Origin of the sequence: Bradyrhizobium sp. 4 (assembly GCF_023100905.1) — a bacterium.
Lineage (GTDB): Bacteria > Pseudomonadota > Alphaproteobacteria > Rhizobiales > Xanthobacteraceae > Bradyrhizobium.
On record NZ_CP064686.1, the window covers coordinates 7081459 to 7135779 of the forward strand.

62 protein-coding genes and 2 tRNA genes (2 of these 64 cut by a window edge) are annotated in these 54321 nt (G+C 64.2%); 24 read left to right on the forward strand and 40 right to left on the reverse strand.

Going from position 1 to position 54321, the window contains the following annotated elements:
* Positions 1-569, forward strand: partial view of a hypothetical protein gene (locus IVB45_RS33910; RefSeq protein ID WP_247357750.1) — the 3' portion only. 202 nt of this gene lie to the left of the window's left edge; only the last 569 of its 771 coding nucleotides appear in the window; its start codon lies off the left edge, out of view; the stop codon is at positions 567-569.
* Between the two features lie 45 nt (positions 570-614).
* Here the strand turns inward: IVB45_RS33910 and IVB45_RS33915 are convergent, their stop codons facing one another.
* The 5 genes from IVB45_RS33915 to IVB45_RS33935 form a co-directional block, all read right to left on the reverse strand.
* Positions 615-1421: a glucose 1-dehydrogenase gene (locus tag IVB45_RS33915; protein WP_027514224.1), complete on the reverse strand. Its 807-nt coding sequence runs from the start codon at positions 1419-1421 to the stop codon at positions 615-617.
* A 56-nt stretch (positions 1422-1477) separates the two neighbouring features.
* Positions 1478-1855 (reverse strand): DUF1850 domain-containing protein, encoded by a 378-nt coding sequence (locus tag IVB45_RS33920; protein WP_247357749.1) that lies wholly within the window; start codon positions 1853-1855, stop codon positions 1478-1480.
* The gene (locus tag IVB45_RS33925; RefSeq protein ID WP_247357748.1) at positions 1852-3960 is read right to left on the reverse strand and encodes a TRAP transporter permease; all 2109 of its coding nucleotides are present in this window, start codon (positions 3958-3960) and stop codon (positions 1852-1854) included. Before IVB45_RS33925 ends, IVB45_RS33920 begins: the two co-directional genes overlap by 4 nt.
* 146 nt (positions 3961-4106) lie before the next feature.
* Positions 4107-5054: a TAXI family TRAP transporter solute-binding subunit gene (locus IVB45_RS33930; RefSeq protein ID WP_027565684.1), complete on the reverse strand. Its 948-nt coding sequence runs from the start codon at positions 5052-5054 to the stop codon at positions 4107-4109.
* Positions 5055-5217: 163 nt separating this feature from the next.
* Positions 5218-5697, reverse strand: a complete 480-nt coding sequence (locus tag IVB45_RS33935) for a hypothetical protein (protein WP_247357747.1) — start codon at positions 5695-5697, stop codon at positions 5218-5220.
* A 194-nt stretch (positions 5698-5891) separates the two neighbouring features.
* Here IVB45_RS33935 and IVB45_RS33940 point away from each other — a divergent pair, with 194 nt between their 5' ends.
* The gene (locus tag IVB45_RS33940; RefSeq protein WP_247357746.1) at positions 5892-6194 is read left to right on the forward strand and encodes a hypothetical protein; all 303 of its coding nucleotides are present in this window, start codon (positions 5892-5894) and stop codon (positions 6192-6194) included.
* 150 nt (positions 6195-6344) lie between these two features.
* On the opposite strand, the gene IVB45_RS33945 is transcribed toward IVB45_RS33940, so the two are convergent.
* The gene (locus tag IVB45_RS33945; protein ID WP_027565687.1) at positions 6345-7559 is read right to left on the reverse strand and encodes a hypothetical protein; all 1215 of its coding nucleotides are present in this window, start codon (positions 7557-7559) and stop codon (positions 6345-6347) included.
* Between the two features lie 70 nt (positions 7560-7629).
* Positions 7630-8256, reverse strand: a complete 627-nt coding sequence (locus tag IVB45_RS33950; RefSeq protein ID WP_247357745.1) for a CoA pyrophosphatase — start codon at positions 8254-8256, stop codon at positions 7630-7632.
* Between the two features lie 68 nt (positions 8257-8324).
* On the opposite strand from IVB45_RS33950, the gene IVB45_RS33955 reads away from it, so the two are divergent.
* The 5 genes from IVB45_RS33955 (at position 8325) to IVB45_RS33975 (ending at position 14175) form a co-directional block, all read left to right on the forward strand.
* On the forward strand, positions 8325-8750 hold the full coding sequence (locus IVB45_RS33955; protein ID WP_027565689.1) for a PaaI family thioesterase: 426 nt from the start codon (positions 8325-8327) through the stop codon (positions 8748-8750).
* Between the two features lie 280 nt (positions 8751-9030).
* Complete coding sequence (locus IVB45_RS33960) at positions 9031-10041, forward strand: aldo/keto reductase (RefSeq protein ID WP_247357744.1); 1011 nt, start codon at positions 9031-9033, stop codon at positions 10039-10041.
* 13 nt (positions 10042-10054) lie between these two features.
* Positions 10055-11368: a tetratricopeptide repeat protein gene (locus tag IVB45_RS33965; RefSeq protein ID WP_247357743.1), complete on the forward strand. Its 1314-nt coding sequence runs from the start codon at positions 10055-10057 to the stop codon at positions 11366-11368.
* Positions 11369-11565: 197 nt separating this feature from the next.
* The gene (locus IVB45_RS33970; protein ID WP_247357742.1) at positions 11566-12156 is read left to right on the forward strand and encodes a hypothetical protein; all 591 of its coding nucleotides are present in this window, start codon (positions 11566-11568) and stop codon (positions 12154-12156) included.
* Between the two features lie 360 nt (positions 12157-12516).
* Positions 12517-14175 carry a sensor histidine kinase gene (locus IVB45_RS33975; protein WP_247807536.1) on the forward strand — a complete coding sequence of 553 codons (1659 nt, stop codon included), beginning with the start codon at positions 12517-12519 and terminating at the stop codon, positions 14173-14175.
* A gap of 35 nt (positions 14176-14210) precedes the next feature.
* Here the strand turns inward: IVB45_RS33975 and IVB45_RS33980 are convergent, their stop codons facing one another.
* Positions 14211-15770, reverse strand: a complete 1560-nt coding sequence (locus tag IVB45_RS33980; RefSeq protein WP_247357740.1) for an oleate hydratase — start codon at positions 15768-15770, stop codon at positions 14211-14213.
* Positions 15771-15968: 198 nt separating this feature from the next.
* Here IVB45_RS33980 and IVB45_RS33985 point away from each other — a divergent pair, with 198 nt between their 5' ends.
* Both IVB45_RS33985 and IVB45_RS33990 read left to right on the forward strand, forming a co-directional pair.
* On the forward strand, positions 15969-16316 hold the full coding sequence (locus tag IVB45_RS33985) for a DUF3088 domain-containing protein (protein ID WP_027565695.1): 348 nt from the start codon (positions 15969-15971) through the stop codon (positions 16314-16316).
* A 322-nt stretch (positions 16317-16638) separates the two neighbouring features.
* Positions 16639-16959, forward strand: a complete 321-nt coding sequence (locus IVB45_RS33990) for a hypothetical protein (RefSeq protein WP_027565696.1) — start codon at positions 16639-16641, stop codon at positions 16957-16959.
* A gap of 57 nt (positions 16960-17016) precedes the next feature.
* On the opposite strand, the gene IVB45_RS33995 is transcribed toward IVB45_RS33990, so the two are convergent.
* From IVB45_RS33995 to IVB45_RS34010, 4 genes are all read right to left on the reverse strand, one after another.
* A complete protein-coding gene (locus IVB45_RS33995; RefSeq protein WP_027565697.1) occupies positions 17017-18288 on the reverse strand; it encodes an NAD(P)/FAD-dependent oxidoreductase in 1272 nt (423 codons plus the stop codon).
* A gap of 10 nt (positions 18289-18298) precedes the next feature.
* Positions 18299-19009, reverse strand: a complete 711-nt coding sequence (locus IVB45_RS34000; RefSeq protein ID WP_027565698.1) for a dihydrofolate reductase family protein — start codon at positions 19007-19009, stop codon at positions 18299-18301.
* A 19-nt stretch (positions 19010-19028) separates the two neighbouring features.
* Positions 19029-19703 (reverse strand): heme-binding beta-barrel domain-containing protein, encoded by a 675-nt coding sequence (locus IVB45_RS34005; RefSeq protein ID WP_027565699.1) that lies wholly within the window; start codon positions 19701-19703, stop codon positions 19029-19031.
* A 160-nt stretch (positions 19704-19863) separates the two neighbouring features.
* The gene (locus IVB45_RS34010) at positions 19864-20043 is read right to left on the reverse strand and encodes a hypothetical protein (RefSeq protein WP_027565700.1); all 180 of its coding nucleotides are present in this window, start codon (positions 20041-20043) and stop codon (positions 19864-19866) included.
* Between the two features lie 523 nt (positions 20044-20566).
* Between IVB45_RS34010 and IVB45_RS34015 the strand changes: the two genes are divergently transcribed.
* The 6 genes from IVB45_RS34015 (at position 20567) to IVB45_RS34040 (ending at position 25278) form a co-directional block, all read left to right on the forward strand.
* Positions 20567-21655: a helix-turn-helix transcriptional regulator gene (locus tag IVB45_RS34015; RefSeq protein WP_247357739.1), complete on the forward strand. Its 1089-nt coding sequence runs from the start codon at positions 20567-20569 to the stop codon at positions 21653-21655.
* 59 nt (positions 21656-21714) lie between these two features.
* Positions 21715-22857: a helix-turn-helix transcriptional regulator gene (locus tag IVB45_RS34020; protein WP_247357738.1), complete on the forward strand. Its 1143-nt coding sequence runs from the start codon at positions 21715-21717 to the stop codon at positions 22855-22857.
* 247 nt (positions 22858-23104) lie between these two features.
* Complete coding sequence (locus IVB45_RS34025; protein ID WP_027565703.1) at positions 23105-23650, forward strand: sigma-70 family RNA polymerase sigma factor; 546 nt, start codon at positions 23105-23107, stop codon at positions 23648-23650.
* Entirely contained in the window at positions 23647-24294 is a 648-nt protein-coding gene (locus tag IVB45_RS34030; RefSeq protein ID WP_247357737.1) for a ChrR family anti-sigma-E factor, read from the forward strand. Before IVB45_RS34025 ends, IVB45_RS34030 begins: the two co-directional genes overlap by 4 nt.
* Before the next feature lie 79 nt (positions 24295-24373).
* A complete protein-coding gene (locus IVB45_RS34035; RefSeq protein WP_035961032.1) occupies positions 24374-24955 on the forward strand; it encodes a sigma-70 family RNA polymerase sigma factor in 582 nt (193 codons plus the stop codon).
* Positions 24956-24975: 20 nt separating this feature from the next.
* The gene (locus tag IVB45_RS34040; protein ID WP_247285712.1) at positions 24976-25278 is read left to right on the forward strand and encodes a hypothetical protein; all 303 of its coding nucleotides are present in this window, start codon (positions 24976-24978) and stop codon (positions 25276-25278) included.
* A gap of 53 nt (positions 25279-25331) precedes the next feature.
* On the opposite strand, the gene IVB45_RS34045 is transcribed toward IVB45_RS34040, so the two are convergent.
* From IVB45_RS34045 to IVB45_RS34055, 3 genes are all read right to left on the reverse strand, one after another.
* Positions 25332-25832: a TspO/MBR family protein gene (locus IVB45_RS34045; protein WP_247285852.1), complete on the reverse strand. Its 501-nt coding sequence runs from the start codon at positions 25830-25832 to the stop codon at positions 25332-25334.
* A 2-nt stretch (positions 25833-25834) separates the two neighbouring features.
* The gene (locus IVB45_RS34050) at positions 25835-26236 is read right to left on the reverse strand and encodes a DUF2177 family protein (protein WP_247285711.1); all 402 of its coding nucleotides are present in this window, start codon (positions 26234-26236) and stop codon (positions 25835-25837) included.
* A gap of 151 nt (positions 26237-26387) precedes the next feature.
* Positions 26388-27194 carry a DUF1295 domain-containing protein gene (locus IVB45_RS34055; RefSeq protein ID WP_247285710.1) on the reverse strand — a complete coding sequence of 269 codons (807 nt, stop codon included), beginning with the start codon at positions 27192-27194 and terminating at the stop codon, positions 26388-26390.
* Positions 27195-27394: 200 nt separating this feature from the next.
* On the opposite strand from IVB45_RS34055, the gene IVB45_RS34060 reads away from it, so the two are divergent.
* From IVB45_RS34060 to IVB45_RS34070, 3 genes are read left to right on the forward strand one after another with little or no spacing between them, the layout of a single operon-like run.
* Positions 27395-28708 (forward strand): FAD-dependent oxidoreductase, encoded by a 1314-nt coding sequence (locus tag IVB45_RS34060; protein ID WP_247285709.1) that lies wholly within the window; start codon positions 27395-27397, stop codon positions 28706-28708.
* A 3-nt stretch (positions 28709-28711) separates the two neighbouring features.
* Positions 28712-29494 (forward strand): DUF1365 domain-containing protein, encoded by a 783-nt coding sequence (locus IVB45_RS34065; protein WP_247285708.1) that lies wholly within the window; start codon positions 28712-28714, stop codon positions 29492-29494.
* Positions 29495-29504: 10 nt separating this feature from the next.
* Positions 29505-30722 (forward strand): cyclopropane-fatty-acyl-phospholipid synthase family protein, encoded by a 1218-nt coding sequence (locus tag IVB45_RS34070; protein ID WP_247285707.1) that lies wholly within the window; start codon positions 29505-29507, stop codon positions 30720-30722.
* A 31-nt stretch (positions 30723-30753) separates the two neighbouring features.
* Here the strand turns inward: IVB45_RS34070 and IVB45_RS34075 are convergent, their stop codons facing one another.
* The 10 genes from IVB45_RS34075 to IVB45_RS34120 form a co-directional block, all read right to left on the reverse strand.
* Complete coding sequence (locus IVB45_RS34075; RefSeq protein WP_247285706.1) at positions 30754-31002, reverse strand: hypothetical protein; 249 nt, start codon at positions 31000-31002, stop codon at positions 30754-30756.
* A 168-nt stretch (positions 31003-31170) separates the two neighbouring features.
* Positions 31171-31246 (reverse strand) — tRNA-Phe (locus IVB45_RS34080).
* Between the two features lie 185 nt (positions 31247-31431).
* Positions 31432-31614: a DNA gyrase inhibitor YacG gene (gene yacG / locus IVB45_RS34085; protein WP_247285705.1), complete on the reverse strand. Its 183-nt coding sequence runs from the start codon at positions 31612-31614 to the stop codon at positions 31432-31434.
* Positions 31615-31767: 153 nt separating this feature from the next.
* Positions 31768-32397 (reverse strand): Maf-like protein, encoded by a 630-nt coding sequence (locus IVB45_RS34090; protein ID WP_027565713.1) that lies wholly within the window; start codon positions 32395-32397, stop codon positions 31768-31770.
* Between the two features lie 156 nt (positions 32398-32553).
* Positions 32554-33021: a low molecular weight phosphatase family protein gene (locus tag IVB45_RS34095; RefSeq protein ID WP_247285704.1), complete on the reverse strand. Its 468-nt coding sequence runs from the start codon at positions 33019-33021 to the stop codon at positions 32554-32556.
* Positions 33022-33026: 5 nt separating this feature from the next.
* The gene (locus IVB45_RS34100) at positions 33027-33524 is read right to left on the reverse strand and encodes a UPF0262 family protein (protein WP_018453111.1); all 498 of its coding nucleotides are present in this window, start codon (positions 33522-33524) and stop codon (positions 33027-33029) included.
* Positions 33521-34816, reverse strand: a complete 1296-nt coding sequence (gene hisD, locus IVB45_RS34105) for a histidinol dehydrogenase (RefSeq protein WP_247357736.1) — start codon at positions 34814-34816, stop codon at positions 33521-33523. Before hisD ends, IVB45_RS34100 begins: the two co-directional genes overlap by 4 nt.
* A gap of 152 nt (positions 34817-34968) precedes the next feature.
* The gene (locus tag IVB45_RS34110) at positions 34969-35406 is read right to left on the reverse strand and encodes a DUF2948 family protein (RefSeq protein WP_247357735.1); all 438 of its coding nucleotides are present in this window, start codon (positions 35404-35406) and stop codon (positions 34969-34971) included.
* Positions 35407-35487: 81 nt separating this feature from the next.
* Positions 35488-36147 carry an NAD(P)H-binding protein gene (locus tag IVB45_RS34115; RefSeq protein WP_247357734.1) on the reverse strand — a complete coding sequence of 220 codons (660 nt, stop codon included), beginning with the start codon at positions 36145-36147 and terminating at the stop codon, positions 35488-35490.
* Positions 36148-36173: 26 nt separating this feature from the next.
* Positions 36174-37112 carry an SDR family oxidoreductase gene (locus IVB45_RS34120; protein ID WP_247357733.1) on the reverse strand — a complete coding sequence of 313 codons (939 nt, stop codon included), beginning with the start codon at positions 37110-37112 and terminating at the stop codon, positions 36174-36176.
* Positions 37113-37194: 82 nt separating this feature from the next.
* Here IVB45_RS34120 and IVB45_RS34125 point away from each other — a divergent pair, with 82 nt between their 5' ends.
* The gene (locus IVB45_RS34125; protein WP_247357732.1) at positions 37195-37848 is read left to right on the forward strand and encodes a TetR/AcrR family transcriptional regulator; all 654 of its coding nucleotides are present in this window, start codon (positions 37195-37197) and stop codon (positions 37846-37848) included.
* A gap of 6 nt (positions 37849-37854) precedes the next feature.
* Here IVB45_RS34125 and IVB45_RS34130 read toward each other — a convergent pair whose 3' ends face one another.
* The 5 genes from IVB45_RS34130 to IVB45_RS34150 all read right to left on the reverse strand — a co-directional run bounded on the left by IVB45_RS34130 (position 37855) and on the right by IVB45_RS34150 (position 41837).
* Entirely contained in the window at positions 37855-38679 is an 825-nt protein-coding gene (locus IVB45_RS34130) for an alpha/beta hydrolase (protein ID WP_247357731.1), read from the reverse strand.
* Between the two features lie 20 nt (positions 38680-38699).
* A complete protein-coding gene (locus IVB45_RS34135) occupies positions 38700-39209 on the reverse strand; it encodes a hypothetical protein (RefSeq protein WP_247357730.1) in 510 nt (169 codons plus the stop codon).
* A 231-nt stretch (positions 39210-39440) separates the two neighbouring features.
* Positions 39441-39749, reverse strand: a complete 309-nt coding sequence (locus tag IVB45_RS34140; protein WP_027565721.1) for an EthD family reductase — start codon at positions 39747-39749, stop codon at positions 39441-39443.
* Positions 39750-39875: 126 nt separating this feature from the next.
* Positions 39876-41582, reverse strand: coding sequence for an FAD-dependent oxidoreductase (locus tag IVB45_RS34145; RefSeq protein WP_247357729.1), 1707 nt, complete (start codon positions 41580-41582; stop codon positions 39876-39878).
* Between the two features lie 42 nt (positions 41583-41624).
* On the reverse strand, positions 41625-41837 hold the full coding sequence (locus IVB45_RS34150) for a hypothetical protein (protein ID WP_247357728.1): 213 nt from the start codon (positions 41835-41837) through the stop codon (positions 41625-41627).
* Between the two features lie 315 nt (positions 41838-42152).
* Between IVB45_RS34150 and IVB45_RS34155 the strand changes: the two genes are divergently transcribed.
* Positions 42153-42227, forward strand: a tRNA-Thr gene (locus IVB45_RS34155).
* A gap of 1328 nt (positions 42228-43555) precedes the next feature.
* Here IVB45_RS34155 and IVB45_RS34160 read toward each other — a convergent pair.
* The 4 genes from IVB45_RS34160 to IVB45_RS34175 all read right to left on the reverse strand — a co-directional run bounded on the left by IVB45_RS34160 (position 43556) and on the right by IVB45_RS34175 (position 45908).
* Positions 43556-44035, reverse strand: a complete 480-nt coding sequence (locus tag IVB45_RS34160) for a Crp/Fnr family transcriptional regulator (protein ID WP_247357727.1) — start codon at positions 44033-44035, stop codon at positions 43556-43558.
* Positions 44036-44213: 178 nt separating this feature from the next.
* Entirely contained in the window at positions 44214-44834 is a 621-nt protein-coding gene (locus IVB45_RS34165; RefSeq protein ID WP_247357726.1) for a ferric reductase-like transmembrane domain-containing protein, read from the reverse strand.
* Between the two features lie 11 nt (positions 44835-44845).
* A complete protein-coding gene (locus IVB45_RS34170; RefSeq protein ID WP_247357725.1) occupies positions 44846-45349 on the reverse strand; it encodes a Twin-arginine translocation pathway signal in 504 nt (167 codons plus the stop codon).
* Between the two features lie 136 nt (positions 45350-45485).
* Positions 45486-45908 (reverse strand): MgtC/SapB family protein, encoded by a 423-nt coding sequence (locus IVB45_RS34175; RefSeq protein WP_247357724.1) that lies wholly within the window; start codon positions 45906-45908, stop codon positions 45486-45488.
* Between the two features lie 236 nt (positions 45909-46144).
* Between IVB45_RS34175 and IVB45_RS34180 the strand changes: the two genes are divergently transcribed.
* Positions 46145-47140 (forward strand): LLM class flavin-dependent oxidoreductase, encoded by a 996-nt coding sequence (locus IVB45_RS34180; RefSeq protein ID WP_247357723.1) that lies wholly within the window; start codon positions 46145-46147, stop codon positions 47138-47140.
* A 128-nt stretch (positions 47141-47268) separates the two neighbouring features.
* On the opposite strand, the gene IVB45_RS34185 is transcribed toward IVB45_RS34180, so the two are convergent.
* Genes IVB45_RS34185 through IVB45_RS34210 form a run of 6 tightly spaced genes read right to left on the reverse strand, consistent with a single transcriptional unit; the run spans position 47269 to position 51873 of the window.
* A complete protein-coding gene (locus IVB45_RS34185) occupies positions 47269-48144 on the reverse strand; it encodes an amidohydrolase family protein (RefSeq protein WP_247357722.1) in 876 nt (291 codons plus the stop codon).
* Positions 48145-48157: 13 nt separating this feature from the next.
* Positions 48158-48550, reverse strand: a complete 393-nt coding sequence (locus IVB45_RS34190) for a RidA family protein (protein WP_247357721.1) — start codon at positions 48548-48550, stop codon at positions 48158-48160.
* A gap of 25 nt (positions 48551-48575) precedes the next feature.
* A complete protein-coding gene (hpaH, locus tag IVB45_RS34195; RefSeq protein ID WP_247357720.1) occupies positions 48576-49379 on the reverse strand; it encodes a 2-oxo-hept-4-ene-1,7-dioate hydratase in 804 nt (267 codons plus the stop codon).
* Between the two features lie 3 nt (positions 49380-49382).
* Complete coding sequence (locus IVB45_RS34200) at positions 49383-50243, reverse strand: fumarylacetoacetate hydrolase family protein (RefSeq protein ID WP_247357719.1); 861 nt, start codon at positions 50241-50243, stop codon at positions 49383-49385.
* Positions 50244-50286: 43 nt separating this feature from the next.
* The gene (locus IVB45_RS34205; protein ID WP_247357718.1) at positions 50287-50904 is read right to left on the reverse strand and encodes a flavin reductase family protein; all 618 of its coding nucleotides are present in this window, start codon (positions 50902-50904) and stop codon (positions 50287-50289) included.
* A 3-nt stretch (positions 50905-50907) separates the two neighbouring features.
* The gene (locus IVB45_RS34210) at positions 50908-51873 is read right to left on the reverse strand and encodes a tripartite tricarboxylate transporter substrate binding protein (RefSeq protein ID WP_247357717.1); all 966 of its coding nucleotides are present in this window, start codon (positions 51871-51873) and stop codon (positions 50908-50910) included.
* Between the two features lie 131 nt (positions 51874-52004).
* On the opposite strand from IVB45_RS34210, the gene IVB45_RS34215 reads away from it, so the two are divergent.
* The 3 genes from IVB45_RS34215 to IVB45_RS34225 form a co-directional block, all read left to right on the forward strand.
* The gene (locus tag IVB45_RS34215; protein ID WP_247357716.1) at positions 52005-52805 is read left to right on the forward strand and encodes an IclR family transcriptional regulator; all 801 of its coding nucleotides are present in this window, start codon (positions 52005-52007) and stop codon (positions 52803-52805) included.
* Positions 52806-52886: 81 nt separating this feature from the next.
* Entirely contained in the window at positions 52887-54182 is a 1296-nt protein-coding gene (locus tag IVB45_RS34220) for an O-acetylhomoserine aminocarboxypropyltransferase (protein WP_247357715.1), read from the forward strand.
* 4 nt (positions 54183-54186) lie between these two features.
* On the forward strand, positions 54187-54321 hold the start of the coding sequence (locus tag IVB45_RS34225; RefSeq protein ID WP_247357714.1) for an alpha/beta hydrolase. Its footprint extends 648 nt past the window's final position; the window shows 135 of its 783 coding nt (coding positions 1-135); its start codon is at positions 54187-54189; its stop codon lies off the right edge, out of view.

A 54321-nucleotide genomic window follows, 5' to 3' on the forward strand; every position in this document is an offset into this window, starting at 1 on the left:
TCTATTTCGTGATCCAGACCTGGCTCGCCGCCTCAGGCCGCGTGGTCAATCACCGTGCGCTCGGCATCGCCGGCGTTTCGCTCGCGACCGCGATGACGATCTTCGGCTTCCTCGCCTCCGTACATGTGATGCAGCATTCCGCCGCGCTCGGACAGAAAGAGGCCGGCATCGCCTTCTCGATCGTGCCGATGAGCGGGATCGCGTTCTTCGCAGTGGTGTTCGTGCTCGCGATCATGAACACGCGAAAGCCCGAGTTTCACAAACGCCTGATGCTGCTCGCCGCGGTCTCCATCCTCGATGCCGCGATCGCGCGCTGGTTTCTCACCTTTCTCGCGCCTCCGGGACCGCCCGGGCCGCCGCCGGTGCCGGTTACCATCGCGCCCGCGATGGTCGCCTCGCTGCTGCTCGTCGTCGCCATGGTACGCGACTGGCGCACCGAGGGCCGCGTGCATCCGGTCTACATCACCGGGACGCTGGCCATGCTGGCGGTGAAGGTGCTGAACTGGCCGACCAGCGAGACTGCGGCGTGGCATTCGTTTGCCGGCGGGATCCTGGCGCTGGCGCAATAAGGTTCAGCCGTCGTCCTGGCGAAGGCCAGGGCGGCGAGCAAGGAGCTACGCCCCCGCCTTGCACGTGATCCCGCCGTCCACCACGAGCTCGATCCCCGTCACATATTTCGCTTCGTCCGAGGCCAGGAACAGCGCGGCGTTGGCGACGTCGAAGGCGTCGCCCATGTGGCCCATCGGCACTTGCGCATCGCGCGCGCGCCACATCGCCTCGACGTCGCCCTTGGCATAGCTGTTCGCAAGACCTGCGGAATGTTCCACCATCGGCGTCTTCATCAGGCCGGGCAGGATCGCGTTGACGCGGACATGGTGGCGCGCAAACTCGATCGCGGTGGTGCGCGTCATCTGGTTCATCGCCGCCTTCGAGGTGCCGTAAGTGACGTAGGAGATACCCATGTGGCGGATCGAGGCGATCGAGGAGATGTTGATGATGGAGCCGCCACCCTGTTTCACCATCACGGGGATGACGTGCTTCATGGCGAAATAGGCGCTCTTGAGGTTGACGCTGAAGACGCGGTCCCAGCTCTCCTCGGTTACTTCGACCACGCTGCCCATCTCGGCGATGCCGACATTGTTGTCGAGGACGTCGATGCGGCCGTAGGCCTTCAGGCACGCCGCGACCATCGCCTCGACCTCGCGCGCACGCGAGACGTCGGCCGTGAACGCGCTCGCCTTGCCGCCTTCGTCCGTGATGATCTTCACGGTCTCCTCGGCAGCTGCGCCGTTGCGATCGACGCAAAACACCTGCGCGCCCTCGCGCGCAAAGGTGACCGCGGTGGCCTTGCCGTTGCCCCAACCCGGCCCGATCGAGCCGGCGCCCACGACCATCGCAACCTTGCCCTTGAGCCGATCCATCGCGTTTCTCCCCTATTCTTGTTTTTGTAGCCCGGATTACGCTTCGCTCCATCCGGCTACGGATCTTTGCAGACGCTCATCTTTGTGACGTTAGCACCAATGGGATGACCGACAATCTCGGACAACGTCCGGCACTTGCCGTCATGGCATAGCCGCCATTCGCCAGCCGCGCCGGAATTGCCCAGCACGACCTCCGGCATCGGCGCGCGCGCAGGCTTCCATTGAAACCAGCCGTCGACGAGGCGCGCCTCGGGCGGCGGCTCCATGCCGGGGCCGGTGCCCTTCACGCGTGCCTGCGTCAGTTCGAGCCCGGCGGGGGTGACGCGCCAGTCTTCCTGCCAGTCGACCTTCGCGATCGAATGCGTCCACACCAGCGTGAACGCGGACAGCGCCAGCGCCTTCACGCCTGAGGCTGTGACGAAGCAGAGGCTCACACCGCCTCGACCGGCGCCGGCGGACGCCGACGCCACTGCCACAGCACGATGGCCGCTGCGAGCAGGAAGCCCGCGGTGTCGCTGAACGGGAAGTCCCCGAGCAGGCAGAGCGCAGCACCGAGCGCGACCAGACGTTCGAGGAACGTCAGGCGCGTGAACAAAAAGCCGATCGCGACCATGCCGAACAGCGCGATCGCCACCATCGCCTTGAGAGTCGCCAATGCCACCGCGCCGTAGAAGCCGAGCTTGGCCGCCATGGGATCGCCGCCCTGCAGCATCAGCGCCGGCGAATAGACGAATATGAAGGGGATGACGTAGCCGGCGAGCGCGATGCGCATCGCCTCCCAACCGATCTTGTCCGGATTCTCCTTCGCGATCGGTGCTGCGGCTAACGCCGCCAGCGCCACCGGCGGCGAGAGGTCTGCCATGATGCCGTAATAGAACGCGAACATGTGGCTCGCGATCAGGGGCACGCCAAGCTTGGCCAGCGCGGGCGCCGCGAGCGCTGCCGTGATGATGTAGGTCGGAATGGTCGGGATGCCGGTGCCGAGCAGGATCGACAGCAGCATGGTCATGATCAGAGCCAGGAACAGGCTCTTCTCGCCGAGGCCGATCACCCAGCCGCCGAAGATGGTGCCGACGCCGGTCTGCGACATCATGCCGATGATGACGCCGACAATGGCGCAAGCCATGCCGACGGTGATGGCGGATTTCGCGCTTTCAGCCAGCGCATCGCGGCAGGCGCGCAGGGCGGAAAATCCACCACGCACGAACGCAGTGACCACGATCAGCGCGACGACGACGCAGGCGACCGGCACGATCTGAAGGCCGTCGCGCGACAGCGCGGCGACGACGAGCGCGAGCCCGATCCAGAAGATATAGCGGATCGCCATCGAAGGCGCGCCCGTCGTGATGGCGGTGCCAAGGATCAGCGCCACCGTCAGCGCAAGGCCCATGCTGCCGGCATAGAGCGGCGTAAAGCCTTCGAACAGCATGTAGACCAGCGCCGCGAGCGGCAACACGAGGTACCAGCGCGTCACCAGCGCCTTCCAGGCGCTTGGAATCTCCGAGCGCTTCATGCCCGTGAGGCCGTGCTTGCCGGCTTCCAGATGCACCATCCAGAAGGCGGAGGCGAAATAGAGCATCGCGGGAATCGCCGCGGCTTTCACGATCTCCGAATATTGGACGCCGAGCGTCTCCGCCATGATGAAGGCAACCGCGCCCATCACCGGCGGCATGATCTGCCCGCCCATCGAGGCCGTCGCCTCGACGCCGGCCGCGAACGCGCGGCGATAGCCGAACCTGATCATCAGCGGAATCGTGAACTGGCCGACGGTGACGACGTTGGCGACGCCGGAGCCGGAGATCGTGCCCATCATGCCCGAGGCGAACACCGCGACCTTGGCCGGGCCGCCGCGGGTCCTGCCGAACAACCCAAGCGAAACGTCGGTGAAGAGCTGGATCATGCCGGCACGCTCCAGGAACGAGCCGAACAGGATGAACAGGAAGATGTAGGTCGCCGAGACGTAGATCGGCACGCCGTAGAAGCCCTCGGTGCCGAACGACAGATGCGTGACGATCTGGTCGAAATCATAGCCGCGATGGTTGAGCGGCGACGGCAGATACTGGCCGAAGAACCAGTAGACGAGGCAGGCGCCGCACATCAGCGGGAGCGCCGCGCCCATCAGCCGCCGTGTGCCCTCGAAGATCAGGACGGCGAGCAGTGTGCCGACCACGAGATCGAGGCGCGTCGGATCGCCGTCACGTGCGATCAGATCCGCATAGAAGATCCATTGATAGAGCCCGCACAGAAAGCCGGCGCCGCCGATCAGCCAGCCGATCGCACGGCCGAAATCGCTTTTGGCGGTGAAGTTGCCGATCAGGCCAAAGGTGAGGAGGATTAGGAAGCCGACATGGACGCCGCGCACCACCTGGCTCGGCAGATAGTTGAAGGCCGCGACATAAAGCTGGAAGGTCGCGAAGGCGATGCCGATCCAGTAGGCGAGCGTGCCCCACCAGCCCGGGCCGAAGCCTTCCGGAAAACCGTGCTCGAAATTGTCGAACTCGACCTTGATGGGCGCTTCGCGGCCCTCTGCCTGCAACATCGATATGACCCCAACCGTCCAGCGCTTATAACATTGCACGACGCCTCCAGACCGTCATGCCCGGGCATCCACGGACTTTCTCGCCTGCTCCTAGAACGTGGATGGCCGGGACAAGCCCGGCCATGACGCCCGATAGCGAAAGCTGATTACTTGATCAGCCCTTTTTCCTTGTAATAGCGGATCGCGCCGGGGTGCAGCGGAACCGGGCTGCCGCTGGCGGCCGTCTCGAGCTTGATCTCCTTGCCGGCCGCATGCGCGTTGGCGAGCTCGGGCAGCGACTCGTAGACCAGTTTTGTCATCTGGTAGGCGAGATCGTCCGACACCGCCGAGCTGGTGACGAGGTAGTTGACCACGGCGGCGGTCGGCACGTCCTTGTCCTGCCCGGTGTAGGTGTTGGCGGGAATGGTCGCCGCGATGAAGGGCAGGCCGATCTTGTCGACGGTCTCCTTCGGCACCGACACCACCGTGATCGGGCTCGAGGTCGACAGATCCTTCAGCGAGGCCACGCCGAGGCCGGCCGATTGCAGCGTCGCGCCGAGCTGGCGATTCTTCATGAGATCGACGGATTCGGCAAACGGCAGATACTCCACCTTGCCGAGATCCTTGTAGCTCATGCCGGCCGCTGCCAGGATCGCGCGCGAATTGAGCTCCGTGCCCGATTTCGGCGCGCCGACCGACAGGCTCTTGCCCTTGAGGTCCGCCAGCGTCTTGATGCCGCTCTCGGCGGTCGCGACGATCTGGATGTAGTTCGGATAGATCGCGCCGATGGTCCTGAGCTTGTCGAGCTTGGACTTGAAGCCCGCCTCCTCGTCACCGTCCCAGGCCGCTTTCAGCGAGTCGCCCAGCGTGAACGCGATCTCGCCGCGGCCCTGCTGGAGCAGGATCAGATTCTCGACTGACGCCTTGGTGGCCTGCACCTGCGTCTTCACGTTCGGAATCTTGTCGCCGTAGATCTTCCCGATCGCGACCCCGAGCGGATAGTAGACGCCGGAGGTGCCGCCGGTCAGCACGTTGATGAAGGATTGCGCCTGCGCGCAAGGCGCGGAGGCCGCCAGCGCAAGAGCCGCGGCCACGCCGAAAATCGTCCGTTTCATGATCTTTCCACTCCCCAAACCGGCCGGGAAGTTGGCCGGATGAGGGGTGCGGGTCAACCCATCCAAAAGTCAAAACAGGACTGCGGTAAATGGCTGTCCTGCCTCGATTTTTGGGGAACTCAGCGGGTGCGGCGAGGTGGCGCAGCCGGGTCGGGGCAGCCCCTCACTGGAAGGTCATGTCCAGGCATTTGGAGATGTCGGAGCCGAGGCCCGAGGAGATGATGATGCAGCCGCGCACCTTCTGCGCGCTGACGTCGGCAGCCCAGACCGAGTAGCCGCCGGGGCCGAAGAACGAATTGGTGTTCGGAGGCTCGGTCTCGGTGGCGTCGAAATCGTAATGGCCATCGGTCTCGAAGATGCGCGGCTTCTTGGTGCAGGCGCCGTCGGTCTGGACGTTGATGACTTCCTTGTTGTCGCGGGTCAGCGCCAGCGAGACCTGGCAACGGAAATATTCCGAGGTCTTGGTGTTGAAGAGATAAGTGTAGGACTTGCAGGTCGCGGTGTTCAGCTTGCCCGGGGCCAGGCCGCGGCTGCACGAAATCCGCTGGTTGTGGCTGAGCTGGTAATCATCGGCCCGGGCGGCAGGCGTGAGCGCCGTCAGCAACAGGCCGGCGGCCCAGCAAGCTTTAATGACGAGGTTCATTCGAATCATCCCCTACCCAATGTTTTTGTCGAATTGCGTTCTAGACGGAAAGCGGAACATAGTCGCGCGGGGACGAAGGGAAAATCACAAACTGCTGGGCAAGACGTGATGCGCTGCGGCGCTTTCGCAAATTGACCCCGATGCATCGTTCGTGATTTGTTCAAGCCGGGCGCCTCGATGGGGAGGATAGGGTGATGGCAATTTCAACAAAGATCTTTTTGGTGACGACCGTGCTCGGCGCGTTTGCTGCGCCCGCATTGGCGCAGACCGCTGCGACACCTTGGGAGCTCAAGCCCGACACCGGCTACGCCTATGACAAGGACGGCAAGACCTTTTCCTACAAGATGGGCACCAGCAATGCCGGTGAACTTCTGAAGGGCGCCAAGAAGGTACCGAAAGGCACGCTGTTCTTCATCGGCCACAACGGCCAGCTCTACATGCGCAGCGGCCCGTATCTGGAAGGCGACGGCAAGTTCAAGTTCGGGTCGGATCAGTAGGGACGGGACGGCGGGCGACAGCGCCGCCACACTCGGTGTCATCGTCCGCGAAGGCGGACGATCCAGTATTCCAGAGGCGGTTGTGCTTAAACCGAAACGCCGCAGCGTACTGGATGCCCCGCCTGCGCGTGGCATGACAGCTACCGCCGCCTAAAACGCCCCCGCGAGCTCCCGCGCGCCGGCATTGTTGCTGTTGCTGTCCATCCTCGTATCCGTCACCGCCAGCAGCTTCGCCACCGTGTTGTGGCGGATCGCGACCGGATTGCGCTCGTAGCCGCCGCGCTGGAAGAAGTTCGAGGTCGGCACCTGCTCGCGCATCGCCTGCGGCATCGTCACCATGTCGAGGCCGGTGCCGTCGCCGGTGAGGTTCATCATCTCGAGCTCGGCCGCGCTGAGCGGGCGGCTATAGCCCTTGGCGCGCGCGAACAGCACCGACGTCAGCAGCTTGTGGGTCTGCAGCATCGGCCCGATATCGATGTCGAGCACCATGGCATGCATGGCCCAGCCCTGCGCGGTGTTGCCGATCTTCTCGTGCTCCGACCAAGTGTCGGGCACCGATTTGGCGTGCGCCACCATTTTCTTGAGAACGGTGAGCTTGTGCTCGAGCGACTGGCGCGCCGGGCCCGAGGTCCGCGCGACCTTATCGGAGAGCGCGCGGATGAACTCATGGCCTTGCTCGGCCAGCAGCTCGACGCTGTTGGTCGTCAGCAGCTGGTTGTAGCCCATCGCGGTCGAAATGGCGCGCTTGCCGCCATGCTCGATTCCCGCCTGCACGTCATAACTGCCGGTGCCGCCGGTCTCGAACGCATAGACCCGCACCGCCTGCTCGCGCGTCAGCCCCGAGGCCAGCGCGTAGCGTGCATAGACGCGCTTGAATTCGACTTCGTTGGACGGCCGCTGCGGCGTGAACTGGTAGAGTTCCTGCGCCGCGCGCAGCAGATCGGCGACCACGGGGATCGGCTTTTTCGTCGGGCGGTCCGGGGTTTCCTCCGGCTCCGGATTCACTGGCCGTTTCGGCCCGTTATAAAGCGGCGGATGCTCCAGCACGTAATCGTCGAGCGTGATCTGCTGCCCGCTGCGCCGCTTGGCGTTGCGACCTTTCCGCTTCTCGGAGATCTGGCTCCAATAGGCGCCGGCTTCCTCGTCGAAGGCCGCACGCGCCGCCTGATACTCCTGCAGCTTGCGGCGATATTCCAGCACGGCGGGCGACGCACCGCCTTGCGCGAAAAATTGCGACAACAGCTGGGCTTTGGCATTGCGGACGGCCGGCGGCAGCGCGTCGGATTCGCCACCGCGCGCGGCAGGCGCGAGCAGGACGAGCGCGAGTGGAACCAGTCTCACGGCATTTCGAATCGATTGATGCATGCTGCCCTCTTAGCAGGCATCCGGTAACCGTCACGTTAACACGTCGTTTACCTCGTTTTCGCCCCTCGCGTCACTTCCAGGCGAATACCGGCTGTTCCAGCTCGGTGACGCGGGTGTGCCGCCCCGCCAGCACCTCGCGGAACTGGTAGATCAGGGCCGCCGTCGGTGCGTGGATCAGGCTCGACTGATGATGAAAGCGGATCACACGGCGCGTGCTCTCGGGGATCGCGACGAAATCGAAAGCGTCGGAGCGCTCGACCGTCGCAAGCGCGATGCGATGGACGGAGGCGACCTCGTCCGGGTTTGGTTTGATCGCGGCACTATCGGCGGCCCAGACCACGACTGGCGTGATCAGATAGCCCGAGCGGGTCGGATAATCATCGAGCGTGCCGAGCACCTCCGCGCTGGTGAGGTGGAGGCCTAGCTCCTCGTCGAGTTCGCGCAGCGCCGCGTCGACCGGCGTCTCGCCGGCATCGCAGCGTCCACCGGGCAAGGCCCATTGACCGCGATGGGCGCGCAGATGCGATGCGCGCAGCGTGAGCAGCAACGCCGTCTCATCGCTCTCGCTGGCCGCAGTCAGCGCAACTGCCACCGCGGCGCGCTTCAACGCCGCCGGCGCTTCGTCCTCTGGCAGCCGCGTGAAGGCCGCGCAGGCGGCCGCGATATTCCGCCGTGTGGCATCGTCGAACGGTCTCATGATGCTTGACTACACCACGTCCGGCCCCGATGAAATGAAATCGCACGACCCGCTCAGGAATGGACGACATGACCAATAAGACAGCCGCACGGCTGAAGGCAGAAGGCTGGACCATTCTGGAGACCACGGGCTTCATGCATCTGATCGGCCCGCTGTGGGAGCGCAAGATCGACGGCCAATACGAATTCGCACTCGCGACCGAGGACAAGCACCACAATCGCCGCGGCATGGTCCAGGGCGGCGTGATGATGACGTTCGCGGACCGTACCTGCGGCATGACCGCCCGCTACGTCTCCGGCAAGGAGTTCATGGCGACGGTGCAGCTCGACACCCATTTCGTCGAAGCTGGCCAGATCGGCGACATCCTGATCTCCCGCCCGCGCGTGGTGCGCGCGACGCGCAGCCTGATCTTCATGAGCACCGAGGTGACGGTGGACGATCGTTGCGTGGTGATGGCAAATGGTGTGTTCAAGATTTTGAAGGGGCCGGGGTAGGAGCGATACCCACCGCTGTCATTCCCCGCGCAGGCGGGGAATCCAGTACGCCGCGGCTTCTCGATTAAACTACAGCCCTCTCGGAATACCGGATCGCCCGGTCAAGCCAGGCGATGACAGCTGAGAGCGTAGCAAGCAGCTCCCCAACCGCGTCATTGCGAGCGCAGCGAAGCAATCCAGACAGCCGTCGCAGACGCATCTCTGGATTGCTTCGCTGCGCTCGCAATGACGGAGTGAGACGGCTATGCTGTCGCCCGAAAAAGCAGCAAGGACGCGCCCCATGCAATACCGCCAACTCGGCCGCAGCGACCTCAAAGTGTCGCCGATCTGCTTGGGCACCATGATGTTCGGCGGGCCAACCGATGAAGCGACATCGAAGCGGATTATCACGAAGGCGCACGAGGCCGGGGTCAACTTCATCGACACCGCCGACGCCTATTCGAAGGGCGCATCCGAAGAGGTCGTGGGACGCGCCATCGGCAACAACCGTCACGCCTGGGTGCTCGCGACGAAACTTGCGAACCCCATGGGCGAGGATCCCAACCGTGTCGGCCTGTCCCGCCGCTGGGTGTTGCAAGCGGCGGATGAGAGCCTGAAGCGGCTCGGCACCGACCACATCGACATCTATTATCTGCACAAGGAAGACCGTTCTACGCCCCTGGAGGAGACGGTGCGCGCGATGGGCGACCTGATCCGCGCCGGCAAGGTGCGCTATTTCGGCGTCTCGAACTACCGCGCCTGGCGCGTCGCCGAAATCTGCAACATCTGCGACCGGCTCGGCATCGACCGTCCCGCTGTGAGCCAACCCTATTACAACGCCATGAATCGCATGCCCGAAGTCGAGCACTTCCCGGCCTGCTCCTATTACGGCCTCGGCATCGTGCCCTATAGCCCGCTGGCGCGCGGCGTGCTGACCGGCAAATACAAGCCCGACGCGGCTCCCGACAAGGAGACGCGCGCAGGCCGCAACGATACGCGCATGATGCAGACCGAATGGCGGCCGGAATCGCTCCAGCTGGCGCAGGAGATCAAGGCCCACGCCGAGAAAAAGGGCATCACTGCAGGCCAGTTTGCGGTCGCCTGGGTGCTGAACTCCGCTTTTGTCTCCTCGATCGTTGCCGGTCCGCGCACCGAGGAGCAATGGGAAGGCTACACCGGCGCGCTCGACTATCGCTTCACTGCCGAGGACGAGGCGCTGATCGACAGACTGGTCGTGCCGGGTCATCCCTCGACGCCGGGCTACAACGACCCGGCCTATCCGATCGAAGGACGCCGCGCGCGGACGGCCTGAGCCGGAGACAGGAATGGTCCTCGAAGATCGCTACGGCCTGCCGCTCTCCACCTCTTCGCCAGAGGCGGCATCCGCTTATCGCGAGGGCGTCGACCTCATGCTCGCGGGCTGGACCGGCACGGCGGAAACGCTGGAGCGCGCGATTGCGCTCGATCCGGATTTTGCGCTCCCCCATATCGCCCGCGCCCGCGTGCATGGCTTCTATCAGCAAGGCGATCTGGCTCGGCAGAAGGCGGCGCTCGCGCGCGAGCTCGTGGCGAAACGCGGCACGGAACGCGAGCGCTCGCATGTCGAAACGCTGGCGCTCGCAATCGAGGGCCGGCTGCCCGAGGCGATCGCGGCGACGATGACGCACGTCGAGGCGTGGCCGCGCGACGCATTGGTGCTGTCGCTGCCGCTCGGCGCGTTCGGCCTGTACGCGTTCTCCGGCATGGCCGATCACGACCGCGCGCGGCAGGAGCTGTGCGAGCGCGTCGCGCATCACTATGGCGAGGATTGGTGGTTCCTCACTATGTACGGCTGGGCGATGACCGAGAACGGCAATGTCGGTCGCGGCCGCGGCGTCACCGAGCGCGGCTTCGACCTGCGCCGGCAGAATGCCCATGCCGCGCACGCCGTGCTGCATGCGATGTTCGAGGACGGTTCGATCGAAGCGGCCGACCGGCTCGTCGACGACTGGATCCCCTCTTACCATCGCGCCGGAATCTTGCACGGCCACATCCGCTGGCATCAGGCGCTCGGCGCGCTGGAGCATGGCGATGCCGCGCGGGCGCTCGCGATCTATGCCGACGTGCTGCAGCCAAACGCCACGCAGGCGCCACCGCTCAATCTCGTCACTGACGGTGCGTCACTGCTCTGGCGCCTGTCGGCTTACGGCCACGCCGTGCCGAGAGCGCTCTGGCTCGAAGCCGACGGCGCCGCGCAAAAACTGTTTCCGAAATCGAGCCTGCCCTTCGCCGATATCCACATGGCGCTGTTCGCGGCTGCGACGCAAAATCGCGAGGCGCTCGCCACACGTCTTGCCGCCATCGAGCAAAGGCTCGCCGATGGCAAGCTTCCGGCCGGTCCCGTGGTGCCCGCGGTCTGCCGCGCACTGGCGGCCTTTGCCAACGAGGACTACGCGGCATGCGTGCAAACGCTCACGCCGATTCTCGGTGAGGTCGTGCGTCTCGGCGGCAGCCACGCCCAGCGCGAGTTGATCGAGGACACTTTTGTCGTTGCCCTGATGCGCAGCGGCGACCTGCCCCGCGCCCGCGCGCTGCTCGACGCCCGCCTGCACCGCCGCCCGTCCCTGCGCGATACGCGCTGGCAGGCGGCGATGGGATAGCCCCGCCACGAAAAAAACACCGGCCGAGCGGCAAGTGCCGGCCGGGAATGGGTTGGGCGATCTGGGCGAATCGCCGTTGGGGTGGCGCGGTGGTATTTCAGACGGACTTGGCTGAGCAAACGGGATCGCAACCAATTTGCGGTTCGCTGGTTGTCGGACGGAACTTTTCCGTGGTTCCCTGGCATGTGAGCCTTCCGATGCGCCTCTGCCGACCCATCCTCGCTGTCGCCCTCGTCCCCACCTTCGTCCTCTTGGCAAGCCCTTGTTTTGCCGAGTCTTCCGGGCCGATTCCCGTCAACAATCCACCCGGGCAGCAGACCGCCTTTATCGATTTGCTGGCGCTGATGTCCGGCCACTGCAAGACGTTGAAGGTCGCCGGCCGCACCTTCGCCTGCAAGACGGTGGCCTACGCCCACGGCGACAGGGGCCGGGTCAATTTCACGGTCGCGGTCGACGATCCCGCCGACGAGAATCACGTCGTGTCGTTCTCCGGCGAGAACGGCAAGCGCGCCGACGACAACTCCTATGAGCTGCCGATCGACCGCATGCTGCTCAACTCCAAGGACCGTCCCAAGGTCGACGGCCTGCCGGTGCCGGCCGAGCAGACCTCCACCGGCCTCTGCCGCCAGACCGGCAATTTCGCCGCCAAGAAGGTGACTGACGTCACCTGCTCTGCCACCGACAGCGAAGGCCGTCGCTACGAACTGCTGTTCGTCTCCGACGGCACGCCCGTGAGCGTGCGTCGTATCAGGCAGTCGGCGCCGTCGATCCAGGATCCGTTCAAATAGCGGTCCTTCTTCGCTCTGCATGCGGGGCCAGGTGAACCGCCGCCTGCGCGGCACAGCCGGATCAAATCCTTTCGTTGAAACTTCGGAACCGGCAGGTATGCTCGGATGCGTCCTCACCGAGGAGGCGCCCATTGCAAACACAGGCCAGGCACAGAGTCAGCAATGAGGATGGTCATCGCGATCAAACGGCTCCTGATCGCCTGCCTGTTCGCAATCCTGGCACATGAATGCCCTGCAGCCGACAGTCCGGGGCAGCGCTCTATCCTGGTGCTGGAAGACGCCGACTTTCGTTCGCCATTCTATTCGGAGATTTTCGCCGGTATCCGCACGGCTGCGAAGGAAAATGGGCAAATCCACACCGTGATCTACGGCGAAAGCCTCGATCTCGCCCGTTTCCCGGGACCGGACTACGAGGAGAGCCTCGTCGGTCATCTCAAGACCAAATACGCGCATCGGCCGATCGACATCATCGTCTCGATCGGCGTCGCGTCGGCGAAATTCCTTCAGGCGCGCAAGCACGACATCTGGCCCGCCGCCCCCGTGGTTTACGGCTTCGTGCCCGATCTGCCCGAGACGCGCGCGCTGTTCCTGCCCGGCACGACCGCCATCTTTGCCAAGGTGTCTCCGGCGCAGATATTGACTGCGGCACGCGCGGTCGTTCCCGACTTGACTGGCGTCGTCCTCGTTGGCGATGCATGGAAAAATCCGCTGATATATGGCCACTGGAAACAGGAATTCGCGACCACGATGCCGGGTCTCGAAATCATCGATCTGTCCGGCATGGTGCTGCGGGAGGTGCGAGAACGGGTCGGCTCCTTGCCCCCTCGTTCTGCGATTCTGACCTCGGCGATGTATTCCGACGGCGAAGGCACCCACTATTTGCCGGCCGCGGCGCTTGCGCGCGTCGCCGAGCGCGCGAACCGCCCGATCATTATCACCTCCGACACATTTCTCGGGCGAACCGGGGTTGGCGGCTTCCTGCTGCTGCCCGAAAACATCGGACAGGAAGCCGGCCAGTTGGCAATGCGGATTCTCGGCGGCGAATCGCCGTCGAACATCCCGCCCGTTGCCGGGGATAACGTGAAGCCGATCTTCGACTGGCGACAGCTCAAGCTCTGGAATGTGGACGAAGCCCATCTGCCTCCCGGAAGCGAGGTGCGTTTCCGAGAACCGAGCTTCTGGGAGCAGTACTACTGGCGTGTCATGATCAGCGCCGGCGTGGTGCTGGTGCAGGCGATGATGATCGGCATCCTCCTGCGCGAGCGCAGGCTGCGATTCCAGGCGGAGGTCGAGGCACGCCAACGCATGTCGGAGCTAGCCCACATGAATCGCCTTGCGACCGCGGGCGAGATGTCCGCCACGATCGCGCATGAGTTGAGCCAGCCGCTCGCCGCCATTCTGATCAATGCTGAGACCGCCGAGCAGGTGTTGCAGACACCGGCACCTGACCTCGGCGTGATCAGCGAGATACTGGGTGACATTCGCCGAGACGATAAGCGCGCTAACGAGATCGTCGTTCAGGTGCGCTCATTTTTGAAGAGGGCCCGCACAGAGCGGATCGAGCTCGATCTCAACGCGACGGTCAGCGATGTGTTTAGGTTCCTTTCCATTCAGGCCCTGACCTACGACGTTGCGCTCGCGACGGATCGATCGTCCTTGGATATTCGCGTAACTGCCGACAAAGTGCAGCTCCAGCAGGCTATTCTGAACCTGGTCATGAATGCCATCGAAGCGGTGGCCGATCTGCCGGAGGATCGGCGACGCATCGTCGGTCGAACCAGCCTTGCGAACAATCAGGCCATGATCTCGATCGCAGATGCCGGCGACGGCATCTGCACAGAAAAGGTAACCGAAATCTTCAAGCCGTTTTTCACAACCAAGACGCAGGGAATGGGCATCGGCCTCTCGATCACGCGCACGATCATCGAGGCACATGGCGGGCGCATCTGGGCCGAGAACGCGCCGACGGGAGGCGCCGTCTTTCATATCAGCCTGCCGCTGGCTGTGGCACGGTCGTAAGTCGAGGCCCTCTGCCGTTCAAGTCGCTCCGCCCGTCACGTGAACGCCTTTTCCAGCGTCGCGAAGATCACCGCAAGCGATTTGTCGTGCCGCGTCACCGGCGGCACCGGGCGATCGATCTTCATCAGCTGATAGACCGCCATCTGCGCCGCGCGCACCGAATATTCGACGGTGAACACGACGTCATCGGGGATTTCGACGAACTGGCTGACGAAGGCGAGATTGACGGAATTCCTGGGCACCGGCAGCGGCCGGTCGTCAGCGGTGCGCGGCATGAACATGCTGGTGATGTAGGGCATGCGACAGGGAACGCAGATCGCATCCTCGAACACGGCAGGGTCGAAATTCAGGTGACCGCAAAGCTCCTTCAGGATGTCGGCGCCGCCGCAATCGGACATCGGCTTGGCCACGAAATTGCCGACGCGGTCGGGATGCAGTGCATAGCCCCAGAACACCTGCACGTTGTTCGGCTGTCCGGCGAAATGCGGCTGATGATACAGCACCACCGACATCAGCCAATTGGAGTCCCTGAACGTGACGAGACCGCCGGTGCCGGCCTTGTTGCCGGAGAACGCCTCCATCTTGTCGAAGAAGCGCGGATCGCGGCAGGTGACAGTGAATGACTGCCAATAGGATTCCGGGATCGACGCGTTGAACGCGGACGGCTTGCCGAATTCTGGACGGCCCTTCGCGATTTTCTCCCACAGCACCCAACCCCGGCTCTCGGACTTGGTCAGGCGCGGAGCCGGCTCGGTCATCGAGCCCAGGCTCGAGGCGTCCGTCATCGAGCCGTTCTGAAAGAACACGAGATCGCCGTCCTCGAGCTGGACATTGGCGGTGCGGCCGTCGCGGTCGAGTACGAGCTGGCGCACCCGCAAGCGTCCGTCCTCGCTCTCGATCGCCATGTCGGTGACGGCAGTGCCGCGCACGAACTGAACGCCCCGCCCCTTGAGCCAGTCGGCAAGCGGCCGCACGATCGCGTCATACTGGTTGTAGACGGTGCGCTTGACGCCGGCGAGAGTCTCGATGCGCGGGAACTCGTTCATGAAGCGATGCAGATAGCGTTTCAGCTCGACCGCGCTGTGCCAGGCCTGGAAGGCGAAAGTGGTCTGCCACATGTACCAGAAATTGGATTCGAAGAATTTGGGCGACAGCCAGTCGGTGATGCGGCTGTTGCCGAGCGTCTGCTCCGAGGCCTCCGTGAGCCGCAGCAACTCGAGCCGGTCGCGCCCTGAAAATCCCATATGCGAGACATCGAGCTTGAAGCGGTTGCGATCGACCAGCCGCGCTCGCGAATGCGCGGGGTTCTCGGTGTTGAACGCGACGGTTTCCTCGCGCACGCTGAGGCCGGGATGTTCGAGCGAGGGAATGGTCGACAGCAGGTCCCAGGTGCATTCGTAGTGATCGGTCGTGAGCATGCGTCCGCCGCGCAGCGAATAAGCGCCGTTCGCGAGCAGCGCGCCGTCGAGGCTGCCGCCGACCAGCGGCTGCGCCTCGTAGATCACGATGTCCCGCCCCGGCAGCTGCGCGTCACGAACCAGGAACGCCGCGCCCGCGAGCGATCCAACGCCGCCACCGATGAAATACGCCTTCATGTCTTGCCTCGATCTGCAATTCGAATTGTCGCGGCGACATTGCATGGCGAGACACTGGCCGGAGTTGCGCTGGATTAAGCGCAACGCGCGTGAGGATCACGTTGAGTTGAGCGTTTGACTGATCAGCTCCGGCATGCCGTCCTTTCGCGACATCATCGAATCACGTCTTGACATTGCGGCCGTACCTCGGAGCGACCCATGACGCGCGATCGCCTGTTTCTGCTGCGCCCTGGTTTCGAGGACCCGGCCTTTCCTGGACGCCGTTTCTATTGCTGGCATTGCGCGCTGATCGAGGGCTTGCTGGTCTCGTTTCCGCAGCTCGCCGACAAGCTCGACGTCGAGCGCATCGCGTGGCCACGCCCGCGGCACGCCGTGATCGCGCTGGCTGGCGAGGAGAACCAGTCGTTGCCGCTGCTCGTGCTGGCGGTTGGAGCGACCTCGCCGCACCAGACCGGCAGCCATCAGGGCCGCGCGTTCATTGCCGACAAGGACGCCATCCTGGGCGCACTCTCCGAACGTCACAGCTTTCCCGATCCGCATCCGTGAGGGGAGAGCGTTCGCGTGACTCTCGTGCCCCGGGCGTAGCGCAGCGTCTCTTCAACGGTGCGCTGCAGAGCCGGAGCCCATGTCTCTAGGGGATCTTGTGCGGCATTGGGTCCCTGCCACCACCGATGACGTGATTGCGTCATTCGCGGCAGAGTGATGGCAGGGTTGCAATCGACGCTGGTGATGCGACAATAAATCTCACCAGACGCACGCAGCCGCGCGAATCGGGCGCCGATGAAACTGCGTCGTTTCGACGCCCGCACTGGCCGGAACGCGCCGGATGACCATGTGTTGTCACACGACATTCAACTGGAGTGATGACATGAAGTATCTCTTTGTCGCGATGGCCGTCGGTGCTGCGGCGCTTGCAGGCGGATCCGCGGCGAACGCGGCCAATCATTCAAGCGCGAAACAGAACGCGCCAGCCGCCCAATCAACCGACATCAGCGCGCAGCACAGGCACCACCATCACGGCCATCGCCATCACTGGCGTCCTCACCACCATCACGGATTTCATCGTCCGCACTACCGAAGCTACGGCTATTATCCGCGGCACCACGGATATTACGGCGGCGGACCGTACGGATATTATGGCGGCGGCGGTCCCAGCGTGACGTTCGGCTTCGGCGGCAGTCGCTGGTAAGACGAGAGGCAGCAACACGAAAGGCCCGCGAAATGCGGGCCTTTTTTGCTCGTCAGCCTATCTCCGCAAGATCCTCCCCGCCGTCTGTTGGCCGCTCGCCAGCGCCGCTTCGACCGTGCCCATGTCGGCTCCGCGATAGAGCGCCTCGCCGGAGAACAGCACCGGCCCGTCGGCGCGCGCGAGGATCGTTTGCGCCTCGCGCGTTCGCGGCGTCGCCCAGGAATAGGCGCCGCGGGCGTAGGGATCGTGCGCCCAGTTTGTCGCAACGGCCGCGATGAGCTCGTGCGCGAGATCTTCGCGCGAGAGGCCGAAGACGGTCGCAAGCGAATCGAGCCCGGCGTCGATCAGCGCTTGCGGGTCGAGCTGCGTCAGCGCTGCCGTGCGCGGGCCGCCGAACCATCCGGTCAGCACGGGATGCCGGTCCGGGTATTGCGTCCACCACACCGGGATGGCCTGGTCGGTCAAAAGGAAGCTCATGTCCGCAAGCTCTTCCTTGCGCTCGCGCCACCATGGCCGCCTGAAGTGCAGCAGGATTTTTATCACGTTACCGAAGCCGATGTCGTCGGCAGACGCCGCCTTCAAGCGCGCGCTCTCCGGGAGGGCGATCTCGCGCAGCAACGGCAACGGAACAGTGAGGATCACGCGATCGCAGCCATGCACCCCGCCGCCGACACAGCGAACGGCGAGCGCGCCGCCCTCCTCCTCGATCGCCGACACCACGCAGCCGAAGCGAAGAATCACGCCAAGTTTGCGGCACTCGGCCGTCAGGAACTCGATCATCGCACCATAGCCGCCCTTGACCCGCGCCTGCGGAGAGTGCCCGCCAGCCATCCATTCCTCGCGCAGCGCCAGCGTCGAAGCGCGCTCGGGATCGGCCGCATCGTAGCCCTCGACCATTCGCTCGATCGCATGGCGCAGCCGCGCGTGCTCATCGCCGGCAAAATGCCGGCGCAGGAAATCGGCGACGGTGAGGTCGTCGTTCAATTCCCGAACCACGGCGTGCAGCTCAGCCTCATGCGGATCGTGGCGATCCTCGCGCACGATGTCTGCGCCGTCAAAGCCCCACCGCTCGCCTTCGATCTCCTGAAGGGACAACCCGGCCTCACGCAGCAGCGCGCGCGTGACCGGCGCCTCGCCGTGGACGAATTCGGCGCCGCCATCGGCGGGGTAGCCGAACTCCGAAGCTGACAGCGGGTGAATACGGCCGCCGCAGCGCTCGCGCGCCTCCAGGATCGTCACTGACTTGCCCGCGCGCGCCAGCTCGCGCGCCGCCATCAGGCCGGCCGCGCCGGCACCGACGATGACGATATGCTCTGATGTTGCCGACATCTCGGTGCTGCTACTTGCCCACGGCCTGCGGATCGTTCTGGATCAGATAGCGCAGCAGCAGGACACCGCCGCCGAGATCCCGCGTGCTCTCCAGCCTCATCGCAGTCAGCGGTGCACGCCGGTCGCCGTCGGAGTCCGTGGAATCGAACACGAAGGGCGCGCCCCTGGCGCCATCGATCGCGGGACTGAGGATCAGGTTGAACTCGTCGATCAGGCCGGCACGCAGGAACGCGCCGTTGGCGACGCCCCCGCCCTCCACGAGCAGGCGCTTCACGCCGAGCTCGCGGTTGAGAATGTCCACCGTCAGTGCGAGGTCGATCTCGGACTTGCCGGCAAAGATATAGGACACGCCCTCGCCGCGGAGTCCGGCGAGATGCGAATCGGAGACGCTCTCGGTCAGCACGACGACGATCGGATCGCCGCCGATATCGGAACGGCCCCAGCCGATCTTGCCCTTCGCATCGAGCACGACGCCATAGGTTTTCGCGTCACGTCGCGCGAACCAGTTTTCGCGCGGAAATTTCGCGTCCGTCGTCGCCGGATAAGGCTCGCGCTTGGCGAACTCCGAGCCGGTGACGCGGCCGATCACCCAGGCATCGCCGCCGAGCTCGTCGTGGATCTTCTCGAACCAGTCCGATCCTGGTCCCTTCGGGCGCCAGCGGCTCGGATGGGTGCGGCCGTCCAGACTCGAATGCATCAGACAGATGACGTAAGGCTTCATGCGCATCTCCGGGCCGCGCTCAGGCGGCCGGCTCATTGCCCTTCTCACTCCCCGTGGCGCGTTTGTTCACGATCACCGCGAGGGGATTGAGCTTTGGCGGCGCGACGAGTTTGAGCGTGTTGGTGTCGCGATGGTTGAACGGCGCGCCGCGCACGAACAACTCGGTCTGGATCAGATAGGTCCAACTGCAGTCGTCGTTGAAGGTGATGTCGCAGCGGTAAGCGTCGGTGCGGAACGCTTGTTCCAGAAAATCAGTCGAGCAGATCCCGTAAGCGGTGTCGCCGCGCTTGGCCGTGACAGAGATCTCCTTGTCGTCCGGCCCGGCCTTGCCCGACGCCAGCAGCACCTGCCCACGCGGGATCGCCAGCGTCTGCATGATCAACCCGGTCGCGGGCTCCCACAACCAATAGCCGACCTGGTCATGGAAGGTGATGTCTTCCTCAGGCGTGTTGATATGGATGTGATAGCGCAGCCCATAGAGCAGCTGCGGGCCGTTGGCCTGGGGATCGATCGGGTCCATCCGGATGCGCTCGATGAAGGTCCGCCGCTCCGGCCCTTCCGCCTTCGGATTGATGTCGATACCCTTGTCGGCCTGCCAGACACCGGCGAGACGGCGGAGCGGGCCGAGATTGGCAAGGCCGTCGGGCGAGACGTCCTCGGGCTCGGTGAAGATATCGGCGGGAAGGGGGAGCATGGGTGTCCTCGCGTCGTTGCGAGGCAGCAATAGCATGAGAGCGCCGGCGTGGCTCGGTCTCAAGCCTCACAATCGCGAATGGACGTAGGCGCCACGCGCAGACGATCCATGATGCGAAACGGAGCCGAACCTCCTCAGTTCGGCTCCGTCGCCAGGATGCTTAGTGGCGGTGGTCGCGGACCTCGGGGTGAGTCCGGTGATCCCGGACGATGGGTTGATCGCGATGGTCGCGCACGACGGGCGGGTCGCGATGGTCGCGGACGATGGTCGTCGCGTTCGAAGGCGTCATCACGTTCGCCAGTGCGATCGCTGCAAGAGCCACGAGGATGTAGTTGCGCATGAGTTTTGCCTTTGCTTGGTGGATCACTGCGAGCCACCTGACACCAAGCTAGATTGATCAGCTCGAATGATATGTGTCGTCGATCACCCGGCGATGATCGATGCGCTGTCAGCCGTGCCATCGTCCAATCGCAGGAGAGGCGGACGGCGACCTCACGATCTATTATGATTCGTCTACGTCCCGGCGGACGGGCCTCCGCGGCCCCGAGACGAGGACATCTCGCGCCCAATATCATTGCATCGTCGAATCCCAGCATACTTGATACGCCCTGCCGGTTTGCAATCAACGTCGCGTCTGCCGCAGTTTTAATCAGGCCATAAGCATTTGTGTTCGGTGTTCCCGTTTGCGCCACGGAATCACGGTGATAAGATCACGGCCTCAGGATTGTGAAATACACCATAGGCGATGAAGCCACTCCTAAACTAGCGTTCACGTGACGTCCGTTATTTCAAGTGAGTGGTTTGGAATGCAGCAGGCTTCGGTCGAGAAGTTCTCGGACCTCATCGGCGCGATCTACGACTGCGTGATCGCGCCGGAACGCTGGACGGGCGTTCTAAACGAGATTCGCACGGAGCTCGGCTTCGCGACCGCCGTGCTATCGGCATATAGCCTCACGAACATGAGGATCGGAGTCAATGCCGCCTCCGGGACCGACCCTGTCCAGACGATGGCCCAGACCAGCATCGAGTATGCGCCTGATATCGTCGAACTCTGGGGCGGCGTTGAGCGCATCCAGCAATATCCGCTTGGAGAACCGATCATTCGATCCCAAGCGGTCCCGGAGGAAATAGTCCTCGGCAATCGCTATCACCTGGAATGGGCTCTCCCCAAGGGCTTGTTCGACGCCGTCGGCGTCGCCCTCGTTCGCGAAAAAACAATGATCGGCAATGCGACATTCAGTCAGCATCAGTCGGACGGGGCCATTGACGATGCGCAGGTTAGCGGATTGCGCGTTCTCGCACCTCACATCCGCCGCGCCGTGATCATCAGCAATCTGTTCGACATGAAGACCGTGGAAGCCGCGACATTCACCGCGACAGTGGAGGCCCTGACGGTCGGAGTCGTTCTGACGGACGACGATTCGAAGATCGTTCACACCAATGCCGCAGCCACAGCCATGCTCGCGGCAAACGATCCACTTCTGGCTCGACATGGCCGGATCGCCGTTCAATCGGCGACCACCACCAGCACGTTGCAATCGGCCATCGCGCAAGCAGCAAAGGACGAGGCGGCACTCGGCCAAAAAGGCATCAGCATCCCAATCCCCCGCTCGAGCGGAGATCCTCTCGTCATTCACGTTCTGCCGCTGCGACGCGGCCACATGCGGGCCGGCCTGGTCCAGCGCGCCGCCGCCGCTCTGTTCGTGGCATCTGCCTCCGGTCCGCCGCAGCTGCCTCACGATGCTCTCATCCAGCTCTACGATCTGACGCCGGCCGAAATTCGCATCTTCGAGCTCATCTGCGATGGACAGACACGCGACGCGATCTCGTCGCAACTCGGAGTGTCGGTCAGCACCGTGAAAAGTCACCTCTTGCACGTCTTCGAAAAGACAGGTTGCCGGCGCCAAGTCGACCTGGTCAGGCTGGCAAGGTCGCTGACGTTTCCGGTGTAGGGAAGCTCGGGGTGACGGTACGCTCCGTCGTCCAGTGATTTTGAAGTGAGTGGTTTGGAATGCAGCAGGCTTCGGTCGAGAAGTTCTCTGACCTCATCGGCGCGGTCTACGATTGTGTGATCGCGCCTGAACGCTGGACCGCCGTTCTGGATGAGATTTGCGCCGAGTTCGGCTTTGCCACCGGCGCGCTCTCGGTCGCCAGCCTCACCAACATGAAGGCCGTCGTCAACGCGGTGTCCGGGTCCGACCTGGCCCAGATGGCCCAGAACGGGGTCGGCTACGGCCCCGATATCATCGAGCTCTGGGGCGGCGCCGAGCGCATTCAGCAATATCCGCTCGGCGAGCCGATCGTTCAATCCCAGGCGGTCCGGCCGGACATCATTTCCAGCAACCGCTATTATCGCGAATGGGCCCTGCCCAAGGGCTTGTTCGACGCCGTTGCCGTCGGCCTCGTACGCGACAGGACGATGGTTGGAAATGCGATATTCAGCCAGCATGAGTCGGCAGGCCGCATTGACGATGCGCAGGTCGACGGATTGCGCCTTCTGGCGCCTCACATCCGCCGCGCCGTGACGATCAGCAATCTGTTCGACATGAAGACGGTGGAAGCCAACACATTCTCGGCGACGGTGGAGGCCCTGACGGTCGGCGTCGTCCTGGCCGACGAGGATTCGAACATCGTTCACACCAACGCCGCAGCCGCGGCGATGCTCGCGGCCGGCGATCCGATCGTGGCAAGGCATGGCCGGATCGCGGTTCAATCCGCAGCGACCACGGCCGCTTTGCAATCAGCCGTCGCGCAGGCGGCAAAGGACGAGGCGGCGCTCGGGCAAAAAGGCATCGGCATCCCGATCCCGCGCCAAGGCGATGACCCTCTCGTCATCCACGTTCTGCCGTTGCGACGCAGCCACACGCGATCCGGTCTGATCCAGAGCGCCGCTGCCGCCGTGTTCGTGACGTCCGCCTCCGGCCCGCCGCGATTGCCTCACGATGCGCTCAACCAGCTCTATGACCTGACGCCGGCCGAGATTCGCATCTTCGAGCTCATCTGCGAGGGACACACGCGAGACGCGATCTCGGCCTTGCTCGGCGTTTCCGTCAGCACTGTGAAAAGCCACCTTATTCACGTCTTCGAAAAGACGGGCTGCCGGCGCCAGGTCGATCTGGTCAGGCTCGCGAAATCGCTGACGTTTCCGGTGTGAGGCCCGGGAGAGACGGCGCGCGGTCGGCCGGACCTCTGCGCGGACGGCGCCGGAACCTGTCGGAATGACCATTCCGCGGTGATCCAGGGCCAGTCCTCGTTCGTTCCCAGACCCACAGGTCGCTTGTCGAGGCGCTATGATCGCTGCTATCCGAGCTTTAGATGCGCCATTCCGGGCGAAGGCTGGTTTTCCCTGGAGGATCGAAGCGCTGCTGTCGACTGGCGCGAACAAAGGGCCGAACACAAAGGTGGATTGGGCTGATCTGATCGGACGCGTCGCCTCGGCCGGAGACCGGGAGGCCTTCAAGCGCCTGTTCGAGCATTTCGCGCCGCGCATCAAGGGATTGATGCTGAAGGCCGGGTGCAGTTCGGACGAGGCGGAGGAGATTGCTCAAAATACCCTGATCGCCGTCTGGCGGAAGGCAGGCCAGTTCGATCCTACGACGGCCGGGGCAGCGGCATGGATATTCACCATCGCGCGCAATTTGCGCATCGATTTGTTCCGCAGCAGAGCGCGGGCAGACCGCCTGCGGGGCACCTCTGAGCTTCCCGAGACGCCGGATCCTGCGGAACCCGCGGACGCCGTTATGTCCCGCGTGCAGGACGCGGCGCGGATCAATTCGGCCGTCAGGCAGCTCTCGATGGAGCAATCCATGGTGGTGAGATTGTCGTTCATCGAGGAGAGGCCGCACCCGGAAATCGCGAGCCTGCTCGGCATTCCGCTCGGAACGGTGAAGTCGCGGATCAGGCTGGCGATGAACCGCCTGAGAGACATATTGGACGAAGAAGCATGACGATCAGCCATCATCCACCGGAAGATCTTCTGGCCGACTATGCGGCCGGCAGGTTGGAAGAAGCCCATCAATTGGTGGTGGGGGTGCACGTTGCGGGTTGCGCTCGGTGCGGCCGGTTCGTGCAGGCCATCGAGCAACTTGGCGGCTTGGCTCTTGAAGATGTCGAGCCGGTGCCGGTCGCATCGGATGCGTTCGAGCAGGTGATGTCGCGCATTCACGACGCTCCTGAAGAGCGAGCGGCGCGGACTTCCGAGGCCGCTCGCGGCAGCGAGCAGGATATTCCGGCGGCGCTGCGAAACTACCGCATCGGCAAGCGCAGGCGCATCGCTCCGGGTCTGAGCATGCGACCGATCGAGTTGTCCGGATCGGGCACGGCGCGGGCATTTCTGCTTCGCTCCGCGCCGGGGACGCGCATGCTCGAACACACGCACACCGGAACCGAATTGACCCTCGTGCTCGAGGGCAGCTTCAGCCACCAGGGCGGCCGGTTTGGTCCGGGTGATTTCGACTATGGCGACGACGAGATCGACCATCGACCTTTGGTGGGCGACGAGGGCCCATGTGTTTGCCTTGTCGCAATGACGGGCGACCTGCGCATGAACGGCCTGCTTGGCAGGCTGATCGGGCCATTCGTGCGGCTTTGATCCGCTCGCCTCCTTCTTCCGCCGGGTGATCCGAACGCGCGCCCGGAGCGTTTCGAAGGAAACGCAAGGGAGACAGGTCATGGCCGGCTTAAGCCTGACGCAGGCGCAGAGCGAAACATTGCCCGAATTGTTGGCATGCGTTTCGGCGGGCGACGCACAAGCCTTCGCAGCGCTGCACATGCTGACGCGGAGCAGGCTGCGCAGGACTGCGCTCGCCGTCGGAACTCCGCCCCACGACATTGAGGACATTCTTCAGGAAGCCTATCTGAAGATCTGGCGCAACGCGGGTCGGTTCGACGGCGACCGTGCTTCGGCGATGACCTGGATGTCCGCCATCGCGCGGAATACCGCCATCGACCATCTGCGGGTCAGAAGACTGCCGACTCACGAGCTGGACGAGGCGCTGCTGGTTCCGACAAGTGCTGATCAGCCGGCGATCGACGATTTCGACTACGCCCGCGCCGAACCGATCGCACGCAGCGTGCTGGCTCGTTTGCCGGAAGACCGCCGCAGGCTGGTGGCGCTGGCCTATCTCGAGGGTGAGAGCCGTGCGAGCTTGTCGCGGCGCTTCGGTGTGCCGGTCGGCACCATCAAGACCTGGTTGCACCGAACCCTTCTGGCGGTACGCAAGGACTGCCTTGCCGCATCGGCTGCAGCCTGAAGCAGGCAAGGAACCCGCGCGTGGCCACAGAGATCATCGAATTCCCCATCCGTGGACACCAGGATCCGCTTGTGTCCTCCGTTGCGAGACTCGAGCAGATGGTGAGAGAGGTCGACGGTCTGGCGGCCAACCAGCCCGCGGAAGATCTCGATCATTTGCTCGCTGTCATGGAGCGCTTCGGCGATCGACTGGTCGATCTTGCGCACCTCGTGCTTGACGACGACGCCAAGCGGAGTGTCCAGATCGCATTCACATCGCTCTCCGACAAGATCGCGGCGACCCGAGAGGCCTTTGACGAGTGCGATGGAGCGACGGATCCCTGATTCGGCGCCACGCTCGTCCGTTCGACGCGTGAAATCAGTTCTGCGCGCCGATCCTAATTGAGGCGGAGCAGCGAGATGTTCAGCAAGGTCGCAAAACCCACCCAGCCGGCGTAGGGAATGAAAAGCGCCGCTGCCAGCCGATCGTTCGCCCATTGACGCCAGACAAAGGCAAGGATCACAGCAAACAGCGCAACAATGACGCCGAGCGCCACGTCCATGCGATGAAGCGAAAAGAAAATGGGAGACCATGCAAAATTCAAGATCATCTGCAGGCCCCATATTCTCATCGTCGTTCCGCGCGGCTCCGCCTCGAAGGTGCGGAATCCCGCCACGGCGATCATCAGGAACAGGGCCGTCCAGACCGGTGCGAACACCGCATCCGGCGGATTGAAAGATGGCTTGTTGAGCGCGGCGTACCACGCTCCCGGACGGTTCAGGACCCCGATCAGAACCCCCGCAGCAGGAACCAGAAACAGGAAAGCGGCGCATCGGTACCATCTGCCGCGCTTACGGTCGCCATCGTGCCGCAGCGCCCCGTCGTGCGTCCCGTCCATAATCAATGCGCCATCCGTTGAGCGACGAGAAATCCGGTCCAGGCGCTGACACCGGCGAGGACCGATCCCCAGCCCACGTCCGCGAGAGTGAGCGCCGTCGACCAATTCCTCAGCGTTGCCTGGTTGGTCAGATCGTAGGTCGCATAGGTGAAGCAGCCCAGCATCACGCCGGACATGAGGGCACGCAGTGCGCCGCCATCCTGCTGAGCCGGCAGCACCGCGAACCAGATCAGGCCGACGGGATAGGCCAGATAAAACACTGCGGCGGCGGCGAGGTCGGGCTGCGAGCGCAACATGTCGCCCAGCACCGGCCGGTAAAGTCTCTCAACCATGGTCTTGAGCCAGATCATGTCGAGCGCAACAAAGGTCGCAGCCACCGACAGATATGTAAAAAGCAGGCTCATGTCCGGTCTCCCCTCCGGTGTCGCAACCGGTTTAACAAAGGCATCGGCTGTAAACGACGTGAAGCCCTCGCTGGATCACGCGGCGCGCTCGTTCCGCCTTGCCCCGCAACCCTGTCTCGCCCTTGAGCCAGATCGGCGGCCGGAACTCCGATCATTCCGGCGCCTTCTTGGGCGGCCGTGGAAAGAAAGCGCTGGTGCGTGCCTGATAGTCCCGATACCGGCGGCCGCGGGATCGCAGCATCTGGACTTCGAGCGGGGGTATTCCGGTCACGTGCACGAGTATCCAGTACATGATCGCCGGCGCGATCAGGCTCGCCCAGCCCCATGCGTAGCCCGGCGACAGCGCGATGATCGGATAGGCGAGCCATCCGAGCCATTCGAAGAAATAATTCGGATGACGCGACCAGCGCCAAAGCCCGATATTGCAGACCAGGCCCGCATTTGCCTTGTGGCGCTTGAAGCCTCGCAATTGCTCGTCGGCGATCGCCTCGCCTGCGACGGCCGCAAGCATGATGGCGGCGCCGGCATAGTCCTGGACGCCCAGGGCGGCCCGTGGAGCGTGTGCAGCCAGGAAGACCGCGAATGGCAGCGGCACCGAGGCGAAGGCCTGCGACTGCAGGAAAGCAAACATGCGAAGCGGCGCCTGTGAGCCCCATTCCTCCGCGTAGCTTGCATATCGCGGATCGTCGATACCCGCTGCGGCGCGCCGGGCGATATGCGTCCCGAGCCTCACCGACCAAAGCAGCACGAGCCCGCCTACGAGCATCTGACGCACTTGCAGAGCCTCGCCGAATGGCAAAAGGGCCGCCACCGCCCCAACCAGACCGACGGAGTAGGTCCAGATCGTATCGACCCACCCGGAATTGCCGGTTCGCTGCTGAACGATCCAGGCCAGCCCCATCAACAGCGAAAGCGCAAGCGCGATGCCGGCGACGATCAGTATTTGCGGGAAATCCATGCCTCACCATACCCAAACTCGGATCCTTACGTCCGTCCCGTGCCCCGGTTTCGCGGGTGATCCACGCTGTCCGCTGGAACGTTTCCTCAAGCGCGGGTGGACAGGTCAGCTATTGGAGCTGTCCTGAGCCGGGCGGCGGACGACATTGGCCCGAAACCGGATGTTCCGGCCGTCGCTGGTGGTATTGGGGGCGATAAAGCATGCGTTTGGCGGTGATCGGGACGGGAATTGCCGGCAATGCCGCCGCGTGGCTCCTGTCCGAACGTCATGCCGTGACCGTCTACGAGCGCGAATTGCGACCGGGCGGACACAGTCATACAGTGCGCGTTGACTACGATGGCGAAGAGATCGATGTCGACATCGGCTTCATCGTGTTCAACGAGCCGAACTACCCGGAATTGACGTCTCTGTTCGCGCACCTGGGTGTAAAGACCGAGGAGACATGCATGAGCTTCGCGATGTCGGCCGACCATGGCCGATTCGAGTGGCGGGGCGGCGGCGAGACCTTCCTGCAGGTCGCCTCCGGCCTGTTTGCCCAGCCGCGTAACCTCTTCTCCCCGTCGTATTTTCGCATGCTGGCAGAGGTCCGCCGCTTCAACAAGGAAAGCGTCTCCGACTTGCGGGCCGGCCGGCTCCAGAACCTCACACTCGGCGAATATCTGTGCAAGCAAGCGTTCAGCCCGCGCCTGTTCAGCGATTATCTGGGACCGATGGGGGCCGCCATCTGGTCGTCGCCCTCGGCCGAGATCCTTGACTTTCCCGCGGAAAACTTCATCGCCTTTTTCGACAATCACCGGCTGTTGCATCTAGATCGACCGCTCTGGCGGACCGTGCAGGGCGGCAGCCGGCGCTATGTCGAGAAACTCACGGCCAGGTTCAAGGCCAGCATCCGGCTCGGCTGCGCGGTGACGTCGATCCATCGAACCGAGCACGGTGTGACGATCGGCGACAGTCACGGCCATCAGGACTCCTACGACGCTGTCGTGATGGCCTGTCACAGCGATCAGGCCCTGGCGATGCTGTCGGATGCCGACCCACGCGAGAGATCCATTCTCGGCGCGATCCGTTACGCTCCAAACACGGCCTATCTGCACCGCGACATCAATCTTATGCCGAAACGCCGCAATGCATGGGCATCCTGGAACTTCTTGCGCTGGCAACGCGAAACGCCTGCCCAGAACGACGTCGCCGTGACCTACTGGATGAACCGGCTGCAGGGCATCGACGACCGCAAGCCGCTGTTCGTCAGCCTCAATCCTCCTTTTGAGCCGGCGCCTCATCTCACCTTCGGCAAGTTCACATTCGCGCATCCGCAATATGACGCAAGCGCGTTCGCCGCGCAGAGGAATCTCCCCGAAATCCAGGGACGCCGCCGCACCTGGTTTTGCGGCGCGTGGACCGGCTACGGATTCCATGAGGATGGCCTGCGCTCCGGCATCGCCGTCGCCGAGGCACTTGGCAGTGCGGTGCCGTGGCGGCAGTCCGGCGCGTTGCTGGCGCAGGCTGCTGAGTAGAACATGTTGCAACCGGGCGCCCCAGAAGGAACGGCGACGTCATCTGCAGCCGCGCTCTACCTGGGCAGGGTGATGCACGCCCGCATGCGGCCCGTGCACCACAGGTTCGCTTACCGGGTCATGAACCTGCTCATCGACCTCGATCGGCTTGATGAAGCGGATCGCCAGTCTCGCCTGTTCGGCATCAATCGCGCGTCGGTTTTCAGCTTCCACGAATCCGATCACGGCAAGCGTGACGGCGCATCCTTGAGCAACCATGTGCGACGCCTGGCCGAACAACGCGATATCGATCTGTCGGGAGGGCGCATCCTCCTTTTGTGCTATCCGCGGCTCTTCGGCTACGTATTCAATCCGCTTTCGATCTACTTCTGCTATGGCAGCTGCGGCAATCTTGCGCTGCTGATCTACGAAGTCCGCAACACTTTTGGCGAAATCCATTCCTACATCCTTCCGGTGGAGGACCCTGTCGCCGACGGTGCCATACGACAATGCCAGGCGAAGGAGTTCTACGTCTCGCCATTCATGGAGATGCAAACGAAGTATCGCTTCAGCATTGCTCCGCCCGACCAGCAAGTGAAGGTCAGAATCGTGCAGACCGATGAGCACGGTGCGATATTTACCGCCGCATTCTCCGGGCAACGTCGCCCGCTGACCAGCCGCTCGCTGTTGGCGACGCTCGTCACCCTGCCACTTCTCACCTTCAAGGTCGTCGTGGCCATCCATTGGGAAGCGATCCGGCTTTGGCTGAAAAATGTTCCTTACGTCCCCCGTCCGAACCAACGCTGAATGTGAAGCCATGGACCTCGCAGCCACTCACCAGACTGCTCGTTTCGATGACGTTCCCTTGCTCGCGCGGCTCGCGCTGCGGCTTGCCTCGCGGCTCAAGCTCGGCACCGTGGATGTTCGCCTTCCCGACGGCAGAACGGTGGTGCTGCGGGGAACGCATCCGGGGCCGTCGGCGACCATCGAGCTCAACAGCTACGCCTTCGCGCGAAGCCTGGTCCTGGGCGGCGATATCGGCATGGCCGAGGCTTACATTCGAGGCGATTGGAGCACACCGGATCTCTCCCAGCTGCTTTACGTGTTCTGTCTGAACGACGATCTGGTCGACAGCGCCTTCGCCGGCAATGCACTGGTCCGGCTTTGCCGGCGCGCGCTGCATCGGTTGCGCCGAAACACGCGACTGGGATCGCGGCTGAATATCCACGCCCATTATGATCTCGGCAACGCTTTCTTTGCGGCCTGGCTCGATCCGAGCATGACCTACTCGTCGGCATTGTTCTCGCCCGATGCGACCGACCTGCTCGCCGCTCAACGGCACAAATACGAACAGCTGGCGAAGGCGATCGAGCTGCGGCCCGGCCATACCCTGCTCGAGATCGGCTGCGGCTGGGGCGGCTTTGCCGAATATGCCGCCAAAACTTGCGGCGCCAAGGTCTTGGCGCTCACCATCAGCAAGGAGCAGCACGCATTCGCCAGCCGGCGAATCCACGAAGCCGGGCTCGGCGACAAGGTCGAAATCCGGTTGCAGGATTACCGCGATCAGGACGGACAGTTCGACCGTATCGCCTCGATCGAGATGATCGAAGCCGTCGGTGAGCCGTTCTGGCCGACATACTTCAATCAACTGCATCAACGGCTCAAGCCGGGCGGTCTTGCCGGAATCCAGGCGATCACCGTCCGCGACGAGCTCTTTGACAGCTACCGGCGGCGCGTGGACTTCATCCAGAGATACATTTTTCCGGGCGGGATGCTGCCTTCGCCGAATGTCCTGCGCTCGCTCGGCGAACGCGTGCAGATGCCTCTGATCCGCGAACGGGTCTTTGGACAGGACTACGCCAAGACGCTCGCGGTCTGGCGAACGAGCTTCGGCCATGCTTGGACGGACCTGACCTCACTCGGGTTCGACGAGCCGTTCCGACGGCTGTGGGAATATTATTTGTGCTACTGCGAGGCAGGTTTCAGGGCCGAAAAGATCGACGTCCGTCAGCTGGTATTCGCGCGCCGAAGCTGACGTCGCTGACGTTTCCGGTGTGAACGAACCCTCAAGCCGCTTCCGACGTTGATCGCGCACGCTGCTCGAGCACGCCGATCGTCGAGACCAAATTGTCGCGTCGCGCGCGAAGATTAAGCGCAAGAAGCGGGTATGTCGGCTGAAGCGGGTCAAACACCCCTGCTCTCGCCTCTTCCTCGAGAATGTCGGTGTTGATGAGCCGAACGCGCCACCACAAATCGGCGACCAACGCATCGAGCCGGAGTTCGCCGGCAGCACCAGAACGGGACATGTCTTGCATCACTTGCCTCAACCTGAAACGGCCTCTCTTCCGAGGCCAGACTTTGGTCCTGGCTGAGCAAGCAGAGTGCCAGCAACGGGCGGGCGAGATCTGGCTCCGGAATGGATTGCTGCGCGAGCCGGCTGGTCAAGGCTTGGCGCTAGGGAAGTGTTGCCCGTGGAGAGCGAATGGTGCCCAGGGGCGGAATCGAACCACCGACACTGCGATTTTCAGTCGCATGCTCTACCAACTGAGCTACCTGGGCGTGCTCCAAAGAGGGGCCAAAGCCCATCGAGCGGGCGGTTTATAGTGGGCTGAAGGCTGCCTGTCCACCCGGCTTCGCCAAGTGGCTTCGCCGGGCGCGGCCCGGCTGTGCACAAGGCGGGACGTGGCTCGGAGGCAACGCCGCGTGGCGGTGCATCGACAATTTAAATACTTGATAGAACATGGCTATTCTTCCCCATCTGCCTCGTCATCCCGGCCTGGAATGACATAGGAGCCTTTCAGCCAGCGGTTCAGATCGACGTCGCGGCAGCGCGAGGAGCAGAACGGGCGGGTGGCCTCGGACTGCGGCTTGCCGCAGATCGGGCAGGTTTTGAGGGAGCTTGCGGGCTTTTTCACCGAGTCGTCCATGAGGTGCTCAGCTTACACATGCGAGCCAGTTCAAGAGCCTGCCGCCAAAGGGGTTCCTCCGGCGACGGCGCAAGCATCCTGGCCAGGTCCCGCGGGGGAATTCTACTGTGCATGGGGTTGTTTTCGAGATTTTTGCAGGAGCGGCTTGTCGGCTCAGATGGCGGTGGCGTTGAGCCAGCCGAAACGAATCGGGAAACCTTCGCCGCCAAGCAGCGTGGTGGTCTCGTAGAGCGGCAGGCCGACCACGTTGGTGTAGGACCCTACCATCTTGACCACGAATGAGCCGGCGATGCCCTGCACGGCGTAGCCGCCGGCTTTGCCGCGCCATTCGCCGGAGCCGATATAGGCCTGGATGTCGTCTTCCGAGAGGCGCTTGAAGCGGACGCGGGTCTCGACCAGGCGCTGGCGGAAGGCCTCGCGCGGCGTCACCAGAGTGATGGCGGTGTAGACGCGGTGGTTGCGGCCCGACAGCAGCCGCAGGCACTGCGCGGCCTCGTCGACGAGATTGGCCTTGGGCAGGATGCGGCGGCCGACCGCCACCACCGTGTCGGCGGAGAGGATGAAGGCGCCGCGCAGCTCGTCGTCGAGCTGAACCGATTTGAGCGCCGCATCCGCCTTGGCCCGCGCCAGCCGGTTGGCGCAGGCGCGCGGCAGCTCGCCCCGCTTCGGCGTCTCGTCGACGTCGGCGGGCCGGAGCGCGTCCGGCTCGATGCCGGCCTGGTTGAGCAGCGACAGGCGCCGCGGCGAACCGGAGGCGAGAACGAATTTGGGGCGGCCGAGCATCAGGTGATTTGGGGAATGAAGCAGGGGGTGAATTGCGCGCGGAACCTATCGGACGGGGGCTGATTTCACAACCCGGGAACCCGGACTTTACTGATTCGACGGGTACAGGATGCGTGTGCCCGCAGTCTGTGACGCGGGTGTTACGGGCGCCGAATGCTAGCCGTTCGCCGCGCCCACCTTCGAAAACCGCCGGCGAATGCGCATCAGGAGCTGGTCGCAGACGTCGCGATAGGCAGCCAACTTCTGGTCGCGGCTACCTTCCATGGTGGTGGGATCTTGCGTCGGCCAGTACTCGACGTCGGCGGCGAGCGTGCGGGTCAGCTCCAGCGCCTTGTGGTGCGCCTCCGGCGAGAGCGTGATGATCAGGTCGAAATTGAGCCCCTCCCAGTCCTCCAGCTCCTCGAAGGTCTGCGGCTTGTGGGTGGAGATGTCCTGGCCGAGCTCGGCCATCACGGACACCGCGAACGGATCGAGCTCGCCGCGCCTCGCGCCGGCCGACTTCACGTAGAGGCCCTGCGGAAACATGTGCCGCAGCAGGCTCTCCGCCATCGGCGAGCGCACGCTGTTCATGGCGCAGGCGAACAGCACCGATTGCGGATCGCGTGCGCGTGGCGGACCCGCCATCGCGCTTAACCCTTCCAGTGCAGGACAGTAATGAGCGTGAACAGCCGGCGCGAGGTCTCGAAATCGACCCGCACCTTGCCCTTCAGCCGCTCCTGCAGCGTACGCGATCCCTCGTCATGAATGCCGCGGCGGCCCATGTCGATGGCCTCGATCTTGTCCGGCGTCGCCGTGCGGATCGCCTGGTAGTAGCTGTCGCAGATCATGAAATAATCCTTCACGATCCGCCGGAACGGCGTCAGCGACAACAGATGCGCAACCACGGGCGTGCCGTCCTCGCGGCGGATGTCGAACATCAGCCGGCTGCCGGTGATGCCGATATGCAGCGTGAACGGCCCCTTCCCGTCGGCGCCCTCCGGCGCGAACAGGTTCTGCTCGATCAAATCGTAGATTGCGATCGCGCGCTCATGCTCGATGTCGGGCCCGGAACGGCCGATCGAGTCCTCGTCGAGCGTGACGCCGACGATGCGATTGGTCGAGTCGTCCTGTTCGGGCGGCTGGGTCATGACAAATTGAGGCGCAATCCAATCGAGCGCGAATGGGCATCTAGCCCCTCCGCCTTACCGAGAATCATCGCGGCCGGACCCAGCGCACGCAGCTGATCCGGGCCGCATTTCAGGATCGAGGTGCGCTTGAGGAAATCGTGCACCGAAAGACCCGACGAGAATCGTGCCGAGCGCGCCGTCGGCAGCACGTGATTGGAGCCGCCGACATAGTCGCCGATCGCCTCCGGTGTATGCGGCCCGAGGAACACGGCGCCGGCGTTGCGGATCCTTGCGGCGAGCGCGTCGGGATCTTGCGTCATGATCTCGAGATGCTCGGCGGCAATCGCATCCGCGAGCGGAATGGCGTCGTTGAGGTTCTTCACCATGATGATGGCGCCGAAATCGGCCCACGAGGCGCTGGCAATCGCGGCGCGCGGCAGCGTCTTCAACTGCGCCTCGACGGCCTTTTCGACATCGGCGGCAAGGCGCGCCGAATCGGTGATCAGGATCGACTGCGCGCTGGTGTCGTGCTCGGCCTGGGCCAGCAGATCGGCGGCAATCCAGTCGGCATTGCCGGTGTCATCGGCGATGACAAGCACCTCGGAGGGACCGGCGATCATGTCGATGCCGACCTTGCCGAACACCAGCCGCTTTGCCGCGGCGACATAGGCGTTGCCGGGTCCGACGATCTTGACGACAGGCGCGATCGTCGCGGTGCCATGCGCGAGCGCGGCAATCGCCTGCGCGCCGCCGACGCGATAGATCTCGGTGACGCCGCCAAGCTTTGCTGCCGCCAGCACCAGCGGATTGAGCTTGCCGTCGGGCGAGGGCACCACCATGACGAGACGCGCCACGCCCGCGACCTTTGCCGGCACCGCATTCATCAGCACCGAGGACGGATAGGCCGCGGTGCCGCCGGGCACGTAGAGGCCGGCGGATTCGATCGCGGTGTAACGCCAGCCGAGCTCGACGCCGAGCTGATCGGTGAAGCGCTCGTCCTTCGGCAGTTGGCGGCTGTGATAGGTCTCGATGCGATCGCGCGCGAGCTTGAGCGCATCCAGCGTCGCTGCATCGCAGGCTTTCACCGCGGCCTCGATCTCGGCGGCGGTGACGCGCAGGCCGGATGCATCGAGCGTCAACCGGTCGAACTTTGCCGTGGCCTCGAGCAGGGCGGCATCGCCCCGCTTCGCCACGTCGTCGACGATGGCACGCGCGGCCGCCTCGACGTCGGCCGAGGCCTCGCGCTTGGCGGCGAGGAAGGCCCCGAATCGCTGGTCAAAATCGGCGCTGCTGCGGTCGAGACGAACGGGCATCTTGGCTTCTAACTGGTTTTTGGGGGCGCGGTTTGGCTCACCAGGCCCCTGCTCAATGGCGCGGCGGGGAAGCTGCGTCAACCCTTGGGCCGGGCCGTTCCCCTCCGGCGTCGTCCTGGCAAAAGCGGAATGCGTGGCCTTGGCATGCCACCTCACCCCTCCCCTTCAGCCTCCAACCCCGTCCCCAGCTGATCCGCCCCCAGATCCGTCAGCTCGCATTCAAGGCATTCGACGTCGAGGCGGATGGCGCCGCCTTGGGCAAACAGCAGCAGCGCGCTCCCGCCGGGGGCATCCTGGCCGTGGAATTCGATGCCGACGAGGTCCAGGACAGTGTCCAGCGCGTCGAGGTCGATGTTGCGCGCCTTGCAGGCGAGCACGCGGTCGAAACGGAGGGCCGCCACCAGCCTGCGCGGCTCGGCCTCGCCGTCCAGCGTCTGCTCCCAGTCCAACCGGCTCATGCCGACGACCAGCCGCTTTTCGCTTTGGCGCCAGATGATGTCCGAGGGCTGCACGCGGGCGTCCTGGACGTGGGCCGAGATCACGGAGAGGTCGTCGGCGTCGAGTGCGATCAGTTTGAGCTGGGGAGACATCGACGGCGCTTTCTGCTTCGGGCGGACGGGGCTCAACGCGGGCGGCCGGCGAAATTTCCCTAGAACTAACGGCCCACCGGACTAGAGGCTATTGATATCCTCCATCTCCAGCACCTTTCGCGGATACCCCTCCCGCGCAACCCGGATCATGGCGCGGCCGATCTGCTCGGTCGAGGTGACGAGCCGCGGCGAGAGCCGGCGCAGCACCGACCACAGTGGCCAGGTTGCGGCATACACGGCCTGCACCCACGCGGTCTTGGAGCGAGCACCGTGGAGCGGTTGGATCGCACCGGGCCGGAACATGTAGGCCGCCTTGAACGGAAGCTTGAGCAGATCGTTCTCGGTCTTGCCCTTGATCCGCGCCCACATCCGCGAACCCCGCTCGGTGGAATCGGTGCCGGCGCCCGTGACATAGACGAATGTCATCTGCGGATTGAGCCGGGCCAGCACGGTCGCCGCTGCGAGCGTGAGGTCATAGGTGAGTTGACGGTAGCGCTCCTCGCTCATGCCGATCGAGGAGACGCCGAGGCAGAAGAAGCATCCGTCGAAGCCGGTGAGCTGCGTTTCGATCGCCGAGTAGTCCATGAAATCGCCGTGCGTGATCTCGGTGAGCTTGGCGTTGCGCACGCCGCTCGGGCTGCGGCCGACCACGAGCACGCGGCCGATGCCGGCATCGACCAGGCATTCGCGCAAGACGCCCTGCCCGACCATGCCGGTCGCGCCGAAGATGATGATCTGCATCGGGACCTCCCCGACAGGCCCGCGGCTCATGCGGCGGCCGCGATCTCGTCGAAGGATACACCGGTCAAAGTCGCCGAGACATCCCACAGCATGGCTGCCGAGGCGAAATCCTTTGCCTTCGGCATGATCTTCGCCGGACGCGGTGGCCCTTTCAATTCGTAGAACCCGTTCGGACCGTAATAGCCGCCGGGCTCCGCTGCCGGCGAGGTCGCCGCCAACAAGGTGGGCAGCGCGCCTTCCGCGGCAGACTGGCTGATGAAGGGCTGCAGCCAGCGGCTCACGCGCGACTGGAACGTGTTCGCACCCGGCCCGTTCGAAATCAGATCGGTCCGCGCGTACCCGGGATGTGCGGCAAGGCTCGTCAGACCCCAGCCTGCGGCGAGGCTGCGGCGCTGCAACTCCAGCGAAAACATCAGCATCGCCAGCTTGGACTGGCAATAAGCCCGCCACGGACGATAGGAATGCCTAGCCTGCAGATCGTCGAAATTGATCGAACCGGAGCGGTGCGCAAGGCTCGAGAGGTTGACCACCCGAGCCGCCTTCGCCCGGCGAAGCTGCGGCAACAGCTGCGCCGTCAGCGCGTAATGACCGAGATAGTTGGTGCCGAGCTGCATCTCGAAACCATCCGCCGTCTGCTGCCGCTTCGGCAGCGCCATCACGCCGGCATTGTTGACAAGCAGGTCGAGCCGTTCATTGCCGGCCGCGAAGCGCCTGGCGAAATCGGCAACGGAGGTTAGACTGGCGAGGTCGAGATGCTCGTAGGCGATCAGCGCATTGGGAAAGCGCTCGCAAATGCCATCGATCGCGCGCAGGCCCTTTGCGTCGTTGCGCCCCGTGAGTATGACAATGGCACCGGCGCCCGCCAGCGCCATCGCCGTCTCGTCGCCGAGGCCGCCCGTCGCTCCGGTCACGACGGCAGTCTTGCCGCTGAGGGAGGGGATGTCTGCCGTGGTCCAGTCGGTCATGCCATAGCTCCGTCGGGCTGGGAAAAGGCCCGCGACGGGTCTAAATGTGCACTGGGTGCAACTTTGCAAGTGGTGAAATGATTTGAAGCTTTCGAAGCTCGCCGGGAAATCGGTCAACAAGCGCACCAAGCCATTGCCGGTAGGAGCAAAATCCGCCGCTGGCACCGGCCTGCGCCAGCGCAAGCTGCAGGCGACCCGCGAGCGGTTGACCCGCGGGGCGATGGCACTCTTCCTGGAGCGCGGCTTCGAGGCCACGACCATTGACGATATCGCGGCCGCGGCGGACGTGTCGCGACGCAGCTTCTTCCATTATTTCGCCTCGAAGGAGGACGTCGTCGCGGCCTGGCAGGAAGGCGCTGCCGCCGCGCTGGTCGCGGAGGTCGTGGCGCGGCCGGCGGGCGAAACCATGCTGACCGCGGCGGAGAACGCGATCGCGGCGGCGCTCAAGCGGATCGATCCGGCGGAGGCCGCGGCAATGTCGCGGCTCAAGCGCGACAATCCCGCGCTTCGGGCGCGCGACCAACTCAAATACGAGAAGCTCGAGCGGGCGCTGGCCGAAGGGCTCGCCCACCGCGCCAGAACCAAATCGGACCAGTTGAAGGCACGCCTCGTCGCCATGATCGCCACCGGCGCGATGCGCGTCGGCGGCGAGAGCTGGATCGGCGGAGGAGCGCGGGAGAAGCCGGAAGCTTTCGTCAAGCGCACCTTCGACGCGATCAGGGCGATATTGGAATGAGGCCGCTCACTCCCTGAAGAACGCCAGCAGGTCCGCGTTGATGGTCTCGGCGTGCGTTGTCGGCATGCCGTGCGGGAAACCCTTGTAGGTCTTCAGCGTGCCGTTCTTCAAAAGCTTGGCCGACAGCGGTGCGGAGTCGGCGTAAGGCACGATCTGGTCGTCGTCGCCGTGCATCACCAGCACAGGCACATTGATCTTCTGCAGATCCTCGGTGAAGTCGGTTTGCGAAAACGCGACGATGCCGTCGTAATGGGCTTTCGCGCCGCCCATCATGCCCTGGCGCCACCAGTTCTGGATCACCGCTTCCGAGGGCTTTGCGCCGGGACGGTTGTAGCCATAGAAGGGGCCGGCCGCGATGTCGCGGTAGAAGCTGGCGCGGCCGGCAGCGAGCTGTACCTGGAAATCGTCGAACACGCTCTTCGGCAGGCCGCCGGGATTCGCGTCCGTCTTCAGCATCAGCGGCGGCACCGCGGACAGGATCGCGGCCTTCGCCACCCGGCTCTCGCCATGGCGCGCGATGTAATGCACGACTTCGCCGCCGCCGGTGGAGTGGCCGACATGGATCGCATTCTTCAGGTCGAGATGGGCGGTCACGGCCGCGAGATCATCGGCATAATGATCCATGTCGTGGCCGTCGGCGACCTGCGACGAACGACCATGGCCGCGACGGTCATGGGCGATGACGCGATAGCCGCGCGTCACGAAGAACATCATCTGCGCGTCCCAGTCGTCGGCCGACAGCGGCCAGCCATGGCTGAACACGATCGGCTGGCCCGAGCCCCAGTCCTTGTAGAAGATCTCGACGCCGTCCTTGGTGGTGATGGTGGGCATTACTAGGCTCCTTTGAATGATCAGGCGAACGCCATCGGCTTGAAGCGGCGCCAGGCACCGATGGTGAGCACCACGAAGAACACCAGCACGAGGCCCTGCACCACGGCGAACACCGGGCCTCCGGGCGGCGCCGGGGCCACGGCGGGCGCGAGCGCGGCAAGCGCCGGCACCTTCAGGAACGACTGGATCACCAGCACGAAGACGTTGAAATACAGCGAGATCATCGCCGTCACGATGTAGACCGGACGCCAGACGCCAGCGAGCTTCATGCCGTAGAGCGCGATGCAGGCGATCGCGAGCAGGACCAGCGAGATGATGCCGATGATATGCGACGGCAGCAGCTCCTTGAACGGAAACAGGAAGCCGGTGGCGCTGGTGAGGATCGTGAACGCTAAGAAAATCGCGGTGAGGCCCGGCATCGGCTTCGAGCCGAGCAGGCCGAACATCACGACGAGGCCGGCGGCAATGCCGATCAGGCTGATGACGACATGGACCAGCGTGAAGGCGGGCAAGCTCAACCCAAGAACCATGACATCTCTCCTATTCTCTGCATCAAGTTCGGGAGATTGATATTACGGCCCTCATCAGATTGCCACACGCGCTGGCGTCACACATGCGTGCGCAGCCATGCGTCATCGTGCGAATCGAAAACGCATGGCTGAATTATTTGCATCGCTGTCATAAACGACGGCAGGCTTTCAACGAAAGTTGAATCGAATAGGCGGGGGCGCTCGCGAGGTGCGAGCGCCCCTGCACACGTCTCACACTTCCTTGGTGTCGAAGATCAGCAGGTCGGCGCCGCCGCTGGCGAATTTCGGCACGTCAGCGCCGGTCGCCTTGCCTTCCGGGCTGCCGAATGCCGCCTGGATGTCGGCCGCGCTGTCGAAGGTGAGAATGGCGACCAGATGGATTCCGGACGGTCCGGCGGGGGAGCCGACCGGCCCCTTGCTGATGGCGTACTTCTTCAGGCCGGGAAGTTTCTTGGCAAGCGGAATGTGGGTCTCGGCATAATACTTGTCGAAGGCCGCAGCATCTGTGGGCGTTTTATACAGCACGACGATTTCAGCCATTTAGTTCCTCCCATTTGAGTCTTTGTTCTTCCACGGGCGTTTGGCCTCGCGACGAGGGGATAGTCCGTGGGACACGTCGGGATGGCAAGTCACATTCGCCTTGCCATCTGCGTGTCTTCTACTTGACTAAAGCGCCGGCTTTGCGGCGTCGCCGAGATAGCCGTGCAGGGAGGCCACGACCTGCGCGCCCTCGCCGATGGCACCGCCGACGCGCTTGACCGAGCCGGAGCGGACGTCGCCGACCGCGTAGACGCCGGGCACCGACGTCTCCAGCGGTGCAACCAGCCGGCCCTGGTTCTGCTCGGACTGCGCGCCGGTGACGACGAAGCCGCCGCGATCGAGCGTCACGCCGCAGCCGTCGAGCCAATTGGTGGCGGGATCGGCGCCGACGAACAGGAAGAGATTGCGGATGTCGGCGAAGTCCTCGTCGGCCGACAGCCGGCTTTTCCAGCGGATACGCCGCAGCAGCGAGGCCTCGTCGCCTTCGAGCGCCGTGATCTCGGTGTTGAACATCAGTTCGATGTTCGGCGTGGCTTCGATGCGCTCGATGAGATAGCGCGACATGCTGGCGCCGAGACCGCCGCCGCGGATGATCATCAGCACTTTCTTGGCGTGCCCCGAGAGGAACACGGCGGCCTGCCCCGCCGAGTTGCCGGCACCGACCAGCGCCACCTCCTCGCCGGCGCACAGCTTCGCCTCGACCGGCGAGGCCCAATACCAGACGCCGCGGCCTTCGAATTTATCGAGGTTCTCGATCTCGGGCCGGCGATAGCGCGCGCCGCTGGCGACCACCACCGCGCGCGAATGCAGGGGGTCGCAGCCGTCAAGCGCCACCGAAAACGCGCCATCCTTGCGCGTGCAGTCGAGCGACTTCACCGTCACCGGGATCATGATCTCCGCGCCGAATTTTTGTGCCTGGTTGAAGGCGCGCGCGGTCAGGGCCTGGCCGGAAATTCCGGTCGGAAAGCCGAGATAGTTTTCGATGCGCGCGCTGGCGCCGGCCTGGCCGCCGAAGGCGCGGGTGTCGAGCACGGCCACCGAGAGACCTTCGGACGCGGCATAGACGGCCGTAGCGAGTCCAGCCGGCCCGGAGCCGACGATCGCGACGTCGTAGATGCGGTCGTTGCGCGGGCCGCCGATCATGCCGATCGCGCGCGCAAGCTCGGTTTCGCCGGGATTGCGCAGCACCGCACCGTCGGGAGTGACGACCAGCGGCCAGTCGTCCGGCTTGGGCGAATAACGCGCGATGACGTCGGCGGCGTCGCGATCACGCGCGGGATCGAGCAGATGATGCGGCTGGCCGTTGCGGGTGAGGAAGCCCTGCAACCGCACCACGCCTGCCGAATGCGAGGGACCGATCAGCACGACGCCGCCGACGCCGCCCTGGAGCAGATTGACCCGGCGCAGGATCAGCGCGCGCATGATGCGCTCGCCGAGCTCGGCCTCCGCGACCAGCAGCGCGCGCAGCCGCTCCGGCGGCAACAGGAGCGTCTCGACATCGCCTTCGGCGCGACCGTCGACCAGCGCCGGTCGTCCGGAGAGCTGGCTCAGCTCGGCCAAAAATTGCCCCGGCCCCTGGTCGATCAACGGGGTCACATGGCCAAGGCCGTCGCGCTGGGTGATGGCGACGTGGCCCTTCAGCACGACGAACATGCCGGGCCCCGGCTTGCCGGTCTCGAACAGGAATTCCCCATCGGCATAGTTGCGGACCTCGCCGAAATGCCTGACACGCTCGATCTCGGCTGGTGTCAGCGCCGGAAAGGTCTGTTCAGGGCGGGTGAACCGCGACATCTGCGCGTCACTCTCGGGTCGTTGCGATTCGTCCTGCCCCATTGCCACGTCCATGCACTCCAAAGAAATTCCAGCCGTCGGATTCTAGCCGCCGGTCTTGTCGGCGGTCCCCTCATCTAGGGAACCATCTTCATTCTGCGAGGGATCGGCACTTGTGGCGCGTTCGCGCGCCTGCACCTTCCGCCGCTTCAGGTTTTCGCGCAGCGCCGATTTCAGCCGGTCGTCGCGGGACGCCCTCGCCTGCCGCGAGTCCTGTCTCGAATCCTGTCGCTCGCTCTTGTCGTTCTCGTCAGCCATCGGGGTCCATTACAGCGATCGGCGATAACATGCCCGAGGAATAAGGCAGCTCAAGAGGCCCGCGCGATCTGATCGTGCGAAAATCGAAATGGATCGAACCCGGCGCGTCGGGCAACTGGCCAGTTGGGTGGGGATATCGGAACCGAACCCGCGGAAAGTCGGCCATTTCGGGCCAAAACAGGCACTTTGGCCCCGATATCGACCCGATTTTATCGCTTTGGCGGAGCTAGCAAGCTTGCACAGGAGGGGGGCTTGTGGCAGATATCGGCCCGCTTGGTAGGCCCCTCGTGGCGGCCGATTCTTACCCCAGCACATGCTGCCGTAGCTCAGTGGTAGAGCACTCCATTGGTAATGGAGAGGTCGACAGTTCAATCCTGTCTGGCAGCACCATTCCCTGGGTCAAATCACGCACAGATCAGCATTCTCGCGGCTCAAAGCGCCCGAGTTTTGCTTCTCCTTACCCCTCCTCCGTGGAGAGGGCGCAGGGAAGACCGGGTGCCGGCTGGCACCCGCGGTCCGCTGCGCGAAGGTGTAGCGCAAAGAGACCGCACAGCAGCATACAGGTGACGCCGAACACTCGGCCTTCCCTGCGCAGCGGGTTGACGGCTTATGCCGCGCTCTCCCCGGCGACGAGTTCCTTTTTGTCACCGTCGACTTGCGAATTGACGATGGACAAAGACCCGGTTGAGTCTCGATCCATCTCCGCAAGGCTTGACCGTAGCAACGACGGCTAGGACCACACGATTTTGCCGTACGCAGCGATCCGGCTTTGCCAAGAGGCTTCGCCGGACACAGGCGCCGTTCGTCCGCGCGCTAGACAAGACCTCACGAGGTTCATCTCGCCCTGGTCCCGTCTTCGTGCCCGACGCTGCCGCGTCCACCACCCCCCGATCCACGTTCGTTACGACGGACGACCGCCCCTCTCCCTGGATCGGGATGGCGGATTGATACTGCGATTCCGAATTTCGGTAAAGTGGAATATTTTTATGGAGGAGGGTTGACGGGGTTTTATGGGAAGCGGGTGTGTTGCCCGACGGGTCGCCCTTGGCTGCGCGTACTCCTTTCGCCATTATCGGTGGATTCAAGACGCAATCCTGGGACAGGAATTTCTCAGCGCACTGCGAGCAACAAAAATTCGACAATCTGGAATAGTCGAAATGGCGTGGGAAAAGATCGTCAAGCGAATTGGGGTGGGTTGTTGCCCAGAATGTCAAAGCCCTGGCTTTGACTATCAAGGAGGCGCAAATCCTCACGACGACGAAAGAGCCGCGGTTCTATGTCCGAACTGTGGATGGAAAGGGATGCTTGGCCAAATGCGAATCATCCCGGAGCCGGGCACAAAATGGGGCATCGCAAAAAATGAGTGACGTGAAACGGACGTCATTGATCGCCCTGCTCGCGCGATTGGTGGGCTTCACGCTTGGCGGAGCCGTTCTCGGATTCGCGGCTATGCTGATCGGGACCTCGTTTCTAGGTGGCGTACAGGGAGGCATTTCACAGCGATTGGACGCTCGTTGTGCTCCTTGGAATCCTCGTTGGGTGGAGTTGCAGGGGCCAAAGGCGCCACCCGCCTCGTCAAGTCCTGGCGCAGCTAAGGAATTGTTCGGTGGCCAAGCATGCTTGATCGCAAACTCGTAGGATGGGTAGAGCGAAGCGAAACCCATCGAAGTATCGTGCGGTGGCGAAACATGATGGATTTCGCAAGTGCTCTACCCATCCTACGCACTGTCCTCACCCAATTTCTGTCCGGTGAAGCGATCGTCGGAACGGCGAAGCCGCCGGCAGAGTTCGCGATTGATGTTCTGCAGGACGATCACATAGGCGTGGATGTCCGCCTTGTAGCAGGCGTAGAGCTTCTGGGCGGTCAGCTCGTAGAGCACGGTCGGACTCTCCGCGATCACCGTGGCAGAACGATTCTGCATTTCGATCAGCGTCATTTCACCGAAGAAATCGCCGGGCTCCAGAACTGAAATCGGAATGACGTTGCCCGCATTCGCCCGCTTGCTCACCGCCAGCCGACCGAATTTGACGATGAACAGCGAGCGTCCGGGCTCGCCCTCCGTCACGACGGTTGCTCCGGTATCAAATCGGCACTCGACCAGCATCGACATCAGGAGGTCGAGACTTTGATCCGGAATACCGCCGAAGAACGGTGTGGCGAGCAGGAATGCCTTCACGTCGGGGACACTGACGGCCATCTCGTGAGGATAATCTTCATGGCCATCTGCGGCAAGCAGAGCAGATCGGCGCTGACGACGCCGAACGTATTGGAACAAGGCGGTCAGCGAAATTTCGTAGGATGGGTAGAGCACTTGCGAAACCCATCATGCTTCCGCCTAGACCAAGTGCGATGGGTTTCGCTTCGCTCTACCCATCCTACGCACTCTCGCCGCGGAGCGTTCGCCTTCTCCAGAGGTCAACCAGCACCTTGACGGTCGCCGCAAGCACAGCTGCGCACAGCGCCGCCTTCGAGATCGTCTCCATCGTTCCCTCGATCAGCAGGCAATGGGCCACGATGCCTGCGACGATGACGACCGCGAGCGGAAGATGGACGATGCGCCAGGTGCGCAGCCGCAATCCCAAGCGCCGCCGGAGCAGCGCCAGAAGCGCGACGGTGAAGATGGCCCACATGGCGGTCACGCCGAAGGGGGAGAACGGCGTCGGTGACGTATAGGTCAGGGCGTCGATCATGTCGGGCGGGCTGGTGATCCAGAGGCCGGCGACGTGGACCATGACGGCCAGAACCAGCGTGCCACCGATCCACTGATGGGCGCGCCGGCCACGATAGGCCGACAGTCCCGGCAGGTATCCGCCGATCAGCAGAGGCTGAACGAGCACAAGACCGAGCGCGATGATCCCCGCGAAGCCGGCAAGGATATAGACCGGGCCGCGCCATGCGAGCTGTACGCTTCCCGCAGCGAGCGCGATCGGCACGCAAATGGCCAAGGCAAGGGCGAGCCAGATCAGGGGCGCCCGGGCCGATCTTCGCCCCTTCATCTCCAATGCGATCAGGCCGACTGCAGGACGAAGTGCGCCTCGAGGCTGGTTTCCTTTGCGCTCCGCATGATCGGCCGCAGAAAGACCGTCTTGAACTCACCGCTGTCATAGGCGAGGTGGCCATGCGGCTGGCCGAAGATGGGAATGATCTGCGGCATCTCGAGCCGGAACTTGCCGTCCTTGTCAGTCAGCGTGGCGCCATGGCTCTGCGGCTCGTGCTCCTGCCCTTCCGTGGTGTGTGCCCAGATCTGGATGCGCTGGCCCGCGAGCGGCGCCCCGTCGCCGGCGTGGCGCACGGTGCCGCTCATCCAGAAACCACCCTTGCCGATCCGCTCCACGATCGCCGCGCCCTTCCGGTAGTTGTTCGCGCCGCCCGACATTGTCTCGGTCGGCGCGAGGCCGGCCGCGCGGGCAGGCAACAGCAGGCCGGGAACACCGGTTACCAAAAGCTCGGTTGCGAGGATCGAGCCGCCCGCGGCGAGGAGGCTCCGGCGATTGAGTACGACCGTGGTCATGTCGGTTCCTCCTGGCGAGCGTCCAATGGCTCAGCGAGTGTACAACAACAGGGGCCAGACGCCCAGTTGGGCCGGGGGGCGCAACGGGCCGCAATGACGGTGTTGTGAACGGGGGTGCAGACCGCTCGCACCTGCATCAGTGATCGTCGTCTTCCTTGACCAACGTCAACAAGCGAAGGGTCAGAAACGTGAACACGGCGACCGTCACCGCGACATCAAAAGCGCCGAGCCCGACGGAAACGCCGATGGCGCCGGTGGCCCAGAGGCTCGCGGCCGTCGCGGTGCCCTGCACCGAATTCCCCTGCTTGAGAATCGCGCCACCGCCGATGAAGCCGATGCCGGTGATGAGGCCCTCGATCACTTTTGCCATCCCATCAGGCGAATGCACGAGCAGGCTTTCGCTGGCCTGCACGAAGCCGCAGCTTGCCATTGCGACCAGCGGAAAGGTGCGCAAGCCCGCGCTTCGCGCCCGCTTCTCACGGTCCCAGCCAATGGGAACGGCGAGCGCGAAGGCCGCAGCCAGCGCGACGACATGAACGCCCATGTTGAATCTGTCCAAAGAAAGCCCCCGAAATGAAAATCGTAGCCATTGATCAAACCGGCCGGCAACGCCGCAATGCGGCCCGCGGTTTCCATGCAGGCGAATTTGCCGCATGCCTCAGCGCAGCGATGGCTTCGCCTCCACGCAATGGAGCCGCCGGCGCAGCACCATGATCGTTTCGGCTGGTATTCCCCGGGGCCGGCTCCTACATGTCGAGTCCACGTTTCCATGGCATGCTCCATCCGGACCCGCCCATGATCGCCTTCTCCGTGCTCGACCTCGCCCCCATCCGACAGGGCGGCGACGCATCACAAGCGTTCCATAACTCGCTCGATCTCGCGCAGCATTCGGAAGCCTGGGGCTACAAGCGCTTTTGGCTGGCCGAGCATCACAACATGACGGGCATCGCGAGTGCGGCGACGTCGGTGGTGATCGGGCATGTCGCGGGCGGCACCAAGACGATCCGGGTCGGCTCCGGGGGGATCATGCTGCCGAACCATTCGCCGCTCGTCATCGCCGAGCAGTTCGGCACGCTGGCCTCGCTCTATCCCGGACGGATCGATCTCGGGCTCGGCCGGGCGCCCGGCACCGACCAGTTCACCGCGCGGGCGCTGCGGCGCGATCTCGCCACCAGCTCCGAGAATTTTCCGCAGGACGTGCTGGAGCTGCAGGCGTTGCTCGGCGACGTGCAGCCGAACCAGGCCATCCGGGCCGTGCCGGGCATGGGGACGAAGGTGCCGCTGTGGATCCTGGGCTCCAGCACTTTTGGCGCGCAGCTCGCAGGCATGCTCGGGCTGCCGTTCGCGTTCGCTTCACACTTCGCGCCGCAGATGATGATGCCGGCGCTGCGGGAGTATCGCGCGCGGTTCGAGCCCTCGGCACAGCTCGACAAGCCCTACGCGATGGTCGGCGTCAACGTGTTCGCCGCCGACAGCGACGCGGACGCGCAACGCATGTTCTCCTCGCTGCAGCAGCAGTTCATCAATCTGCGCCGCGGCACGCCCGGCCCGCTGCCGCCGCCGGTCGACGACATGGACGCGCTGTGGTCGCCGGCCGAAAAGGCGATGGTCGGCCAGTCGCTGTCGTGCTCGGCGGTCGGCTCGCCTGAAACGGTCGAACAGAAGCTGAAGGCGCTGATCGCTGAGACAAGCGCTGACGAATTGATGACCACGGGGCAGATCTACGACCACGCCGCGAGGCTGCGCTCGTTCGAGATTGCAGCCGGGGTAAGGGATCGGCTGGCGGGGTGAGGCCAGAGTCTGGCGCGGTCGACTTGCGATGGCGCGTCCGTCAGAGCGCAGCGAAGCAATCCAGAGTGCTTCTGCGGAAGCAAGTCTGGATTGCTTCGTCGCTCCGCTCCTCGCAATGACGGGTCGCCCTAATCCGGAAAGCCGAACAGCCTTGCCGGATTGTGCACCAATATCTTTTCCAGCTCCGCCTGGTCGGGCGCGTAGCGATACATCAGCTCGAGCAGATCGGCGTCGTTGGGCGGCTGCTTCACCGAGACCGGATGCGGCCAGTCGCTGGCCCAGACGCAGTGGTCGAGGGCCGCCTCGATATAGGCGCGCGCGATCGGGATGACGTCGTCGTAGGGCGGCCCAAGCTTCGAGGTCTTCTCGCCGAGCGACAGCATCACCCAGAAATTGCCCTTGGCGAGCAGCTCCAGCATCTTGCGCAGGTTCGGATCGTTTCTGCCGGCTTCCGGATCGGGCCGTGCCATGTGGTCGATCAGCACGGGCACGTCGAGATTCTCGTATTTGGCGACGCTGGAGACGATGCCGTCCTTCTCGGGCTGGATCTTGACGTACCAGCCGAGCTCGCGGATGCGCGCGATCGCGCGGGCGAAATCGGCATCCGACAGCACGGCGCCGAGCTCCTGGCGGAAGCTGAAGCGCGCGCCGCGGACCCCAGCATCATGCAGCTTGGCGAGATATGCGTCGTTCGCCTCCGCGAACACCAGCGCGTTGGCGCAGCCGCGATAGTTCGGGCCCATCGCGGCGAGACCGTCGAGCACGACGGCATGGTCGGCGCCATAGGTGGTGGTCTGCACGATGACGCCGCGCTCGATGCCGAGCGTCTTGTGCACGCGCAGCGCCGCTTCCCAAGTCGCGGTCGGCATCCGATAGGCCGCACCGGGTCGTTCCGGATATTTGTCGATGGGGCCGAGCACGTGAAACTGGCTGTCGACGGTTTTGGGCGGCGGCGCCTTGACCGGGCGGCGCGGGTTCGGGTCGAACGGCAGATAGGTCGGCATACGCGAAACTCCCTCAGTCGATTACGGCGGTGAAGTCACACTGCACCAGCGCGCCGCCATCCATGTTGTCCATCGGCAGCGCGTGGCGCGCCGGGCGCGAATGCTCGTCCGGAAACATCTTCAGCCACTCGACATTCACGGGCGCGCGCTGCGTGCGATCCTTCAGCCACACCGTCATCTTGATGATGTCGTCCGTGGTGCCGCCGGCAGCCTCGACCGTCGCCTTCATATGCGCGAACATGTTGGCGCATTGCGCCTCCAGGCTCTCGGGCATCGCGCCAGCCGCATCGCGGCCGAGGATGACGCCCGACATCACGAGATTGCCGATGCGGCAGGCGTTCGGAATCGGGTTGGCGTGCTTGAAGCCGCCGATATGGATGCTCTTGCGCCGCGTGTGACCGGTCATGATGCGCTCCCTCTTGCTTATTGGTTCAGACGAACTGGCACGACACCGAGCCGAACGCGCCATAGTCGGCATGGAACGTGTCGCCGCGGCGGATGTCGACCGGCCGCGTGAACGATCCCGCCAGCACCACCTCGCCGGCGGCGAGATGTTCGTCATGCGGCGCGAGGCGGTTGGCGAGCCAGGCAATGCCATTGGCGGGATGATTGAGCACGCCGGCGGCAAGGCCGGTTTCCTCGACCTCGCCGTTGCGGAACAGCAGCGCGCCGATCCAGCGCATGTCCGCATCCATCGGACGGAACGGCCGGCCGCCAAGCACCAGCGCGGCGTTCGCCGCGTTGTCCGAGATCGTGTCCATGACTTTTCGCGCCTTGCCGGTCTGGGGATCGACGCGGTTCATACGCGTCTCCAGGATCTCCAGTGCGGGCGTGACGTAGTCGGTGGCGTTGAGCACGTCGAAGATGGTGCAATCGGGCCCACGCAGCGGCGCCTTCAGCACGAAGGCGAGCTCGACCTCGATGCGCGGCGCGTGAAAGCGGTCGAACGGAATGGGCGTGGCATCGGCATAGAACATGTCGGCGAACAGCACGCCGTAGTCCGGCTCCGAAATGCCGACCGCGTTCTGCATCGCCTTCGAGGTCAGGCCGATCTTGTGGCCCTTGATGACCCGGCCGCGTCCGAGCTGGAGTTTTGTCCAGGCGCGCTGAACGGCATAGGCATCCTCGATGCTGAAATCGGGATAGTCTTTGGTGAACATCGTGATCAGCGTCTTGGTGCGCTCGGCCTCGTCGAGGCGCGCGGCAAGGCGTTCGATCGTGGCAGTATCCAGCATGGCTTAACTCTCCGCGGCCACGGTATTGCGCAGCACGCCGATGCGACTGGATTCGACCTCGACGACATCACCGACTTTCAGCCAGCGCGGCGGGTCGAAGCGGGCGCCCGCCCCGGTCGGCGTGCCCGTCACGATCATGTCGCCGGGCTTCAGCGTCGCAAAGGTCGAGAGATAGGAGATCAGAAAGTCGAACGGGAACATCAGCCGCTCGGTGGTGTCCTGCTGTCGCACCTCGCCGTTGACGCGCGTGATGATGTCATGAGGGCCGCGCGGGTCGAGCTCGTCCGATGTGACGATCCAGGGACCGATGCTGCCGGAGCGGTCGAAATTCTTGCCCTGCGTGACGTTGAACTTGCCGTGACGCAGCCAGTCGCGGATCGTGCCCTCGTTGCACAAGGTCATGCCGAAGATGTGCGCCCAGGCCTTTTCGCGCGGGATGTGGCGGCCTCCCTGGCCGATCACGATGACAAGCTCGCCTTCGTAATCGAGCTGGTCGGACACATGAGGCTTTTCCAGCGGCTGGCCGGAGCCCGTCATCGAGGACATGCTACGCACGAACAGGCTGGGATATTTGGGCAGGTCGGAGCTGTCTTTATACTCCGCATTGCGCTCGGCGTAGTTGACGCCGATGCACCAGAGCTTTTCCGGCGCCAGCACCGGCGGCAGCAGCACGAGATTGTCGAGCGCGTAGTCCGGCTTTTGTCCGGCGACGGCCTCCTGCGCGTCAGCCAGCGCATTGGCCGCGATCAGCGCCCTCACATCGGAGAAGTCGCGGCCAATCCGCCGGGTCAGATCGACGACACCGCCTTCGATGGCGGCACCATAGCGCGGCTCTCCGTCCAGGAGATAGCTTATGAGTCGCATGGTCGTTCTCCAATGGTCTTGAGGTGCGGCCGGGGCAGCGCGTTCAGTCTTTCGATTTGGGAGTCTGGAACACGCCACGCAGCGTCACGAGCTCGCCGAGTCGGGCGTAACGCGGCCCGCCGATGCGCGCGATCGGATCGAGTGCCGCAGTCTCGACCTTGCCGTCGTTCACGAGGCCGTCGCGCAGGTGGAACATCACGACTTCGCCGACGATGAGGCGGCTGCGGGCATCGCCGAATTCGAGGCACTGCCGGAAGCGGCATTCCATCGCGACGGGTGCAATGCCAAGACGCGGCACCTTGATGCGCTCGCTCGCGATCGTCTCAAGGCCAAGCTCCGCGACCTCGCTGATCTCAGGCGGATGCTCGACCGATGAGTCGTGCACGGCCTGCATCAGCGGGGTGTCGGCGATGTGGATGACGTATTCCTCGGTGTCGAGGATGTTGTGCGCGGTGTCCTTGTAGTCCGCGCCCTTGCGGCCGACGCTGATGGCCAACATCGGCGGTTTCTGCGAAACGAAGGTGAAGGCGCTGAACGGCGCGAGGTTGAGCACGCCCGCGCGCGACAGGCTCGTCACCCAGGCGATCGGACGCGGCACCACGATGCCGGTCATCAGCCGGTAGATGCGCTCGGCGCCGAGCTCGGTGGGGTCGATCCGCATCGATCAATCCGCCTTGATGTTGGCCTTGCGCACGATCGGAATCCATTTGGCGTCCTCGCGCGCGAGATAAGCCTTGAATTCGTCGGGCGTCATCGCGACGGCTTCCCCGCCGAGCTTCTCGAACTTGTCGACCACGGCGGGATCCTTCAGAATCGCGGTCAGCGCCTCGTGCAGCTTGTCGATCACGAACGCCGGCGTGCCTGCCGGCGCGAACAGGCCGGTGAAGGTCTGGCCGTCAAAATCCTTGTAACCAAGCTCGGCGAAGGTCGGCACGTCGGGCAGCGACTTCAGGCGGTGCGGGCTGGTGACGGCCAGCGCCCGGAACAGGCCGGCCTTGATGTGCTGCAGGCTGACCGTGAGCTGGTCGAACGCGAACTGCACCTGCCCGCCCAGGAGATCGTTGACCGCGGGCGCATTGCCACGATAGTGCGCGGTCACCCATTGCAGGTCGAGGCTGGACTGCATCAGCTCGCTGAGCAGATGGTTGGTGGTGCCGGGACCGGGCGAGGCCATCGTCAGCTTGCCCGGCTCGCGCTTGGCGAGGTCGATGAATTCCTTGAAATTCGTCGCCTGCACCGACGGATGCACCTCGAGCACCAGGGGCGTCATCGAGATCGTCGTGATCGGCAGGAAGTCCTTCTTCCAATTGTAGGCGTCGCGCTTGTTGATTTCGGTTGCGAACAGCACCGGACCGTTGGCGCCGACGAACAGCGTGTAGCCATCGGGCGCGGATTTCGCGAAGGCCTCGCCCGCGATCATGCCGCCGGCACCCGCCTTGTTCTCGATGATGAAGGGCTGGCCGAGCTTTTCCTGAAGCTTGTCGGCGATGATGCGCGCGGCGCTGTCGACATTGCCGCCGGCCGGATAGGGCACGATCAGCTTGACGTTGCGCAACGGCCATTGCTGGCCCGACGCCGGTCCCGTCAACATCGCCGCTGCGGCAGCTATGGCAATCCAGATTAATCTCATGTTAACCTCCCGGCGGCGCTTCCAATTTTACGTCGATTTGCCTGACGTCGTACACGGCATCTCGATTCGGAGCGCAATCTCCAGATGCGCGCTTTACCTGTCGAGTGAATTGTGGCGTTCTTGTCCATATTATGGACAAGACGACTTCCGCGAAATCCGCCCGCCGCATGACAGAACCGCGACAGGGCGCGCAGGCGATCCGGCGCGCGCTGGCGGTGCTGCGCATTCTCGCCGCAGGCCGCGAAGACGGCGTGCCACTGGCCGAGGTGGTGCGGGCGACCGGCCTCACCCGCCCGACCGTGCACCGCATCGTCCACGTGCTGATCGAGGAAGGCATCGTCGAACGGCATGACCGGACCGGCCGCTACGCGATCGGCAATCAGGTGCCGGAGCTCGCACTCGCACGGGCCCGGCCGTCGCGGCTGCTGATCGCCGCAAATCCGTCGCTGCAACGCGCCTCGACCGAGATCGGCGACACGCTGTTCCTGACGGTGCGGACCGGCAACGACACGCTGTGCGTCGATCGCAGGATCGGTGTCTATCCGATCCAGGTGCTGTCCATCGAGGTCGGCGCGCGCCGACCGCTCGGCGTCTCCAGCGCGGGCGTCGCCATCCTCGCCGCGATGCCGGCGCAGGACGCGCGAAAAATCGTCGCGGCCAACGAGAAGAGGCTGGAGGCCTACCGCACCGACGCTGCGACGGTGCTGGGCCAGGTCACCGCCGCAAGACGGCTGGGATACGGCATGAGGGAAATTGGTCTCGTGCAGGGCACGAAATCGATCTCGACCTGGATCAAGACGCCCGACGGCCGCCCCGCTGCCGCGATGACCGTCTCCGCCGTTCGGACGAGGCTCGGCCCGCGCCGCGAACAGGAGGTCGCGGAGATCTTGCTGCGGGAAGCGCGCATCATCGAGCAGGCCATTCGCGGCTAGGCGCCGCTGTCAATGGGCTGACGCAGCGCGCCTTTTTGTGGCACAAGAGCCGCCTCCGCCGACCGAGCAACGAGGCCACGCATGCCCGCGCCAAAACCGCCCGCCTTCGAGACCCTGAGCCTGCATGCGGGCCAGCATCCGGATCCCACGACCGGCGCCCGCGCCGTGCCGATCTACCAGACCACGTCCTACGTGTTCCAGGATTCCGATCACGCCGCCGCGCTGTTCAACCTCGAGCGCGCCGGCCACATCTACACGCGCATCTCCAATCCGACTACGGGTGTGCTCGAGGAACGGCTTGCGGCGCTGGAAGGCGGCGTCGGCGCGATCTGCACCGCGAGCGGCATGGCCGCGCTGCATCTCGCCATCGCGACGCTCCTGAACGCCGGCGACCATATCGTCGCGTCGAGCTCGCTCTATGGCGGCACCATCAATTTGCTGGCGCACACGCTGCCGCGCTTCGGCATCGCCACAACGTTCGTGAAACCGCGCGATCTCGACGCCTTCCGCGCGGCGATCAAGCCGAACACGAAGCTGGTGATCGGCGAGACCATCGGCAATCCCGGGCTGGAGGTGCTGGACATTCCGAAGGTCGCGGCGATCGCGCATGACGCGAAGATTCCGCTGCTGATCGACAACACTTTTGCCACGCCCTATCTCAGCCGTCCGATCGAGCTCGGCGCCGACATCGTCATGCATTCGGCAACCAAATGGATCGGCGGCCACGGCATCGCGATCGGCGGCGCCATCGTCGACGGCGGCCGTTTCGACTGGCGCGCGTCGGGGAAGTTCGGCGTGCTGACCGAGCCCTATGGCGGCTATCACGGCATCGTCTTCGACGAGCAGTTCGGCACCGCCGCCTTCATCATGCGCGCGCGCACCGAAGGCCTGCGCGATTTCGGCGCCTGCCTGTCGCCGACCAACGCGTTTCAGCTGTTGCAGGGCGTCGAGACGCTCGGCGTGCGCATGGACCGCCACATCCAGAACACGCACCTCGTGCTGGAAGCGCTGAAAGCCAACAAGGCCGTGGATTGGGTGCTGCATCCCTCGCTCGAGGACCACACGGACTACCAGCTCGCAAAGACGCTGCTGCCGCGCGGCGCCGGCTCGATCGTCTCCTTCGGCATCAAGGGCGGCCGGCCCGCGGGGCGCAAGTTCATCGAATCGCTGCGCATGATCAGTCATCTCGCCAATGTCGGTGACGCCAAGACGCTGGTGATCCACCCGGCCTCGACCACGCATCAGCAGATGGACGCCGAGCAGCTCAAGGCCTCCGGCATCGGCGAGGAGCTGGTGCGGCTCTCGGTCGGCATCGAGACCGCAAGCGACATCATCGACGATCTCGCGCAGGCGCTGCGCATCTCGCAAAAGGTCTGACACCATGAAGCTCTCCGTCAACCGCGCCGAGGTGCTGGTCGCAACCGGCGGCCGCGACTTCGACAAGGCCCTGCCCGCGGTCGTCTTCCTCCATGGCGCCGGCTTCGATCATTCGACCTGGGCGCTGCACACGCGCTGG

Coding starts and splice junctions, on each gene's coding strand:
- IVB45_RS34165 (WP_247357726.1), bottom strand. CDS start 44,834: ATGAAGGGGCGAAGATCGGCCCGGGCGCCCCTGATCTGGCTCGCCCTT.
- IVB45_RS33940 (WP_247357746.1), top strand. CDS start 5,892: ATGGCAATTTCAACAAAGATCTTTTTGGTGACGACCGTGCTCGGCGCG.
- IVB45_RS34000 (WP_027565698.1), bottom strand. CDS start 19,009: ATGAAGCCTTACGTCATCTGTCTGATGCATTCGAGTCTGGACGGCCGC.
- IVB45_RS34110 (WP_247357735.1), bottom strand. CDS start 35,406: ATGTCTCCCCAGCTCAAACTGATCGCACTCGACGCCGACGACCTCTCC.
- IVB45_RS33960 (WP_247357744.1), top strand. CDS start 9,031: ATGCAATACCGCCAACTCGGCCGCAGCGACCTCAAAGTGTCGCCGATC.
- IVB45_RS34130 (WP_247357731.1), bottom strand. CDS start 38,679: ATGCCCACCATCACCACCAAGGACGGCGTCGAGATCTTCTACAAGGAC.
- IVB45_RS34005 (WP_027565699.1), bottom strand. CDS start 19,703: ATGCTCCCCCTTCCCGCCGATATCTTCACCGAGCCCGAGGACGTCTCG.
- IVB45_RS34030 (WP_247357737.1), top strand. CDS start 23,647: ATGACGATCAGCCATCATCCACCGGAAGATCTTCTGGCCGACTATGCG.
- IVB45_RS34045 (WP_247285852.1), bottom strand. CDS start 25,832: ATGGACGGGACGCACGACGGGGCGCTGCGGCACGATGGCGACCGTAAG.
- IVB45_RS34100 (WP_018453111.1), bottom strand. CDS start 33,524: ATGACCCAGCCGCCCGAACAGGACGACTCGACCAATCGCATCGTCGGC.
- IVB45_RS34185 (WP_247357722.1), bottom strand. CDS start 48,144: ATGCCGACCTATCTGCCGTTCGACCCGAACCCGCGCCGCCCGGTCAAG.
- IVB45_RS34120 (WP_247357733.1), bottom strand. CDS start 37,112: ATGACCGACTGGACCACGGCAGACATCCCCTCCCTCAGCGGCAAGACT.
- IVB45_RS33925 (WP_247357748.1), bottom strand. CDS start 3,960: ATGTTGCAGGCAGAGGGCCGCGAAGCGCCCATCAAGGTCGAGTTCGAC.
- IVB45_RS33990 (WP_027565696.1), top strand. CDS start 16,639: ATGAAGTATCTCTTTGTCGCGATGGCCGTCGGTGCTGCGGCGCTTGCA.
- yacG (WP_247285705.1), bottom strand. CDS start 31,614: ATGGACGACTCGGTGAAAAAGCCCGCAAGCTCCCTCAAAACCTGCCCG.
- IVB45_RS34145 (WP_247357729.1), bottom strand. CDS start 41,582: ATGGGGCAGGACGAATCGCAACGACCCGAGAGTGACGCGCAGATGTCG.
- IVB45_RS34190 (WP_247357721.1), bottom strand. CDS start 48,550: ATGACCGGTCACACGCGGCGCAAGAGCATCCATATCGGCGGCTTCAAG.
- IVB45_RS34220 (WP_247357715.1), top strand. CDS start 52,887: ATGCCCGCGCCAAAACCGCCCGCCTTCGAGACCCTGAGCCTGCATGCG.
- IVB45_RS33970 (WP_247357742.1), top strand. CDS start 11,566: ATGCGCCTCTGCCGACCCATCCTCGCTGTCGCCCTCGTCCCCACCTTC.
- IVB45_RS34115 (WP_247357734.1), bottom strand. CDS start 36,147: ATGCAGATCATCATCTTCGGCGCGACCGGCATGGTCGGGCAGGGCGTC.
- hisD (WP_247357736.1), bottom strand. CDS start 34,816: ATGCCCGTTCGTCTCGACCGCAGCAGCGCCGATTTTGACCAGCGATTC.
- IVB45_RS34090 (WP_027565713.1), bottom strand. CDS start 32,397: ATGCTCGGCCGCCCCAAATTCGTTCTCGCCTCCGGTTCGCCGCGGCGC.
- IVB45_RS34210 (WP_247357717.1), bottom strand. CDS start 51,873: ATGAGATTAATCTGGATTGCCATAGCTGCCGCAGCGGCGATGTTGACG.
- IVB45_RS34065 (WP_247285708.1), top strand. CDS start 28,712: ATGTTGCAACCGGGCGCCCCAGAAGGAACGGCGACGTCATCTGCAGCC.
- IVB45_RS34180 (WP_247357723.1), top strand. CDS start 46,145: ATGATCGCCTTCTCCGTGCTCGACCTCGCCCCCATCCGACAGGGCGGC.
- IVB45_RS34050 (WP_247285711.1), bottom strand. CDS start 26,236: ATGAGCCTGCTTTTTACATATCTGTCGGTGGCTGCGACCTTTGTTGCG.
- IVB45_RS33950 (WP_247357745.1), bottom strand. CDS start 8,256: ATGAGACCGTTCGACGATGCCACACGGCGGAATATCGCGGCCGCCTGC.
- IVB45_RS34205 (WP_247357718.1), bottom strand. CDS start 50,904: ATGCGGATCGACCCCACCGAGCTCGGCGCCGAGCGCATCTACCGGCTG.
- IVB45_RS33935 (WP_247357747.1), bottom strand. CDS start 5,697: ATGAACCTCGTCATTAAAGCTTGCTGGGCCGCCGGCCTGTTGCTGACG.
- IVB45_RS34020 (WP_247357738.1), top strand. CDS start 21,715: ATGCAGCAGGCTTCGGTCGAGAAGTTCTCTGACCTCATCGGCGCGGTC.
- IVB45_RS34035 (WP_035961032.1), top strand. CDS start 24,374: ATGGCCGGCTTAAGCCTGACGCAGGCGCAGAGCGAAACATTGCCCGAA.
- IVB45_RS34160 (WP_247357727.1), bottom strand. CDS start 44,035: ATGGCCGTCAGTGTCCCCGACGTGAAGGCATTCCTGCTCGCCACACCG.
- IVB45_RS34135 (WP_247357730.1), bottom strand. CDS start 39,209: ATGGTTCTTGGGTTGAGCTTGCCCGCCTTCACGCTGGTCCATGTCGTC.
- IVB45_RS34215 (WP_247357716.1), top strand. CDS start 52,005: ATGGACAAGACGACTTCCGCGAAATCCGCCCGCCGCATGACAGAACCG.
- IVB45_RS34095 (WP_247285704.1), bottom strand. CDS start 33,021: ATGGCGGGTCCGCCACGCGCACGCGATCCGCAATCGGTGCTGTTCGCC.
- hpaH (WP_247357720.1), bottom strand. CDS start 49,379: ATGCTGGATACTGCCACGATCGAACGCCTTGCCGCGCGCCTCGACGAG.
- IVB45_RS34140 (WP_027565721.1), bottom strand. CDS start 39,749: ATGGCTGAAATCGTCGTGCTGTATAAAACGCCCACAGATGCTGCGGCC.
- IVB45_RS33995 (WP_027565697.1), bottom strand. CDS start 18,288: ATGTCGGCAACATCAGAGCATATCGTCATCGTCGGTGCCGGCGCGGCC.
- IVB45_RS34060 (WP_247285709.1), top strand. CDS start 27,395: ATGCGTTTGGCGGTGATCGGGACGGGAATTGCCGGCAATGCCGCCGCG.
- IVB45_RS34055 (WP_247285710.1), bottom strand. CDS start 27,194: ATGGATTTCCCGCAAATACTGATCGTCGCCGGCATCGCGCTTGCGCTT.
- IVB45_RS33930 (WP_027565684.1), bottom strand. CDS start 5,054: ATGAAACGGACGATTTTCGGCGTGGCCGCGGCTCTTGCGCTGGCGGCC.
- IVB45_RS34075 (WP_247285706.1), bottom strand. CDS start 31,002: ATGCAAGACATGTCCCGTTCTGGTGCTGCCGGCGAACTCCGGCTCGAT.
- IVB45_RS33915 (WP_027514224.1), bottom strand. CDS start 1,421: ATGGATCGGCTCAAGGGCAAGGTTGCGATGGTCGTGGGCGCCGGCTCG.
- IVB45_RS34170 (WP_247357725.1), bottom strand. CDS start 45,349: ATGACCACGGTCGTACTCAATCGCCGGAGCCTCCTCGCCGCGGGCGGC.
- IVB45_RS33945 (WP_027565687.1), bottom strand. CDS start 7,559: ATGCATCAATCGATTCGAAATGCCGTGAGACTGGTTCCACTCGCGCTC.
- IVB45_RS34200 (WP_247357719.1), bottom strand. CDS start 50,243: ATGCGACTCATAAGCTATCTCCTGGACGGAGAGCCGCGCTATGGTGCC.
- IVB45_RS34150 (WP_247357728.1), bottom strand. CDS start 41,837: ATGGCTGACGAGAACGACAAGAGCGAGCGACAGGATTCGAGACAGGAC.
- IVB45_RS33980 (WP_247357740.1), bottom strand. CDS start 15,770: ATGAAGGCGTATTTCATCGGTGGCGGCGTTGGATCGCTCGCGGGCGCG.
- IVB45_RS34070 (WP_247285707.1), top strand. CDS start 29,505: ATGGACCTCGCAGCCACTCACCAGACTGCTCGTTTCGATGACGTTCCC.
- IVB45_RS33965 (WP_247357743.1), top strand. CDS start 10,055: ATGGTCCTCGAAGATCGCTACGGCCTGCCGCTCTCCACCTCTTCGCCA.
- IVB45_RS33955 (WP_027565689.1), top strand. CDS start 8,325: ATGACCAATAAGACAGCCGCACGGCTGAAGGCAGAAGGCTGGACCATT.
- IVB45_RS33985 (WP_027565695.1), top strand. CDS start 15,969: ATGACGCGCGATCGCCTGTTTCTGCTGCGCCCTGGTTTCGAGGACCCG.
- IVB45_RS34010 (WP_027565700.1), bottom strand. CDS start 20,043: ATGCGCAACTACATCCTCGTGGCTCTTGCAGCGATCGCACTGGCGAAC.